General features: G+C 35.4%; 51 protein-coding genes and 1 riboswitch (2 of these 52 cut by a window edge). Of the genes, 13 read left to right on the forward strand and 38 right to left on the reverse strand.

The window, feature by feature from the left end; all coding sequences use genetic code 11:
* The 6 genes from BCR26_RS05255 to gcvT all read right to left on the reverse strand — a co-directional run.
* On the reverse strand, window positions 1-596 hold the 5' portion of the coding sequence (locus BCR26_RS05255) for an MFS transporter (RefSeq protein WP_069697927.1). 691 nt of this gene lie to the left of the window's left edge; 596 of the gene's 1,287 nt are visible here — the first part of the coding sequence; its start codon is at window positions 594-596; its stop codon lies off the left edge, out of view.
* A gap of 350 nt (window positions 597-946) precedes the next feature.
* The gene (lpdA, locus tag BCR26_RS05260) at window positions 947-2,338 is read right to left on the reverse strand and encodes a dihydrolipoyl dehydrogenase (protein WP_069697928.1); all 1,392 of its coding nucleotides are present in this window, start codon (window positions 2,336-2,338) and stop codon (window positions 947-949) included.
* 2 nt (window positions 2,339-2,340) lie between these two features.
* Window positions 2,341-3,789 carry an aminomethyl-transferring glycine dehydrogenase subunit GcvPB gene (gene gcvPB / locus BCR26_RS05265; protein ID WP_069697929.1) on the reverse strand — a complete coding sequence of 483 codons (1,449 nt, stop codon included), beginning with the start codon at window positions 3,787-3,789 and terminating at the stop codon, window positions 2,341-2,343.
* Entirely contained in the window at window positions 3,789-5,117 is a 1,329-nt protein-coding gene (gene gcvPA, locus BCR26_RS05270) for an aminomethyl-transferring glycine dehydrogenase subunit GcvPA (RefSeq protein WP_069697930.1), read from the reverse strand. The genes gcvPB and gcvPA overlap by 1 nt, the downstream gene beginning before the upstream one ends.
* 24 nt (window positions 5,118-5,141) lie before the next feature.
* The gene (gene gcvH, locus BCR26_RS05275; protein WP_084387029.1) at window positions 5,142-5,510 is read right to left on the reverse strand and encodes a glycine cleavage system protein GcvH; all 369 of its coding nucleotides are present in this window, start codon (window positions 5,508-5,510) and stop codon (window positions 5,142-5,144) included.
* 22 nt (window positions 5,511-5,532) lie between these two features.
* Window positions 5,533-6,621, reverse strand: a complete 1,089-nt coding sequence (gene gcvT, locus BCR26_RS05280; protein ID WP_069697932.1) for a glycine cleavage system aminomethyltransferase GcvT — start codon at window positions 6,619-6,621, stop codon at window positions 5,533-5,535.
* Between the two features lie 160 nt (window positions 6,622-6,781).
* Window positions 6,782-6,889, reverse strand: a riboswitch (glycine riboswitch).
* A 413-nt stretch (window positions 6,890-7,302) separates the two neighbouring features.
* Between gcvT and BCR26_RS05285 the strand changes: the two genes are divergently transcribed.
* Both BCR26_RS05285 and BCR26_RS05290 read left to right on the forward strand, forming a co-directional pair.
* A complete protein-coding gene (locus BCR26_RS05285; RefSeq protein ID WP_069697933.1) occupies window positions 7,303-8,361 on the forward strand; it encodes a helix-turn-helix domain-containing protein in 1,059 nt (352 codons plus the stop codon).
* A gap of 429 nt (window positions 8,362-8,790) precedes the next feature.
* Window positions 8,791-9,828, forward strand: a complete 1,038-nt coding sequence (locus BCR26_RS05290; RefSeq protein WP_379962735.1) for a DUF1002 domain-containing protein — start codon at window positions 8,791-8,793, stop codon at window positions 9,826-9,828.
* Between the two features lie 170 nt (window positions 9,829-9,998).
* Here the strand turns inward: BCR26_RS05290 and BCR26_RS05295 are convergent, their stop codons facing one another.
* From BCR26_RS05295 to BCR26_RS05315, 5 genes are all read right to left on the reverse strand, one after another.
* Window positions 9,999-11,000, reverse strand: coding sequence for an arabinose ABC transporter substrate-binding protein (locus tag BCR26_RS05295; RefSeq protein ID WP_069697935.1), 1,002 nt, complete (start codon window positions 10,998-11,000; stop codon window positions 9,999-10,001).
* 24 nt (window positions 11,001-11,024) lie between these two features.
* Window positions 11,025-12,062 (reverse strand): ABC transporter permease, encoded by a 1,038-nt coding sequence (locus tag BCR26_RS05300; protein WP_084387031.1) that lies wholly within the window; start codon window positions 12,060-12,062, stop codon window positions 11,025-11,027.
* Window positions 12,062-13,582, reverse strand: a complete 1,521-nt coding sequence (locus BCR26_RS05305; protein WP_069697936.1) for a sugar ABC transporter ATP-binding protein — start codon at window positions 13,580-13,582, stop codon at window positions 12,062-12,064. Before BCR26_RS05305 ends, BCR26_RS05300 begins: the two co-directional genes overlap by 1 nt.
* A 229-nt stretch (window positions 13,583-13,811) precedes the next feature.
* Window positions 13,812-14,855: an aldose epimerase family protein gene (locus tag BCR26_RS05310; protein ID WP_084387032.1), complete on the reverse strand. Its 1,044-nt coding sequence runs from the start codon at window positions 14,853-14,855 to the stop codon at window positions 13,812-13,814.
* Window positions 14,856-14,958: 103 nt separating this feature from the next.
* On the reverse strand, window positions 14,959-18,237 hold the full coding sequence (locus BCR26_RS05315) for a DUF5107 domain-containing protein (protein ID WP_069697937.1): 3,279 nt from the start codon (window positions 18,235-18,237) through the stop codon (window positions 14,959-14,961).
* Between the two features lie 217 nt (window positions 18,238-18,454).
* Between BCR26_RS05315 and BCR26_RS05320 the strand changes: the two genes are divergently transcribed.
* The 4 genes from BCR26_RS05320 to BCR26_RS05335 all read left to right on the forward strand — a co-directional run bounded on the left by BCR26_RS05320 (window position 18,455) and on the right by BCR26_RS05335 (window position 21,173).
* A complete protein-coding gene (locus BCR26_RS05320; protein WP_069697938.1) occupies window positions 18,455-19,363 on the forward strand; it encodes a helix-turn-helix transcriptional regulator in 909 nt (302 codons plus the stop codon).
* Window positions 19,364-19,546: 183 nt separating this feature from the next.
* Window positions 19,547-20,269 carry a hypothetical protein gene (locus tag BCR26_RS05325; RefSeq protein WP_069697939.1) on the forward strand — a complete coding sequence of 241 codons (723 nt, stop codon included), beginning with the start codon at window positions 19,547-19,549 and terminating at the stop codon, window positions 20,267-20,269.
* Between the two features lie 27 nt (window positions 20,270-20,296).
* Window positions 20,297-20,875: a histidine phosphatase family protein gene (locus tag BCR26_RS05330; RefSeq protein WP_069697940.1), complete on the forward strand. Its 579-nt coding sequence runs from the start codon at window positions 20,297-20,299 to the stop codon at window positions 20,873-20,875.
* A gap of 40 nt (window positions 20,876-20,915) precedes the next feature.
* The gene (locus tag BCR26_RS05335; protein WP_069697941.1) at window positions 20,916-21,173 is read left to right on the forward strand and encodes a hypothetical protein; all 258 of its coding nucleotides are present in this window, start codon (window positions 20,916-20,918) and stop codon (window positions 21,171-21,173) included.
* A gap of 79 nt (window positions 21,174-21,252) precedes the next feature.
* Here BCR26_RS05335 and BCR26_RS05340 read toward each other — a convergent pair whose 3' ends face one another.
* Entirely contained in the window at window positions 21,253-22,428 is a 1,176-nt protein-coding gene (locus BCR26_RS05340) for an aminotransferase class I/II-fold pyridoxal phosphate-dependent enzyme (RefSeq protein WP_069697942.1), read from the reverse strand.
* 15 nt (window positions 22,429-22,443) lie between these two features.
* Window positions 22,444-23,751 carry a PTS sugar transporter subunit IIC gene (locus BCR26_RS05345; RefSeq protein ID WP_069697943.1) on the reverse strand — a complete coding sequence of 436 codons (1,308 nt, stop codon included), beginning with the start codon at window positions 23,749-23,751 and terminating at the stop codon, window positions 22,444-22,446.
* A 195-nt stretch (window positions 23,752-23,946) separates the two neighbouring features.
* On the opposite strand from BCR26_RS05345, the gene BCR26_RS05350 reads away from it, so the two are divergent.
* A complete protein-coding gene (locus BCR26_RS05350; RefSeq protein WP_069697944.1) occupies window positions 23,947-24,792 on the forward strand; it encodes a MurR/RpiR family transcriptional regulator in 846 nt (281 codons plus the stop codon).
* A 68-nt stretch (window positions 24,793-24,860) separates the two neighbouring features.
* Here BCR26_RS05350 and BCR26_RS05355 read toward each other — a convergent pair whose 3' ends face one another.
* Window positions 24,861-25,373, reverse strand: a complete 513-nt coding sequence (locus tag BCR26_RS05355; RefSeq protein WP_069697945.1) for a DUF4865 family protein — start codon at window positions 25,371-25,373, stop codon at window positions 24,861-24,863.
* Between the two features lie 454 nt (window positions 25,374-25,827).
* Here BCR26_RS05355 and BCR26_RS05360 point away from each other — a divergent pair, with 454 nt between their 5' ends.
* From BCR26_RS05360 to BCR26_RS05370, 3 genes are read left to right on the forward strand one after another with little or no spacing between them, the layout of a single operon-like run.
* Window positions 25,828-26,580 carry a DeoR/GlpR family DNA-binding transcription regulator gene (locus BCR26_RS05360; protein ID WP_069697946.1) on the forward strand — a complete coding sequence of 251 codons (753 nt, stop codon included), beginning with the start codon at window positions 25,828-25,830 and terminating at the stop codon, window positions 26,578-26,580.
* Window positions 26,577-27,488, forward strand: coding sequence for a 1-phosphofructokinase (pfkB, locus tag BCR26_RS05365; RefSeq protein ID WP_069697947.1), 912 nt, complete (start codon window positions 26,577-26,579; stop codon window positions 27,486-27,488). The genes BCR26_RS05360 and pfkB overlap by 4 nt, the downstream gene beginning before the upstream one ends.
* Before the next feature lie 11 nt (window positions 27,489-27,499).
* Window positions 27,500-29,434: a PTS fructose transporter subunit IIABC gene (locus BCR26_RS05370; RefSeq protein WP_069697948.1), complete on the forward strand. Its 1,935-nt coding sequence runs from the start codon at window positions 27,500-27,502 to the stop codon at window positions 29,432-29,434.
* A gap of 104 nt (window positions 29,435-29,538) precedes the next feature.
* Here the strand turns inward: BCR26_RS05370 and BCR26_RS05375 are convergent, their stop codons facing one another.
* The 3 genes from BCR26_RS05375 to BCR26_RS05385 all read right to left on the reverse strand — a co-directional run bounded on the left by BCR26_RS05375 (window position 29,539) and on the right by BCR26_RS05385 (window position 33,639).
* Window positions 29,539-30,870 carry a hypothetical protein gene (locus BCR26_RS05375; protein WP_069697949.1) on the reverse strand — a complete coding sequence of 444 codons (1,332 nt, stop codon included), beginning with the start codon at window positions 30,868-30,870 and terminating at the stop codon, window positions 29,539-29,541.
* Window positions 30,871-31,075: 205 nt separating this feature from the next.
* Window positions 31,076-32,296, reverse strand: a complete 1,221-nt coding sequence (locus BCR26_RS05380) for a dicarboxylate/amino acid:cation symporter (RefSeq protein WP_084387034.1) — start codon at window positions 32,294-32,296, stop codon at window positions 31,076-31,078.
* Window positions 32,297-32,361: 65 nt separating this feature from the next.
* Complete coding sequence (locus tag BCR26_RS05385; RefSeq protein ID WP_069697950.1) at window positions 32,362-33,639, reverse strand: MFS transporter; 1,278 nt, start codon at window positions 33,637-33,639, stop codon at window positions 32,362-32,364.
* 361 nt (window positions 33,640-34,000) lie between these two features.
* On the opposite strand from BCR26_RS05385, the gene BCR26_RS05390 reads away from it, so the two are divergent.
* A complete protein-coding gene (locus BCR26_RS05390) occupies window positions 34,001-35,635 on the forward strand; it encodes a PucR family transcriptional regulator (protein ID WP_069697951.1) in 1,635 nt (544 codons plus the stop codon).
* 60 nt (window positions 35,636-35,695) lie between these two features.
* Here the strand turns inward: BCR26_RS05390 and arcC are convergent, their stop codons facing one another.
* From arcC to allC, 8 genes are read right to left on the reverse strand one after another with little or no spacing between them, the layout of a single operon-like run.
* Window positions 35,696-36,634 (reverse strand): carbamate kinase, encoded by a 939-nt coding sequence (gene arcC / locus BCR26_RS05395; RefSeq protein WP_069697952.1) that lies wholly within the window; start codon window positions 36,632-36,634, stop codon window positions 35,696-35,698.
* Window positions 36,635-36,646: 12 nt separating this feature from the next.
* Window positions 36,647-37,492 (reverse strand): oxamate carbamoyltransferase subunit AllH family protein, encoded by an 846-nt coding sequence (locus BCR26_RS05400; protein WP_069697953.1) that lies wholly within the window; start codon window positions 37,490-37,492, stop codon window positions 36,647-36,649.
* 9 nt (window positions 37,493-37,501) lie between these two features.
* On the reverse strand, window positions 37,502-38,770 hold the full coding sequence (locus tag BCR26_RS05405) for a YlbE family protein (RefSeq protein ID WP_069697954.1): 1,269 nt from the start codon (window positions 38,768-38,770) through the stop codon (window positions 37,502-37,504).
* A gap of 13 nt (window positions 38,771-38,783) precedes the next feature.
* Window positions 38,784-40,541, reverse strand: coding sequence for an acyl-CoA synthetase FdrA (fdrA, locus tag BCR26_RS05410; protein WP_069697955.1), 1,758 nt, complete (start codon window positions 40,539-40,541; stop codon window positions 38,784-38,786).
* 35 nt (window positions 40,542-40,576) lie between these two features.
* On the reverse strand, window positions 40,577-41,626 hold the full coding sequence (allD, locus tag BCR26_RS05415) for an ureidoglycolate dehydrogenase (protein WP_069697956.1): 1,050 nt from the start codon (window positions 41,624-41,626) through the stop codon (window positions 40,577-40,579).
* Window positions 41,627-41,676: 50 nt separating this feature from the next.
* Window positions 41,677-42,744: an ureidoglycolate dehydrogenase gene (allD, locus tag BCR26_RS05420; RefSeq protein WP_069697957.1), complete on the reverse strand. Its 1,068-nt coding sequence runs from the start codon at window positions 42,742-42,744 to the stop codon at window positions 41,677-41,679.
* 19 nt (window positions 42,745-42,763) lie between these two features.
* Entirely contained in the window at window positions 42,764-43,549 is a 786-nt protein-coding gene (gene allE / locus BCR26_RS05425; protein ID WP_069697958.1) for a (S)-ureidoglycine aminohydrolase, read from the reverse strand.
* 20 nt (window positions 43,550-43,569) lie between these two features.
* Window positions 43,570-44,796: an allantoate deiminase gene (allC, locus tag BCR26_RS05430; protein WP_069697959.1), complete on the reverse strand. Its 1,227-nt coding sequence runs from the start codon at window positions 44,794-44,796 to the stop codon at window positions 43,570-43,572.
* A 165-nt stretch (window positions 44,797-44,961) separates the two neighbouring features.
* Between allC and BCR26_RS05435 the strand changes: the two genes are divergently transcribed.
* Window positions 44,962-45,822, forward strand: coding sequence for an alpha/beta hydrolase (locus tag BCR26_RS05435; protein ID WP_084387035.1), 861 nt, complete (start codon window positions 44,962-44,964; stop codon window positions 45,820-45,822).
* 145 nt (window positions 45,823-45,967) lie between these two features.
* Here the strand turns inward: BCR26_RS05435 and tig are convergent, their stop codons facing one another.
* The 9 genes from tig to BCR26_RS05480 form a co-directional block, all read right to left on the reverse strand.
* Window positions 45,968-47,251, reverse strand: coding sequence for a trigger factor (gene tig / locus BCR26_RS05440; RefSeq protein ID WP_069697960.1), 1,284 nt, complete (start codon window positions 47,249-47,251; stop codon window positions 45,968-45,970).
* Between the two features lie 280 nt (window positions 47,252-47,531).
* A complete protein-coding gene (locus tag BCR26_RS05445) occupies window positions 47,532-47,951 on the reverse strand; it encodes a PTS sugar transporter subunit IIA (protein ID WP_069697961.1) in 420 nt (139 codons plus the stop codon).
* A 159-nt stretch (window positions 47,952-48,110) separates the two neighbouring features.
* The gene (gene murQ / locus BCR26_RS05450) at window positions 48,111-49,010 is read right to left on the reverse strand and encodes an N-acetylmuramic acid 6-phosphate etherase (RefSeq protein WP_069697962.1); all 900 of its coding nucleotides are present in this window, start codon (window positions 49,008-49,010) and stop codon (window positions 48,111-48,113) included.
* Window positions 49,011-49,020: 10 nt separating this feature from the next.
* Window positions 49,021-49,872, reverse strand: coding sequence for a MurR/RpiR family transcriptional regulator (locus BCR26_RS05455; protein ID WP_069697963.1), 852 nt, complete (start codon window positions 49,870-49,872; stop codon window positions 49,021-49,023).
* A gap of 21 nt (window positions 49,873-49,893) precedes the next feature.
* Window positions 49,894-50,370 carry a PTS sugar transporter subunit IIB gene (locus tag BCR26_RS05460; protein ID WP_069697964.1) on the reverse strand — a complete coding sequence of 159 codons (477 nt, stop codon included), beginning with the start codon at window positions 50,368-50,370 and terminating at the stop codon, window positions 49,894-49,896.
* 18 nt (window positions 50,371-50,388) lie between these two features.
* Window positions 50,389-51,207, reverse strand: coding sequence for a PTS system mannose/fructose/sorbose family transporter subunit IID (locus tag BCR26_RS05465; RefSeq protein WP_069697965.1), 819 nt, complete (start codon window positions 51,205-51,207; stop codon window positions 50,389-50,391).
* On the reverse strand, window positions 51,200-52,003 hold the full coding sequence (locus BCR26_RS05470; protein ID WP_069697966.1) for a PTS mannose/fructose/sorbose/N-acetylgalactosamine transporter subunit IIC: 804 nt from the start codon (window positions 52,001-52,003) through the stop codon (window positions 51,200-51,202). The genes BCR26_RS05465 and BCR26_RS05470 overlap by 8 nt, the downstream gene beginning before the upstream one ends.
* 236 nt (window positions 52,004-52,239) lie before the next feature.
* Entirely contained in the window at window positions 52,240-53,103 is an 864-nt protein-coding gene (locus BCR26_RS05475) for a VOC family protein (protein ID WP_069697967.1), read from the reverse strand.
* Window positions 53,104-53,185: 82 nt separating this feature from the next.
* Window positions 53,186-54,022 carry a LysR family transcriptional regulator gene (locus BCR26_RS05480; protein WP_069697968.1) on the reverse strand — a complete coding sequence of 279 codons (837 nt, stop codon included), beginning with the start codon at window positions 54,020-54,022 and terminating at the stop codon, window positions 53,186-53,188.
* Window positions 54,023-54,192: 170 nt separating this feature from the next.
* Between BCR26_RS05480 and BCR26_RS05485 the strand changes: the two genes are divergently transcribed.
* Window positions 54,193-55,215 carry a YeiH family protein gene (locus BCR26_RS05485; RefSeq protein WP_069697969.1) on the forward strand — a complete coding sequence of 341 codons (1,023 nt, stop codon included), beginning with the start codon at window positions 54,193-54,195 and terminating at the stop codon, window positions 55,213-55,215.
* A 75-nt stretch (window positions 55,216-55,290) separates the two neighbouring features.
* Here BCR26_RS05485 and BCR26_RS05490 read toward each other — a convergent pair whose 3' ends face one another.
* The 4 genes from BCR26_RS05490 to BCR26_RS05505 form a co-directional block, all read right to left on the reverse strand.
* The gene (locus BCR26_RS05490) at window positions 55,291-55,611 is read right to left on the reverse strand and encodes an LPXTG cell wall anchor domain-containing protein (protein ID WP_069697970.1); all 321 of its coding nucleotides are present in this window, start codon (window positions 55,609-55,611) and stop codon (window positions 55,291-55,293) included.
* 38 nt (window positions 55,612-55,649) lie between these two features.
* Window positions 55,650-56,297: a hypothetical protein gene (locus BCR26_RS05495; protein WP_069697971.1), complete on the reverse strand. Its 648-nt coding sequence runs from the start codon at window positions 56,295-56,297 to the stop codon at window positions 55,650-55,652.
* A 57-nt stretch (window positions 56,298-56,354) separates the two neighbouring features.
* A complete protein-coding gene (locus BCR26_RS05500) occupies window positions 56,355-56,762 on the reverse strand; it encodes a hypothetical protein (protein WP_338070465.1) in 408 nt (135 codons plus the stop codon).
* 132 nt (window positions 56,763-56,894) lie between these two features.
* Window positions 56,895-57,671 carry the 3' portion of a fibronectin type III domain-containing protein gene (locus BCR26_RS05505; RefSeq protein WP_069697973.1) on the reverse strand. The gene runs 1,875 nt beyond the window's last position, so only the last 777 of its 2,652 coding nucleotides appear in the window; its start codon lies beyond the right edge, outside the window; it ends in the stop codon at window positions 56,895-56,897.

Consider the following 57,671-nt stretch of genomic DNA (forward strand, 5'->3'; position numbering starts at 1 on the left):
ACTAATCCCTTTTCCGCTGGGGAGCTTTTACAAACAAACAAGGCAATTGGTAATGCACAAACTAACGCTATTCCTGCCATCAATTGATAGGTGGTTCGCCAACCGTAATCATTTAAAAAGAATGTCACGACTTGTGAAAAAATTGCTCCGCCTAAACCAATTCCTGCCATAGCAATACTCATGGCTAACCCACGTTTTTCTTTAAACCACATGGTAATCATGTAACTAACAGGAATCATCGTAGATGACCAAAAGAAGATTCCAACAAAGAAAGAAGCGATATACAAATGCAATGCGCTTTGTGCAAAAGAATAAGAAAAATAACTAAGACAAAAACCAATAATTCCTCCAACTTGTAATAATTTCATTTGACCTGATGCAGCTCTTTTTGACACAATAGGGGATAAAATAATTCCCATTAATTGCACAATCGTATTTGCCAACATAAATTGACTACGATTAATCCCTAAATCGGCTGTCACCGCAAGAGCATATTTTCCAGAGAGCGCCATCACTAAAGGGACAACAGTTGCGGTAATAACAACACAACCTGCAACAACCCACCAACCATAAAATATTTTGTTCCCGTTTTTCATACTTTTCCCTCCCTATTTAAAAAATGAATTTTAGAAAGCGTTGATTTTCCCGAAATTATTCTCATCACTTTCAGTATTAAGTCCTTGCTGCATAGCTTTTTTCACTTGATATTACTGATAGAATGGATCAACTAGGCAACTTTCTATACAAAACAGTATAGCATAAAAAAATTAATTCTCTTGAGAAAAATAATATTTATATAATAAATCGTTTGCGTAAAAAAATTGTTTTCTAGCAATTCGTTAGATTCTAAAAACCTGAGACATAACTTCTAACTTTACGGCTCAGGCTCTTACTTAAGACCTATCTATTAAATTAGACTTAATTCCTTCCCTAGTTAACAAGTTAACTACTTCCTTCTCGCAGGTGCAACGTGAATCGCCTGCCCAAGAGAACTTTCTAGGGCTTCTCCAATTCCTTCGCTAAATGTAGGATGCGGATAAATAACTTGAAGCGCCTCTTGAAGCGTCACTTTTTGATGAATCATTTCAGCAAATTGCGCAACCATATCTGTTGCTCGTTCACACATAAGTTGGGCACCCAGTACCTCCCCTGTCTGTTCATGGCTAATCACCTTGATAAAGCCTAATTCATTCCCCACTATCATACTTTTAGCATTTCCAGCCATGTTATATTTGCCGATTTTCACAGGGATCTCCTCTGCCTTTGCAAAAGCTTCATCGATTCCTACCGAAGCAAGCTCAGGGGACGTATAAACACAAGATGAAGCAAGGGATAAATCGTACTCTGGTTCTTTTTTATTCATTGCTAAAACAGCATTTACTCCCTGCGCAGAAGCAACGTGAGCCAATTGCATGTTGCCACTCACAACATCCCCAATAGCGTATATAGATGGAATCGAAGTTTGAAAAGAGGGGTTAACCTTAAGCCCTTGTGGATTTGCTTCACAGCTTATATGTTCAGCAAATAAATGAGTAAAACTAGCTTTTCTACCTGTCGCAACTAGAAGGTTATCGCAAGCAATGCTCATCTCCTGGCCGTTATTATTTTTGAAAAAGCAAGCTAACTTTCCTTTTTGGTCTTGGATTTCCGTTACACTTGCTTTGGTATGCACAGCAATTCCTTTTTTCTTAAGGAGCAAAGTCATTTTTTTAGATACTTCTTTGTCAAAATTCGGTAACAATCGATCGCTTGCTTCTACAAGTGATACCTCACAATCGAACGCATTGAAGATACTAGCAAACTCAACACCGATTATCCCTCCACCGACAATCACTAATTGTTTAAATTTTGGTGCCTCAGCTAGCAGTCCATCACTGGTTAACACTTGGGGTAAGTTGATTCCTTTAATTGGCGGCACGATTGGTTTCCCACCAGTTGCTATGAGAATATTTTTTGCTGATAATTTCTCTTCTCCAACACGAACTTCATGTTCACCGATAATTTCAGCTGTTCCAAAAATCGTTACGACCCCATTACTCTTTAATAAATTTTCAATGCCGTCAACTAGTTTACTAACCACTTCATTTTTTCTTTGGTAAAGCTGTTGAAAGTCGATTCTCATTTCTTCAAAGTGAATGCCACTTCCTTTTCCTATTTTTGTTTCTTCAATTATTTCCGCAGCATGTAGCAAGGTTTTCGTTGGGATACATCCACGATTTAAGCAAGTCCCGCCGACATTTTCTTTCTCAATAATAGCAACCGTCATCCCAAGTTGTGCGGCTTTAATGGCGGCTACGTATCCACCTGGACCCGCACCAATGACAATTAAATCGTACATCTTCAGTCCCCCGATTCCGTAAATTGGTAACGCACTATCGGACTTCTTGCAGCCTTTACTTCATCTAGGCGACCAACTAACGTATTTTTAGGAAATTCATGGAATTGTTCGCCATTTTCATAAGCCAAATCATACAGCTCTAAATACACTTGAATGGCTTCGTCCATTGTTTTCTTCGACTCTGTTTCTGTTGGTTCAAGCATTAAAGCTTCTGGCACAATCATTGGAAAATACATAGTTGGCGGGTGCATTTGGTAGTCTAAAAGTGCTTTCGCTATATCCAAAGCAGAAACATCAGTATCTTTTTTCACTTTTTCTAAACTAAGCACGAATTCATGCATACAGTGACTACCATAAGGAACTTCGTATTTATCTTTTAAGCCGTTTAACATATAGTTTGCATGCAAAACCGCAGTTTTTGAGGAAGCAGATATCCCCTCAGCCCCTAACATTAACACATAGGTCAAGGCTCTCGTTAAAATAGAAAAGTGACCGTAAAAACCTTTTACCATCCCTATCGTTGATTTAGGTGTAGAAAAATCAAACTGTCCCTCTTCTGTCATAAGTGGATAATGATCTGGTAAAAACTCCTTCAATAAACCTTTACAGCCCACTGGTCCTAGTCCTGGTCCGCCACCCCCATGAGGTGTAGAAAATGTTTTATGAATATTTAAATGAACAACATCAAAGCCCATATCTCCTGGGCGGACTACACCCATGATGGCGTTTAAGTTGGCTCCATCATAATAATTTAAACCGCCTGCTTGATGGACAATGTCTGTAATTTCTAAAATATTTTTGTCAAAGATACCAACTGTATTAGGATTCGTTAACATCAAACCTGCTGTATCTTCCCCTACCGCCGCTTTTAAAGCTGCTAAATCGACACAACCATTTTGATCCGACGCGACATTCACAATTTCAAAACCAGCCATTGCTGCGCTTGCTGGATTCGTTCCATGAGCAGAATCTGGAATAATAATTTTCGTTCGCTTAGTGTCTCCATTTTTTTGATGATAAGCCTTAATCATTAATAAAGCTGTAAATTCCCCATGAGCACCTGCTGCTGGCTGAAAAGTAAATGCATCCATTCCATTGATTTCAGAAAACCAACGCTCAGCTAAAACATATGTTTCTAAGCATCCTTGAATCGAAGATACTGGCTGCAATGGATGAATCTCTTTAAAACCCGAAAAACTAGCCACTTCATCATTGATTTTCGGATTATATTTCATCGTACAAGAGCCTAAAGGATAGAAGCCATCGTTAACGCCAAAGGTCGCTTTCGCTAATTCTGTATAATGACGACTCAACTCATTTTGAGAAACGGTTGGCAATTTCAAGTCTTGTTGCCGTACAAATTGATTGGGAAGATTATAAGACGGGACATCACTTGAACCAATCCAATCATTTTCATAGCCTTCAATTGACCGTTCAAATATCAATTTCATTATTTTTCCCCCTTGCCAGCAAGAATTTCAGCAATCAAAGTTACCGTTTTGTCAATTTCTTCTTTCGTGTTCATTTCAGTAACACACCAGAGTACCCCTCTTTCGGTTGGTAAACCACCTAAGATCCCTTTTTTTTCTAATTGAAGCAATATTTTTTCTTGATCTATCGGAAATTCAATTAGAAATTCATGAAAGAAATTCCCTTTATTGACTAACTTAACCCCTTCCAAAGCTGTTAACTCTTCAGCCATATAGTGGGCTTTGTCGTAACATTGTTGGGCTGTTCTTTTTAGACCATTTGGACCGAGTGCGCTTAGATAGATAGAAACCGTTAATGCGCAATGGGCAACATTGGAACAGATATTAGATGCCGCTTTTTCTCTTCGGATATGTTGTTCCCGAGCCTGTAACGTTAAAACAAATGCTCGTTTTCCATTTACATCAGTTGTTTCTCCGACGATTCTTCCTGGTAAACGACGCATCATTTTGTTTGTCGTAGCAATAAATCCGATATAAGCACCACCAAAATTTAACGGTAAACCCAATGATTGAGCCTCACCAATTGCAATATCTGCACCCATTTCACCAGGACTTTTTATCAGTGAAATCGCCGTTGGATTCACAGCAACAATCGCTTTAGCTTTACATCGCTTAGTCTCTTCAATTACAGTCTCTACCTCTTCTAGTAGACCATAATAATTCGGTTGTTGAATCATAGTGCAAGCAACTGTGTCATCAATTAATTGATTTAAACTGTCTAAGTCAATTTGACCATTTTTTTCAGGAACAATCACGATGTCAATATCTCTAGACTTATAATACGTCTGGATTGTGGCTAAAGTCATCGGATGCATCGTTGCTGAAACCAGCACTTTATTTCTTTTTTTCTCTATACACATGTTGATTGCTTCCGCCGCCGCAGTTGCTCCATCGTAGACCGATGCATTTGAAGCTGACATTCCCGTTAATTCACAAATCATTGTTTGATATTCAAAGATAGATTGAAGCAATCCTTGACTTATTTCCGGTTGGTAAGGAGTATAGGCGGTAACGAATTCCTCTTTACTCGCTATTTGATTAACAATTGCTGGAATATAATGTCTATACGCTCCTGCACCTCGAAAAATCGTTGAATAGACCTTATTCTTATTCGCCAATTCTAGCATTTTCTTTTTGACTTTTAATTCTGATTCACCTGAGGGAAGTGCTAATTTATCAATTTTGACACTAGTAGGAATTTCTTGAAATAATTCATCAACTGTTTGCAAGTTCATTTGATGCAACATTTCTTTTTGCTCTTGGGGTGTTGTCCCTAAGTAATTAGCCATCTCTCAACCTCCTTTTTCAAGTATTTACGCTTCTGATTTGACAAAGTCCTCATATTCTTCTTTTGTCATCAGTTCAGACAGATCAACCGTTCCTTTTACTTCCATAATCCAAGCATCATAAGGTGCAGAGTTAATTAACTCTGGGGCATCCTCCAATTCTTCGTTCACGGCACTAATCACGCCTGTCACTGGAGAATATAACTCACTTGCTGCCTTTACTGACTCAATATCCGCAAAGCTTTCTTCTTTTGTTACGTCATCATCGACTTCTGGTAAATCAATATAAACAATGTCTCCTAGCTCTTCTTGTGCATAATCAGAGATACCAATTTTCATCGTTTCTCCTTCTACTTTCACCCATTCATGTGATTTTGTAAATTTCAATTCTGACATTAAAAACACTCCTTTTATTTAATTACCATTTGTAAAATGGGGTTTGAACAATTTTTGCCGGTATTTTTTTATTACGAACGACAATATCTATTTCTGTGTCAATTGCTGAAAATTCTTTATCGACTAACGCCATCGCAATTGCTTTTGCAATATAGGGACTATATGTTCCAGAAGTTGTCTTTCCGATTTTTTGTCCATTTTTTAAAACAATGTCCGCTTCTTCACGAGCGATTCCCCGACCAATTAGTTCGATGCCAACTCGAGTAAGTTGCGGTTTTCTTTTTTCCAATAATGCTTGTTTGCCAATAAAATTTTCTTTTTCCATTTTGACAGTAAATCCTAGTCCTGTTTCATAAGGAGTAATTTCTTCATTCATCTCATGTCCATATAATGGCATTGAAGCTTCTAAGCGCAATGTATCCCGGGCACCTAAACCACAAGGAGTGAGGCCTAATTCTTTGCCTGCTTCTAACAAAGCTTGCCATAAATGATGGATATCGTCCGCTTGGCAATATAATTCATAGCCAAAAGAACCAGTGTATCCTGTTCTGGAAATCAAACAAGGGACATCAGCAACGGCTATATTTTCGACAAAAGTGTAATATTTTTTTGGTAACATTGCCGGATCTGCTAATTTTTCTAAAATCTCTTTTGATTCTGGTCCCTGCAACGCAATTTGTCCAATTTGTTCTGACCTATCTTCAAATGTAACATCACCAAATAAATGCTTTTTCATCCATTGAATATCTTTTTCTCTGTTGCCAGCATTGATTATCATCAAATACTTATCCTCTGCCTGTTTGTAGACTAACAGATCATCAACGACGCCACCATCATCATTACACATAACACTGTAACGAACTTGCCCCACTGTCATTTTAGAAAAATCATTGGTAAGAATTTTTTGAATATTAGCTAAAGCATCTTTTCCTTCATAAATTACTTCTCCCATGTGAGATACATCAAAAATTCCCGCTCGATTCCTGACTGATAAATGTTCTTTGATAACCCCCGTTTCTTGATACTGAACTGGTAATAAATAACCTGCGAAAGGAACTATTTTCCCGCCATTCGCCACATGCCATTCGTGCAAAGGTACTTTTTTATCCATTTTTTTCCTCACTTTCTATCATTACTGATGCTCGCTTTTGGGCTAACACAAAAAGAGGACAGCAGCATTCATTAATGCAGTTATCCTCTGTTATGAACCTGAGAGATTCTCCTTCTAATTTAAGGATTGCTCCTTCGGTGCGCTATGCTCTCCAGAGTTTTGTCAAATTACGGTCCTTTTACCTGAGATCTTCACAGTAAAAGCCTGCATGTTTCACTGTTTATTCCTTCGGCGGCATTATTTTTTTGCTCTCTCCCGTAATCATCAACCATTTTTTGTAAGCGTTACCACTTTTATTTAATAGTAACAATATCTGCCCTTTAATACAACAATTTTTTTTCAATAAAAAATATTTTTTATTCTATAAAATAGCTTCACTTTTCATCAAACATAGATTATAGATTCAGTTAGAATAGAAAAAACAGATCGCTGCTTCTTTCTATTGTGCCTATGATTGCTCTAAAAAAATAAAATAAACAAAGTGAATCATCAACTCCTTTCCATTCTGTCCTTTTTGTCTACTCAAAAAAACTTCTCACTAGATGCAATGATTATTTTAGAAAATAACTGCCTGTTAAATTTTGTTCGTAATAATTAACATATGCTCCATTGTCAATGAATCAACTTCGCGTTACTCTAAATATAGAATCTAAATAGAGGCTTTAAATAGGAGGAATTATGATGGTTTTCAACAAAGTAATGAAAGAAAAAAGAAAAGAATTAGGTTTAACTCAAGAACAGGTTGCTGAATATATGGGGGTTTCGACTCCAGCAGTTAGCAAATGGGAAACTGGACAAACATTCCCTGATATTACTTTACTTCCAATTCTTGCACGTCTATTTAAGATTGACCTTAACACTTTATTCAACTTCCAAGCGAAAATGACTCCAAATGACATCAACCAATTCTCGTTAAAAGTCCTTGAATTAATTGAAAATGAGAGCCTTGAATCAGCTTTTGAACAAGTAGAAACAAAAGTTAAAGAGTTTCCTAGTGATGAAGTATTCATTATAAAAATAACGACGTTATTAGAAGGAACCTTGATTTCAAAAGACTATGAGGCACATGAAAAAGAAAAATACTTCAAAAAAATCAACATTTTTTTATCCTCTATTGAAAACAGTGAAGAGCCGACGATTCGTTTCTCAGCAAGACTGGCAAAAATAAGAATGCTGATTCGAGCTAAAAAATGGAATGAAGCACAAGAACTTTTGGATAAGACGGACTCAATTATTTTGGACAAAAAAAGTACAGAGCTTCAACTAGCTCTTGCTAAAAAAGACTTTTTGGAAGCAAATAAACTGATTGAGAAAACAATCCTAAACGATGCTTCACACCTATACAATGCACTTCTCACGAAATTACAACTTTCGGTTGAACTAAACAACTTTAAAGAAATTGAGTATTACTGCTATTTAGCTAAACAAACAAGCAAAATGTTTGATCTCGCTCCAATGCTAAGTATTTTAGCAGAGCTTATACAAAGTATCTATAAAAATGAAATCAATCCTACATTAGATCTTTTAGAGAAATTACAAGAAGAACAGCTACAAATCTGGACCGCGAGCGACTCTCCCTTATACAAACATATTGAAAGTAAGTCAGTGGATACAAGAAATCTTTTCCCATCAAAATCATTTGACGCTCTATTTGCCCCCTTGGATTTGAGTTTCATCCAAGCTGAACCTCGATACACAGAACTAAATGAACTATGGAAATCAAGAAAACCTTCCCTTTAAGCAGATCTCTATTGTATAAATGCTATAAAAAAGTAAGTCAATCAACAAAACTTTGCTGATTGACCCACTTTTTTTGTGAACGAAGATGGCGATTCCTTTAAAATTATTTTTTGTCATCCAAATACAGGTACTGTAAAATATCAGCACCTATAAACGGATCTTGTTGAACTATAGCTGATTAATATTTTTGTGCTTTCTCGGTGATATTTTGACACTAGGCAAATTCTTCATCAGTATCGAATATATTAAACATAGATGGCCATCCTCAGATACTAACCCAATGTAACCAAGTATTCGATTTTCTATACATTCTTTATAGTTAGTTATAAAAACTTAAATTTCTTCTTAATGATGAGCGTATCTATTTAATTCTTTTGCTTTTACTAGTAGTCTGTATATGTATATTTTATTAATAGGAGGATAACCATGATAAATTTCAAAAAAAGTTTTGCTCTTTTAGCCGTTACTATCTTTGGTGTTTCACAATTAAATACACCACTAGCATTGGCTACTGAAAATTCTAGTCCTGTGGTAAATGAACGATGGGGTAAACCAACTTTTGTTTCCGGAGCTGGTCTTACTTCTACACAATTACAAGAAACAATGAAAATTTTGGATGTTAATCCAAATGATGTTACTTCAACTACTGCAACAGGTGCTGACTTGATTAAATATTTAGGCAGTGGCAGCGGCGACGATAGTGTGATGCTAAGTTCGGTTCTCGTAACAAGGGAAAATGCGGGAAAAGGAATCAATGTTGACATTGTAACACCAGAAAACATTACCTCCATCACTGCCGATCAATATAAAAACCCTTTAATTACTGCCGGCATTACTGATGCAACGATTAAAGTTGGAAGTGTAGTAAGAGTTACTGGGGAGAGTGCTTTGACAGGTGTTTATAAAGCCTTTGAAAAAAATGGCGAAGAGGTGAATGCAGATCGTGCACAACTAGCACAAGATGAATTAGAAATTTCCTCACAAATCGCTCAATCCATTATTAATCAATCAAACAAGGTAAATGAGAATCAAAATCTAACTGATTCTGAGCAAGAAAAACTTGATGAAGCTCAAAAAACTCAATTAAGTCAAACCTTAGTAGACATCAAAAAAGCTCTAGCTGATTTTAAAGAGCAACAAGGGAAAACTGCTACAAAAGAAGAAGTTCAAAAAATTGTAGATGATGCTCTGGCAAAAAATAACATTAGTGAATATGTAAGTTCTGCAGATATTTCAAGCTTAGTTGCTCTAGCGCAAAGGTATCAAACAACAGAAGGAGTTTTAAGTAAAGAATCATTGGCGCAGTTAGACAAAATTAGCAAAGGCTTTGAAAAGACTATCAATAATTTAGGCAATGAATTAGGCAAATTCGGAGATTTACTTAAAGGGAAATTAGATGGTTCAAAAGGCTTTTTTGCTGGAATTTGGGAAAATATAACTAGTTTTTTTGGAAACCTCTTTAATTAGCTAAAATTGGCAAACTAAATCAAGAGGAACAATCCAACTAACTTTTAATTTATCACTTCTATCCCAATTTAATTCTTCAAACATTTAAAAAAAATAATAAAAACCGCTCTCAAACTTTTATCTGGATAATAAAAGTTTGAGAGCGACTTTTTAGCTAATTTCATTTTTTGTTATTCTGCTGCTTTTCCCATCACTTCTTTATAATTTTCTGGAGTTACAATAACAGCATCTACAGCCTGTTCTTCAGGCATTTTTTTACCATCTTTAATATGATTCATTAACATTTCAGCCGAGTCTGCTCCAACAGCATCCGAAGAGAAATAAGTAGCAGCTTTCATCGCTTTCTTCCCAGAGTTAAATTCATCTTTTGCTAAATAAGCTCCTAGCCCTATTACCGCAGACTCTTCTTCCAAACCAACTTGTTCAATCGCTCTTACAGCACCGATAGCGCCTTCCTCATTTGCAGACAAAATCATCCATTTTTTTACCTTAGGTTTTGCCGTAATGATTGCAGAAGCCGCATTGAATCCTTTTTCGGTTTCTCCATTATAATCGGCAGTATTTATTTTTTCTTTTGGATAATTTGGAATTCTTTCTTTCAAGACATCCTTCATCCCGTCCGTTCTAGGAACACAAGAAGAAACAGTATCCATAGTTAAAATTAAGATTTCCGTTTCTGCATCATCCACTAATTTGTTTTTTTCCATATAATCAACCATCCACTCAGCATTTTTCTTACCAATTGAATAGCCGTCAATCCCTACCCATGGAGCCAGCTTCTTCCCACTCTCATCTTGAAGTGCATCATCAACCGCTACAACTGGTATTTCAGCTGCTTTTAGCTTATTGATTGTAGCTTGAGATAATTGTTGATCTGGAATACAGGTAATGATGCCTGCCGCTTGATTAGCAACCGCATTGTCAATGGCTTTTAAATATTCTTCAGGATTCATTTTAGCATCCACATAGATAAATTCGCCACCCATTTCTTTTACTTTTTTTTCAGCAGCCTTTCCTTCATCAATAAACCAGGTTTGATCTCCAGCTTTATAAATACCATATACAACTTTCTTTTCTCCGGCACCTTTTTTCTGCCCGTTACTACACCCAGCTATTAATAAAAGGGTTAGTAATACTACAGTTACTTTGATGACTCTTTTCAACTGATTCATTTTTTCTCCTCCAAAAGTTTATTATTATAGATTTTTTTTACTTGCTTCAATTAATCCTTTTTCACGTTTTTTCTTTCTGAAGAAATCAAAGGTTAACGCTAACAATAGCAATAATCCTCTAGCAACAAATTGCCAAAATGTAGGTACGCCTGTCATAATTAATCCCGTATTAAAACTTTGAAGAATTAGTACCCCTAATACTGTGCCAAACATATCACCAACACCACCAGAAAAGGAAACGCCACCTAAAATAACAGCCGTGATAGCATCAAATTCTAGTCCCACTGAAGCAGCTGGTTGCCCAGAGCTCATTCGACCTGATAATGTGATCCCACCAATTGCACAAAAAATTCCCATCAAAATGTAGCAGATTAGAACAATTCTTTGAGGATTTAATCCAGCTAACCTAGCTGCATCTTTACTTCCTCCAATAACATAAATACTTCTACCAAATACTGTTTTTGACAAGATCAATCCAAATAAAATGAGGCATATTACTAAAATGATTACAGGAATTGGTACATTAAAAATCCGCATCGTTCCAAAAGCATTGAAGGTAGCATTATTTACAGGAACAGGTTTTCCTTCACAAATAATATAGGCTACTCCTCTAAAAATCGACTGGGTTACAAGTGTTGCAATAAAGGGGTCCAACTGAATCTTATTAACCATGAATGCATTAAATATGCCAACTAAACCACCTGCAATAATTGTAATTAACAGAACTAAACCAAAATTCAATTTGAAGTTGGTTGACAAAACTGCAGACAATACAGAGGTAAATGCAACTACTGAACCTGGAGAAAGGTCATTCATTCCAGCAATAATTAAATAAGTAGCTCCAATTGCAACTAATCCGGTTAATGAAGCTGCCACAAAAATATTAATAATGTTTGTTGTAGAAGCGTAATTCGGATTTAAACTTGCAAATAGAATGAAGATAAAAACAATCGCTAAAGACAGCACTATTTTATCACTCGGAATTTTTTTGATTACTTTACTGAATCCGGTTGTCTTTCCTTCATCTGCAATTTCATTGCTTACGTATTTATTTGTTTCCATTAGATACTCACTTCCTTTTCTTTTTCTACACCAAACATTGCCAAGGATAGTAGCTTACTTTCACTAGCATCCTCTCTTCTTACTTCCCCAACAATTTTTCTTGATTTCATTACAATAATCCTATCAGACAGTCCCATAACCTCTGGTAACTCAGAGGAAATAAGAATAACCGCCATTTCTTGCTTAGCAAACTCACAAATCATTTTGTAAAATTCAGCTTTTGCACCAATATCTATCCCTTTCGTAGGCTCGTCTAAAATTAGCACTTTTGGTTTTGTATTCACCCACCTTGCCACAATCGCTTTTTGTTGATTACCACCACTTAGTTCAATTATTTTCTTTTTACTGTCAGGCGTTTTAATATTAAAATTTTTGATTGACTCTTTGATCTGAGTATTTTCTTTTTTCCGGTCAATAATTCCAAATAGCCGACTATTTTTCTTTAGCATTGATACACTAATATTCTCTCCCACACTTAAATTAGCTAGAATTCCTTGGGTCTTTCGATCTTCTGGGACTAAAACAATTCCGGCCTCCATCGCTTCTCTAGGAGAATTAATTTTTTTGAGCTTACCGTCAATGGAAATAGATCCTTTTATAACAGAATCAGCTCCAATAATTCCTCTCATCACTTCTGTACGACCAGCCCCAACAAGTCCAGAAAAACCAACTATTTCACCTTTTCGAATAGAGAATGAGCTATCTTCCACATAGTCAGTAGTCAGCCCAGAGACTTCTAAAACAACTTCTCCTAGCTTTTGGTTTCGATCTAATTCAGAATAAACGTTTCCAATGTTTCGCCCTACCATTAACTCCACCATTTTTTCTTCGTCTATTTCACGAGGGTTCACGGTATCAACATATTTTCCATCTTTAAAAATTGCTACTTTATCAGCAATTTCTTGAATTTCTTTCATTCTATGAGTAACATAAATAATCATTTTTCCTTCATTTTTAAGTTTTTGAATGATTTTAAATAAACTTTCAATTTCTAAATCACTTAAACTAGCGGTTGGTTCATCAAACGCAATTAATTTTAAATTATCTCTAGCATACGCTTTCATTATTTCTACCATTTGTTGGTGAGCAATACTTAAATCCTTTACCAATGTATTCGGTTTAATTGCCAAACCAAATTCATCAATTATTTTCTGAGCATTATTCCTTAATTTTCTTTTATTTATAATCCCCATTTTATTTTTAGGTAAATTCCCTAAATAGATATTCTCAGCTACTGAAAGCTCCATCAATATTTGACGTTCTTGATAAATAATACTGATTCCAGCCTCAATTGCTTCATTAGGAGAATGGAAATTTTTTTCCTCACCATTTAATAAATATCGCCCATGAGAAGGTTGGTAATCACCATTAATTACTTTTAACAATGTCGATTTGCCAGCGCCATTCTCTCCAAGAAAAGCTAAAACCTCACCACTCTTAACTTTAAAGCTGATTCCATCTAGTGCTTTTACTCCTGGGAAATATTTGGAAATATTATCAAATTCTATTTCATAATCCATACACATTCTCCCCCAATTCATCTTCCTCTTTTATCCTTGTTTATCAATGATTCACTACTATATGAAATTATATTACAGCGCTTTCATTTTATGAATGGACGATACCTTTGAAAGATAGACTATTTTACACTAATCTCTCACTATTTTTTATCATCTAATCCAATGATGTTAACATAAATAATATAATTAATATCAAGTTATTTAATAAAAATATCTCTGACCCAAAAACTTAATTACTAGAATAATTAGAAAAAAATTCAAATGCCGTTTTCTGATAAAATACTTGGTTTGCTTCTACAACAATAGCGCCAAAAGATGGATGATTTACCGCATCTGGCAATTCTTGAGTTTCCAAAGCTAAGCCACTATATTTTGCGAAAGGCTTTCCACTAAAATGATTCCCAGAGTAACTAATAATTGCTGAATTCGTTGTTCGTATTTCTATTGCTCTACCACTCTCTGGATGAAACAATCTCGCATCAACATCACGAGCTTTATCCAATATAAAAGGATGATTTAGCCCCTCCTCTTGAAGAATTTGATCCTCACTGGAAGTCAATGTATTTTTTAACTGCCTCCCTTGCCTGAAATCAAAAGAAGTTCCATTTACTGATAACATTTCTCCCGTGGGCGTTTTATCTTTCTTTAACGGCAAATAATTAGAAGCATCTAATGTTAAAATATGGTCCCTAATATCTTTTGAAAAATTACCCGATAAATTGAAATAGCTGTGATTGGTCGGATTTATAATCGTTTTTTGATCAGATATTCCTTTATATTCAATAGATAGTTGATTGCTTTCAAAAATAGTGTAGCAAATGGACATGTCTAAATTACCAGGATAACCACCGAGCTTATCTGGGATCACTTTAGTAAAAATCACTTGGACATAATCTCTTTTCTCAACAATTTGGTAATTCCAAAAAATAGTATCAAATCCAACAGATCCTCCGTGTAAATGAGTGCTGTCATTTTCATTTTTTTCTAGCTGATAGTTGCCGTAATCAGATGACCATAGCCCCTGGCTAATTCTACCTGCAACTCTGCCTACCGCAGCTCCAATAAATGAGCGTTGCCTGATATATTCTGACTCATTTGGATAGTTCAAAACAATATTCTTTTTTTGTCCCCATCGGTCAGCGATCATTAATTTAGAAATAGTCCCACCATAATTAAGTAAACTGATAGCGATACTCTCTCCCGTTATCATGATTTTTACTAACTCTGGATAGTTGGGATAGCTTCGATGGATAGTTACATTAAACGGCTTCACAACGTCAATATCACTCCTCAGTATTTCACTGGTACTTTTTTAGTTTAATAAGAAAAGACAGTAAACCCTTATGTTCTGAATCTACTGTCTCGCATCTTCTACTCTATATATTTTTTTCAATCATTTCTAAATGTCGTTTTAGCCCTTGATGATCTGGCACTTTTTGAAGGAGTTGCTCCAATTTATCCTTGGCTAATTGATAATTTTTTAAGCCAATATTTCCTAAAGCGATTAAATACTCGCAGTAGATTTTATTTTCTAATTGTAAATCTCTTTTAAAAACTACTGTTTCTGGTAATGATACTGCAAAATAATCGTAGGTAACTTCTTCAAAAATGTGAAGTTCTCCATAACGAATCAGTTGGTGATAACAGCTTCGTGCTTTTGACTCATTTCCTAGTGCTTCAAAGGCCATTCCTCGATAAAGAATCGAATCAGCCGGCTGATCATAATAATACAGAACGCTTTCTGGCTGACTATCTCCTTCCGAGGCTTTCATGAAATAGCTATGAGCATTAACTTCGTCTCCTAAAACTTGATATGCTTTAGCAATATAAAAATCAGCTATAGTATCTTGTACATTTGGCAACTTCCCTTCACCTAAATTGTGAGGATAACGTTTAGATTTTTTCAATAATTCAATAGCTTGCTCCGGTTGTTGCTCTAGAATTTTTTTTGCCATTTCAATCAATGCGAATAGATATTGGCTACTGACCTTTCCTTCGCCACCTTCCCAAGGATGAAATTGTCTGTTCTCTAAACAATGAAGTGCTTTCTCATATTGACCTTGGCTATTTAACAGAGAAATATAGACAATAAACAAGTCATCACGTTCTTGAGTGACTGCCATTTGTTCTTCTAACAACTTCACTCTCTCTTCATTAGAAGCACCGTTGATACGTTTCATCAAGTCCTGCTCTAGCAATAAACGAGCATCATTCTTATCTAGATTAACCGCATGAGTAATCATCTCTTCGGCTCTTATTTGATCGTCATAGTTATTGTAATATGCGAATGAAAGGTTACGGTAAACCGTTGGAAATTGTTTCAATTGACAACTACTTTCTTCCCAAAGAGTAATTGCTTCCTCATACCGTTTTTTGTCATAGAAAAGATTCCCTAAATAATATTTAGCAAATCCTGTGTCTTCAGGCAAAAGCTCAATTGTAGCGTTTAAAATCTCAATTTCATCTAATTTATTGGGGAAACAGTAGGTCGAGCTAATACTTTCAGCTTTCTTTATCTCTTTAATGGCAGAATCAACTTGTCCTTGTCTTATTTTTATATACGCTAAATAGTAATGAATCATCGGAAATTCAACAGAGCAATTTAATAGTATTTGTTCAGCATCACTTAAAAATCCCCAATTTAGATAATCTAATGCTAACTCTAGATAATTGTTGACTTCATCTCGCATCAATTTTTTCCATTTGTGTGTCGATTCTTTTAAAAATTTTTCATAATGTGTCCCCAAATCTAATGGATCAATTGCTAAGTTTTCCGAAATTAATTCATCTATTTTTTGGTTGAGCAGCCTTTTTAGCGTAATTTTAAGATTTCTAGCTTTCATATGGTGATTATTTTTAACTAAGCTCTGGTCAATCAGAATCAACGCCTCTTGATACTCTCCTTTTAGTGTCGAAATAATCGCTAATTGGTAAAAAGCAGCCGCCTGAGTATCTTCATTCCAGGTTGCTTTAAAAAAGTGATCGGTAGCTTCTGCCATTTTTCCAATCTTCATTTGTACCAATCCCAAATTAAGTGAAGGTTCTCCGTAATATGGATTAGGCGTTTTCCATGTTTGTTTTTTTAGCGCTTGCTTGAAATATTTTTCACTTTCAATAAATAGTCCTCGTTTATATAAAAACATGCCATAACCATTATTTAGTCGAATATCTGTCTCATCGCGCTTTAATCCTTCTAAATAATAGTCCTCAGCATCTAATGTGGCATGACGATATTGTTCAATATGAGTCGCTGCTAAAAAAAGTTCTTCTGTCGTTTTCAATAGCTGAGGTTTTGGTAAAGCTTCAGCTGGCTTCGGTAGTTCTTGCAATTCTTCCTTCAAGCCAGTATAAGAAACTAGCAAACTATTTTCCCTATCATAAACAGATATCACTAAGGAATCATCCATAGTATTTGTTGGTGTAACAAGACTTCCCTTTAGATAGGAAGCCGGATTTAATTCAACGACTTCTTCTAAAATAGATTGATCTTTATAGGTAATCACCACTTTTGCTTTTTCTTGTTTTTTTGTAGCATACACAGCATATACTAACTGATTATCTATAATTTCTAAGTTAACAGCGGCCTCTATCGTAGCGTTTTTAACTCTACCAACCCCTTTATAAGGCATAAAATATTGTTTGAACTCTTTTTCTTCATAAGGTTTTAACCAAGTGAAGTCGGGTTGATTGTCGGTAAATACCCCTGTCATTAATTCAATATACGGACCATCTTCATCCGTTAAGTTTCGATCCCAAGACAAGCCAAAATCGCTATTTCCCCAACCCCACTGTTTCTTCCCAGGTGAAATATGATGATTTGCCACATGAAGCAAGCCAGCTTCTTTTTTTTCGTCGTAATTACCGATAAAATCATAGTCTGAGTGATAGGCCATATAAGACGTGGGCACTTTTATATTCTTATATCTGGATATATCTATTCCTTCTGAATAATCGTATTTATAGTAGGTTCCTGTAGCAATTGGAAAGTCTGATACAGCACGTTTACCATGATCCATAACCGCGTGAACATCTGGCGGAAAAATTGAAACGGTGTGATCATTGGCAGGAACAGCAGGATTTGCCCACCATAAAAAAGTCTGGGGAGTGTCCGTCCGATTGGTAACTTTTCCGGTTATTTCAATATATGCAGAATCTGGATATAAGGTAAAACCTGCCATCCCTTTTGTGCCATACATCTTGTCAATTTCACTAACCCAAAGTGTCTTACTGCCATCCTTATTTTCAACTAACTCATATTCTGTCGGTAAGTACGTGGAAGGACGATGATGTTGTGGCCAATTGAACTCTATCCCTCCTGAAATCCACGGTCCTATTAAACCAACTAAAGCCGGCTTAATCACTTGATTATAGTATACAAAATCATAATCATTCGTTTTATCATAGGCTCGCTGAATTCTTCCTCCTAAAGTCGGCAACACTACCACTTTTAAATAATCATTCTCCAAAATAACTGCTGGATAGTCAACGGATACTTTCTCATCATAAATTTTTTCTGTTATTGCATGGGGATAAACTTTCCCGCTGCTCCCTTGATACACTCTCTTCTCAAAAAAAAGAGGATTTTTATCTGGTTTAGAAGTTAGATATGTTGGCATTGTAATCTTTTCTTCCCAGATTTTTACTGTTCCTGTCATCTTTATCTCGCTCCTTCTATTTTTTTAGTAATTCTAAATACCTTGCTTACGTCATAACTGCTTCTTTTTTACACGAAATCTTTTTTGGGTCAATTCCTTTCCCCTTTGTTGATTTCATACTAACTTGAAAACGCAAACAAAAAAATGGGATAAACAAATTAAACATGGACTATTTTACATTTATTTGATAAAATTCGGGTATTAGGAGGGAGATTTAATGGACTCTATAAAGAAGAGAGACGGATTTAAAGATGAGCGACATATCATTTTACCAACGAAGCTTTTAAAAGAAGCAAGAAGTCACGCTTTAGTGAACTACACTATTGTCAATGAATTAGGCTATTATCCAGACGCAAAGTATCATTATCGGGAACGTCACAAGGGAGAAAAGGAAAATATTCTGATTTACTGCTTAGAAGGAGAAGGAACGATTGAAATTATCGGTAAAGAACTTTTTTGCTTGGCCAGAGGTAGCCTTTACTGTATTCCCAAAAATATTCCTCATCGATACTATTCTGATGTAAACAATCCTTGGTCCATATTATGGATTCATTTTGAAACAAATTTAATGGAAGAATTTTTTATTAACGATATGAAACCAATTGTCATTGACACGCCCCATAAAAACGCACTCTTACAAACACACTTTATTGACTTATTTGACATTGCTGAAAAAGACAACTCGCTGAACAATATTATTTGCACCACTCAGCTATTGAAACTAATTTTAACTGAAATTCATTACTTAAAAGATGGATTATCTCATAATCAACAAAACACTTACTTAACTAAAAGTATTCGTTTCATGAATGAAAATATCTCAAAAGATTTGACTCTATTTGAGCTTTCTAAACACCTAAATATTTCTCAAAGTTACGTAAGCGCTATCTTCAAAAAATACTTGAACAAGTCACCAATCGATTATTTTATTGAGATACGTATTGAACAAGCCTGTAAATATCTAAAAATGACAGATTTAAAAATTTATGAAATCGCTAAAAAGGTGGGCTATCAAGACCCTTACTACTTTTCTCGGATTTTCAAAAAGTTAACTAGCTACTCACCTAAAGAATACCGGAATCAAATAGCCGATCGCTCAAAACTAGCTTTAATAATGAAAAAATAACGTTAGACTAAAAAAAGTAGTGTATTTATTCACGGCGTGTTATGAAACACTTTTTATCTAAATAAATTTTGCTACCTTATCGCTTTAAAATTGTCCTTGAAATTTATTGATAGAAAAATATGTAAACGCATTCTAATTAGTAGTATAATTAATAGAAAACAGGAAGGAACCTGAGGAGTTGAAATGAAAAAAAATGTCTTGATTATTTTGTTATTCTTACTAGTAGGATGTAAAAACGATCCTCCCCCTAAGGTAGAAAAAGATATTGAAGCAGTTACTTCTAAAATAGATAAATCTCTAGTTAATGAAATAGCAGGCACTTGGTTTGAAAATCGACGTGAATACACAATTTCCTATGATGAAAGCTACTTAACTTTTGATGAAAAAAAGCTAGTAATTGAAACGACTGATAATAATACTATCACTACTCATCTTTTTGAAGATCAAAAATCGACCTATCACTTTTCTTTAGAAAAAGATAAATTAACAGTTGCTCCCTCTTACAGAATTGAATTTGACCCTAAAAACCCTGCATCTGGAGGAGATTTCGCCCCCATTCATTTAGAGCGAAAAGCAGCAATCGAAATTGAAGAGATTTATGGTTCTTGGAAATCTACGGAAGCAGATTATCCTGTTGAAATAATGATTAAACCCACTTTCCATAATAAAACCATCCTATTGTTAGAAAAAAGCAATCAAAATCAGGAAAATTACACCGAAACAGAAGTAACTTTATTAGAAAAAACAGATACATTGTTATCTTTTTTAACAAAAGATAAATCATTAGAATACAAAATTTCTTTCTTAGAAGATGGAAATATGTTGATGGTTCCTTTTAGTCGTTCTCAAAAGGATGATTCTACTCCTAATGTTTTTAGACCCTACAGTTTAACAAAAGATAACTAGACAACTTAATTAGAAGGGACCTATAAAATGACCACTGTATTTTTAGTAAGACATGGACAAACGCTATTCAATTTACAACATAAAATCCAAGGATTTTGCGATTCCCCTTTAACAGAAGTAGGCATAAAACAAGCTGAAATTGCTCGAAAACATTTAGATAATTTAGACATTCAATTTGATGAAGCTTACTCTTCTACTTCAGAAAGAGCTTGTGATACTTTAGAAATATTGACAGATATTCCTTATACACGAAGAAAAAATTTACGAGAATGGAACTTTGGAAGCTATGAAGGAGAAGGTGAACATTTAAATCCCCCTCTTCCTTATCTAGACTTTTTTGTTCAATTTGGTGGAGAATCCCAAGTTGATGTTGAAAAACGAATCAGCGAGGAAATAGGCTTAATTGTAGCGGACAAAACAGAGAAGAATATCTTGATTGTTTCCCACGGAGCAGCGATTGCCAACTTTTATCGTCGTTGGGAGCATACTAGTGAGGTTACTAGAAGTGGTCGGATTCAAAACTGTTCTCTATTTAAGTATCATTTTGATGGCGAAAAGTTTATTCTAGAAGAAATTATTGAACATGATTTTAGTGACTTGAATTAACAATTAACTATTACAAAAAAATAATCTGGAGGAAAATTAAGTGAGTGGCTACCCTTTTTTAATCTTTGTAATCTATGGTCTTCTTTTTACAGGAATTCTCCTCTTAACAGCTTTTTTAGCTAAAGTAACGGGTGGCCTATTTTGGTCTAGAACGCTTAAAGATTATTGGGAAGATCTAAATAGCCCCTATTATCAACAAGAACAAGAAATTGGTTCTAATTACAGTCACTTGATTTTGAAGTACGTACCCCCTTTTTTCATCGCTTTTTTAATTATTTTTGTATGGTTTAATAGATGAAATAGCTGTCTTAAACCAGAAAATTAAATATGGAGTGAACTATCCCTGATTTCCCAGATTCGTTCACTCCATTAATTAGTTATTTTCCATAAGCAGTATCCAATGCTTGCTGAATATCTTCTACAATCGACATCGGCTCTTCTAAACCAACATATAAACGAACATGCGCTGGCGAAAGACCTCTTTTTTCTATAGCTGCCAAATTGTTGCCTTTAAACGCTGGTAAAGCTAGACTTTCAAAGCCCCCCCAACTAACACCAATTGTCACTACTTCCAAAGCATTTAAAAAATTTTTCAACTTCCCAAAATCTTCATCTACTAAATCAATCGCAAAAAGTGAACCGTAACCACTTAAGTACTTATCCGCTAGATCTTTTTGTTCTACTGTTCCACAATACGGATGGAAAATTTTGGCGATACGATGATCTTTCAGCAAATGATCCAATACTTGAATAATTGCTTGATGTTGATGATTCATTCGAACAGCCAATGTCCGTAACCCTCGAATCGCTAACCAAGAGTTAAACGGGCTGTTAGTTGCCCCTAAAGATTGATGTCCATTTTCAAAAATGTTATCCACTAATCGTTCACTACCAATTACTGCTCCAGCCACAATATCTGAATGTCCACCGATATATTTTGAACAAGAATGGATAACTAAGTCAATTCCATAGGATAAAGGGTGCTGGAACAATGGCGATGCCCAAGTACTATCAATTACTGTAAAAATTTGTTGTTTTTTTGCCATAGCTGCAATTTTTTCCAAATCCAGTAATTCAAATTTTTGGGAAGAGGGACTTTCAAAATAGATCATTTTCGTGTTCTTTTTAATTTCTAGCGCAATCTCATCTGTTGAAGAAACATCTATCTTTGTTCGTTCAATCCCAAATTTTTCCATATACTTAATCAAAGCTAGCGCTTCGCCATAAATAGTATTTACCATAATGACGTGATCCCCTTGCTCTAACAAGGTAAACATCGTTGCAGCAATTGCGCCCATTCCAGATGAAAAGACTTTACACTTTTCGCCGCCTTCTAGACGAGCTAATTTTTTTTCTAAAATTTCGGTCGTAGGATTCGTTCCTCGTGTATACACATAGTTATTTTTTTCATCGTCACTACAAGCGATAAAATCTTCAGCTGTCGGAAAATGAAAAGAAGAGGTTTGAACAATTTCTGGTGCCATTGCATGATACTCTTTTACCGATTCCTTTTCTACTTCACAACAAATGTTTTCTACATATTTTTTTTCCATCAGTCTTGCTCCTTTTTATAGCGTATCTGGAATTTCATGGTGCTCTTCTTTTTCGTATTGACTATCTAATGCTTTTACAAACGGATAAAAGATTAAGACTGATGCTGCTACTGCAACAATTTGCGTAACTGCACCTTGCCAATGCCCTACTAAAAACCCTGAGAAAATAAACGGCGTTGCCCACGGTGCCTGAATCCCTGTAAATAAAGGCATAAATCCTACCGTCATTGAAATATAGGCAATTAGAACAGAAACAACAGGTGCTATCACTAATGGAATTAAAATGAGGGGATTGAAAATAACTGGTAAACCAAAAATTAACGGCTCGTTGATATTAAAAAGTGCTGGAATAAAGGAAATTTTTGACATAGCCTTCATTCGTGAAGATCGAGCCACAATAAGCATCGCAATCGCTAAACCAATCGTACAACCAGCACCACCAATCGTCGCAAACTGATCCAGCATTTGAACGGTACCAAAGCTACCTGTTTTTGTGGTTAATTCCCCTAATTCAGCAAGTGCTTGATTTTTATCCGCATTGGCGTACAAAATAGGATACAACATTGAATTGATAACGGTCGGATGAATCCCGAACCACCACAATAAGCCATTTAATCCAGCAACCAAAATAATTGCAAAAGGATGACCAATTATTCCTTGTAGCGGTGCTTGAACAAGAGCGTAAATCATTTCTGGGAATGAATCTGATGCAACCACACCGACACCATTTATAATTAAAGCAACCAAGACGACAAACACACCTGGAATTAATCCACTAAATGCACGACTCACCATCGTAGGCACACTTTCTGGCATATGAATCACAATGTTCTTTTTAATACAGAATCGGGTCACTTCTACCGAAATAATCGACATAATAATTGCCGTAATGACTCCTTGTGTTCCCAACCAGTTGAAGGAAAGTACTTTTTCAACTACTTCTCCCGAATCTGTAATTACAGTCTTAGGCAGAACAACCACGTATGCCACTAACCCCAGAACCAACGAAGTCAATTGATCCATTTTATAGCTTTCGGCTAATTTATAAGACATCGTTCCTGCAAAAATCAAGCCCATCATATTAAAAGTTGCCCGATAAGCAGGTGAAATAAAACCAATCCAATTTGGTCCAAAAATTCCAGCCATAAACTCCTCATACCCTGCAACAGGAAAATCTGTCATTAACATAAAAATTGACCCAATAATCGTTAAGGGCATAATGGCAAAAAAACCATTTCGAAGTGCTTGAAAATACCTTAAATTTGTTATTTTTGATACTTTTGGAACTAAAGACTGCTCAACCCAATTTGTTAACTTTTCCATCTTTTCTCCTCCAATAAAACGCTTTTATATCTTCATAGTAAAACATTTCATTAGAAAGTAAATATCTTCAGACTATTCTGTAACTATGTTTCACAAAAGATCAATCTCATGTATACTAATTGCGGAACAATGTTTCTTAGCGACTACAAATCTTATCAACTTAACGATTATCAATCACATAGGAGGCCTTTATTTATGAACCTTATTGAACAATTAACCAGAATTGACTTTACATATAACGAACAATTGATTATTAATTTAATTCTGGAACACACCGAACGAGTACTTCATATGTCTATTTATGAGTTAGCAAAATTTACAAATTCATCTACCTCTACGATTGTCCGGTTATGCAAAAAGACCGGTGTTAGTGGCTTTAAAGAGTTTAAAATTAAACTGACTCGTGATCTAGAACTTTACTATCAAACTATCAATAACATTGATGTGAATATGCCTTTCCAAGCTAGAGATTCCGATCTTCTGATTTCTAAAAAAATTGCTCAATTAACGCAAGAAACAATTAACTCAACCCAAAGCCAACTTTCAAATGATGTTCTGACTAAAAGTGTTGACTATTTACTCAAAGCCCAAAATATTATTGCAATTGGTGTTAGTAACTCTTTCATTCGATTAGTGGATTTTCAGACAAAATTATTACGAATCAATCTATATGTTCGCTTAACCCAACTACAGCCAGAACAATTTTACCTAGCCACTAATGCGACTAAAAAAGATGTTGCGCTTATTGTTTCCTATAGTGGAAACACAGCTGAAATTGTAAATGAAGCAAAAATATTTAAACAAAATGGAACCCCGATTATTGCCATAACTTCAAACCCTGAGAGTCTTTTAGCTTCTTATGCTAGCGAACTACTGTTAATTCCTAACGATGAAAAGGCTGCTTTTAAAGTTTCAACTTTTTCTTCCCAACTTGCAATTGAATACGTGCTAAATGTTCTCTATTCTTGTATCTTTAATCGGAATTTCGATGCCAATTATGGTTCACAAAAACCAACCCCTATTTCTACTTTAAAATTTTAAGTGCATCTAAGGACTAAAAAAAGAGGAGGTTAAGCTGATCAAACAAGCTTTAGCCTTCTCTCTTATTTTTACATCGATAAATGTAAGATTTCATAAACAAAACGAGTATTCTTTCCTGTTGGCACTTCTTTATAGAAATAAAAAGCAGTATAATTCCATTTGTCTGGATTGTAAACTAAAACTTTACCAACACAGTCTTTTTCTTCAGTTAAAAATGTTGGATAGGAAATATTTGTCGCTTCTTCAATACTATTCACTGTCTCAAAAACATACTTAGCTTCACTAAATTGAGTGGACATGTGAACATCTAAAGGTACCCCAATATTGATTTTTTGCCAACCAAACGACTTCAAAATATTATCATAATAACCTTCAAAAATAAATTTGTTCATCCCAACACTATCTTTCCAAATGTACAAAGGGGCATACTGTTTTTTATCAGCAGAATCTATTATCAAATACGCTTTGAATAATAAACCCTCGAAACCATCTGTTTTAGCTCCATTTTTCCTAACTCTTTCTCTGATTACGGTCATATCGTAATCATTCGGTAATGTAATCTTGTATTGCATACTATTCATTATTACGCCTTCTCTCTTCTATCTAACAGTATACAACTAAACGCCAACTGTGTATCATTATTCAAAATAAAAAAGACCTTTAATACACTTTTATTTCTATTACCGCAAAATTTACTTCGCTATAAAAATGTGATTCCTTCAGCACTTGTTTGGCAATTGCCCTTTTGATTAGATTTAAAATAGGCTACAAGTTTTTATAAGTATAGATTTTTTGTTCCCCCATAAAATTTCTAAACATTTCATCCTCGTCACTCAATATTTTCGGACTAGTTTCAATGCTTTATTGCGCTTGAATTTCTCCATTTTTTAGGCCTTTCAGTTAGATGAAAAGAAAATTGCTTTGAGGTATTTCTTGACGAGCTATTCTTATCCATATCTAACGAACGTTTTTGACCGATTTTGATTGCATCATTCATAACAGTGTGCTATGATACAAGTGAAATGAGGTGTGAAAATGCTTACTGACGAGAGACATCAAGCAATATTACGTTTATTAGAACAAAAGCCAATCGTTAAATCCCAAGAACTTTCAATCCTTTTAGATGCTTCTGAATCAACAATACGAAGAGATTTACAAGAATTAGAGGATGCTCAATTATTGGAACGTATTCATGGTGGCGCGAAAAGAATTCTAAATCTAGGTTTTGAACAAGACATGACTGAAAAAACGTTCAAAAACGTTCAAGAAAAACAAAAAGTTGCGGCTTTAGCAGCTGAATTTATTCAAGATGGTGATGTCATTTACTTAGATGCAGGATCAACTACTTTAGAAATGTTGCCTTTTATTACTCAAAAAAATCTGACAGTTGTCACTAATTCTGTTCATCATGCTGCGAAATTAGTTGATATGAACATTCACACAATTATTTTAGGTGGTTCTTTGAAGCTTTCAACAAAAGCGATTATTGGGTCTACTAGTATGGAACAGTTAAGCCACTTTTACTTTAATAAAGTCTTTATGGGAATGAATGGGGTTCATCTTACTTTTGGTTTAACCACACCTGATCCAGAAGAAGCGGCGTTAAAGGAGTTAGCTATTCAGCAAAGTGAAGAGGCTTATGTCCTAATTGACCATACGAAATTAAATAAAATCAGTTTTACAAAAGTTACTGGAATTGAAAAAGTTACTTTATTAATTGACCAGTGTCCAAAAGAGGTTTTCAAACAATTTGAAGAAAAAACGACGATCAAGGAGGCTATTCAATGATTTATACTGTTACGCTTAATCCTTCTATAGACTACATTGTTCATGTAGCAGAACTAAGATTAGGCGAATTGAATCGCATGAATGATGATTTTAAATTGCCTGGCGGAAAAGGAATCAATGTGTCACGCATTTTAAAACGAACGAACTCTGATTCTACTGCTTTAGGTTTTATCGGCGGGTTCACGGGACAATTTATCTCAGACTGGTTAGAACGTGAAAAGATCGCTACAAATTTTACGTCTGTCCAAGAAGACACTAGAATTAATATCAAATTAAAGGACCAAGCTGAAACGGAAATTAACGGCTCTGGACCTAACATTAGCCTAAATGAAATGGAAGAATTGAAAGAAACGTTAAGCACTGTTTCAACTGGCGATATTGTGGTTTTATCTGGAAGTACACCTACGAATTTACGTCATGGTTTTTATGAAGAACTTATTCAAATCATTAAAGAAAAGAACGCTGAATTTGTGATTGATACAACTGGTGAAGATTTACTGAGAGCTCTTCCAGAAAAACCACTACTGGTAAAACCAAATAATCATGAATTAGCAGAACTTTATAAAACTAGTTTTCAATCGATTTCTGACATTATTCCTTATGGGAAAAAATTACTTTTAGAAGGCGCTCAATACGCAATAATCTCGATGGCTGGTGATGGTGCTCTTCTATTCACTAAAGAAGGAATTTATAAATCAAATGTTTTAAAACGACCATTAAAAAATTCTGTCGGTGCTGGCGATTCTATGATTGCTGGGTTTATTGGAACTTACGAAAAAAATCAAGACCCGGTTGAAGCTTTTAAATGGGGCGTTGCTTGTGGCAGTGCTACAGCTTTCTCTGATGACTTGGCTACGACGGAGTTCATTAATGAATTAGTCAATGAAGTTAAAATCGAAAAAATTTAGGGGGGTATATTATGAATATTAAAGATTTGTTAGTAAAAGATGTTATGATTATGGATTTACAAGCGACGGATAAAAAAGGTGCTATCGATGAAATGGTAGAAAAAATGTATGCCGGCGGTCGAATTACAGATATCGCAACTTATAAAGAAGGGATATTAACTCGTGAAGCTCAAACATCAACTGGTTTAGGTGATGGAATTGCCATGCCCCACGCTAAAAATAAAGCGGTTAAAGAAGCAACCGTTCTTTTTGCTAAAAGTAATAATGGAGTTGACTACGACTCTTTAGATGGACAACCAGCTTACCTATTCTTCATGATCGCAGCTCCAGAAGGCGCTAATGACACTCATTTACAGGCCTTGGCCTCATTATCAAAATTGTTGATTAATCCAGATTTCGTTGCACAACTAAAAGAAGTCAACACACCAGATGAAGTTCAAGCGCTTTTTCAAGCAGCAGAAACAGAAAGAGAAGCAGAAGAACGACAAGAACGCTCAGCAGAAATCAAAGAAACAAATCGTACATTTGTTGTGGCAGTTACGGCTTGTCCAACTGGAATTGCTCATACTTATATGGCAGAAGATGCATTGAAAAAAATGGCAAAAGAAATGAACGTCGAGATTAAAGTAGAAACAAATGGTTCTGATGGAATCAAAAATCGCTTAACGACAGAAGATATTGCTCGCGCAGAAGGAGTGATCATTGCTGCTGATAAAAAAGTAGACATGAATCGCTTTAATGGTAAAAAATTAGTAAATCGACCTGTTAGTGACGGGATTCGTAAGACGAAAGAATTAATTACTTTGGCAACAAATGGAGAAGCACCCACCTTTCATGGCAATAACTCAGAAGAGGCTACTGAAAATTCTTCTGCTGAAGGATCGATCGGTTCAAGAATTTATAAAGACTTAATGAATGGTGTTTCCCATATGCTTCCTTTTGTTATTGGTGGAGGAATTGCGATTGCTTTGTCCTTTATGATTGATCAATTTATGGGTGTACCACAAGATAGTTTAAGTAAATTAGGTTCTTTTAATGAGCCTGCTGCTTGGTTTAATCAAATTGGTGGTGCTGCTTTTGGTTTCATGCTACCCGTGTTAGCTGGTTTTATCGCTTCAAGTATTGCAGATCGTCCAGGTCTAATTGTCGGTTTTACAGCAGGTGCTCTTGCTAATACAGGCGGTGCAGGTTTCTTAGGAGCCTTAATTGGTGGTTTCCTTGCCGGTTATGTGATCGTTTTCTTGAAAAAAGTCTTCAAAGGACTACCTAAATCGTTAGATGGGATTAAAACCATTCTTTTTTATCCAGTATTTGGTTTACTGATTACTGGTGGATTAATGCTACTAATTAATATTCCAATGAAAATTGTAAATGACGGTCTAAACGACTTCTTATCAGGGCTTAGTGGTACAAATGCAGCGTTATTAGGTGCTTTATTAGCAGGTATGATGGCCATTGATTTAGGTGGTCCTATTAACAAAGCTGCCTATGTCTTTGGTACAGCTTCTATCGCTTCAACCGTTGCTGAGGGCGGAAGTACAATCATGGCTTCTGTTATGGCTGGGGGAATGGTTCCTCCTTTAGCGATTTTTGTTGCAACATTGCTATTTAAACATAAATTTACAAAAGAGCAAAAAGACGCTGGTTTAACAAACTTAGTGATGGGGTTGTCTTTTGTTACAGAAGGAGCCATTCCTTTTGCTGCTGCCGATCCATTACGCACGATTCCTAGTTTTGTTGTGGGTTCTGCATTATCAGGTGCCCTAGTTGGTGGCTTTGGCATTCGTTTATTAGCTCCTCATGGCGGTATTTTCGTTGTCTTACTATTAAGTCACCCCATTTTATTCTTATTGTTTATCGCAATAGGTGCTGTCGTTTCAGCAATTATTTTGGGAATAGTGAAAAAGCCTGTCGAACAAAAAGAGGTCGTTTCAAAAACTGCCTAACATTATCTATCATGCAATACCTTAACAAACACAGGAAATAAAATAAAAAAAGAAATCAAGTGGAGTTGTAGATTCGCTTGATTTCTTTTTTCTATAATTCATTTTTATTCTACTGCTTCAACTGTTTGATTCACTGAATCTAAATAACTATAATCAAGAAAAACCACTCGTAGATGATTCGATGATTTTTTTAAATCAAAATAAGTAGAGGCCTCTTTTTGTTCTAAATTAGTAATGGTTATATCTTTCAGTTTTTCTTGTAGCGCCTGTAATGGTATCTTTTTAACAGATTCTTTCGGTAAGTAAAACCGTAATACTGAAGTAAACGTATCATAATTCTCGTCCAGCACATTGATTTCCAAAAATTGACGAATGTAAAATTCATAGGCTGACACTCCGCCATCAATCGCCAAATCAGGATTTAATACACGATAGTTCATCATTTTCTGGCTTTTTTGATCGATCCACGGAAAATATGCTTGTGCATTCAAGATTCCTTTGGTTCGGTTTTCTAAGTAACGCTTATGAACATAATCATAACTTCGCGTCACAAAATTAGTTGCCGATTTTTTTTCAACTGGCTGTAGTTGGTCATTTTGATACTGAACAGTTTGAATCATATCATCAACAAAAGCAAATTCAATAAAGGGCGCTCGCAAAACACCCACACCGTTATTCCATGCTAGTTGGTCAAACCCCATTTGGTCTCTAAAAAGTCGTTGAAAATTTTTATTAACATCCATTTGCCAATTTTCTGGAGAATTAAAAAGAGTGATTTTAACAACATCATGGTCTAGCTCTTCTATTTTTTGAACTTGTTGGACTTCTAAAAAAACTTGCTTAGGAATTATTTGAAAATAGATATTGGAATAATACATTTTCCAACAAGACGTCAATGATAACCCTCTAAAATCCACATCGTATCCAGCCAATTGATTACAATCAATAACAATTTCTTTTTCATTGTTATAGCGTTTCGGTAGGTTAGAAATTTCTTTTTCACTGTCAAATTTTCGTTTCTCAATTTTTTCAACATTATTGTACAAATATTCATCTAGTGAACGAATTTGAGCATAAATACCATTTTTTATGACGCGAGTATCAAAGTAATCTTCAATCATCAGAGCATTTTCTGAATAAATTTCGGTATCTATAATATTTCTCATAAAAAGTGTCAAGTTAGCTATATGAAGCTGGAATTCACCACCCTGACATTTCAGCTTTAGCCATAAATTTTCTTCCTCAGATAATGCTTGAATCTTGGCTTGCAATTCTTTTAAATCAAAATCAGTTGCTATCTCTGTTCCCCATTGAAAGGTTTTAGGGGTGGTTAAAATACGCACTAAACTAAGCCAATCTAGTATTTCTTGCTGTAAATCAGTTAAAGAGAACCCAGCTAATTGAGCAACCATGTACATTTTATTTGTTTTACTCATTTCTTCCACCTCATTCCTTACTCTAAGTATATCGGAAAAATCTGTTTACTTCATCTATTATCCTTAGTAATTAGATGGAACGATAATCAAGGCAAAAAAGTGACACCTATGATTTAGCTCATAGGTGTCACTTTACTAAATTAGCTATAGCAATAGAATGTTTCTAAAAACTCTAGGCAGATAACTTTTTTACTTCGTACTATTTTTAGGAATTAAAAATATCATAATCTAACTCTTTTTCGTCTGCTGCAATAATTAATGCTACCGTTGTATCTGCATCGACATTTAACAACGTTCTAAACATTCCTGAAAACCAGTCGATCCCTGCTAAAAGGGCAATACTTTCTGTCGGTAAATTCAGCATTGGCATAACAGTTGCCAGTGCCACCAAGCCTCCTCCAGGAACAACAACTGTTCCTAGACAAGCCAACGTTGACAATAGTACTGCTTGAACTAGCTGACCAATTCCCATTTGAATATTATAGAACTGGGCAAAAGTAATAATTGATAGTGATAAGAAAAGCGATAAACCATTACTGTTTAAGGTCATCCCCAGAGGAATCACTAATTTTGATATTCGATCACTGATTCCTAATTTTTCTTTACAGTCTTCAATTTGAATCGGTAATGTCACCGCAGATGATGTTGTAGTAAATGCCACTAAAGACATTCGCCACATGTTTTGGATCAATTTTTTTAAGCTTACTTTGCAATAAAGTGCCGTAATAATCAACCAAACAATCAAGAATAAAATCGCACTCAATCCTAATGTCAGTAAAAATTTCATTAAAGTCACTAATACTCCCGTACCAACATTTCCTATTACTGGTGCAATCAAACAAAACACACCGATGGGCGCTAATTTCATGATTAAAGAAACCATTTTCAGAATCACATTATTGAAGGAAGAGACAAAATCTAAAATCTGTCCATTTTTCCCTTCATTTTTGATAAGACTCAACGCTAAACCAAATAGTAATGAAAACATAATGACTTGAATCATATTCGCTTGTGCCATGGCTTCAATAATATTTTTAGGAATAAAACCAACGATAATATCATGGAGACTCTCTGTGCTTGATTGTATAGTCGTTGATTCAAAACCTTTAAATGCTATACCAACACCTGGTTTTAGGATTAAACCAAACACGACTCCAATCACAGCTGCTAAAACAGTGGAACCCATGAACCAAAGGAAGACTTTAAGTCCTATTTTACCCAATTCTTTGGCTTCTAATCCTCCTACAGCTTCAATCACAGCCCCCATAATTAACACAACAACAGACATTTGAATTAGCCGTAAGAATAAATCCCCAACAATTTTTAGGAATTCAACTTTTTCTTGAAAAATGAATCCCGCAGCAATACCTAATACTGTAGCTAACATTACCTGATTTGTCATACTCATTTTACGAATTTTGTCCATAAAAATTTCCTCACTTTTTGAATAATGACGGATAATTCTACTACAAATTAAACGATAATTGCTTATTAAATAGTGGTTTTCTTTTTGTTAAGATTAGCAATAAAGAATAATGTTGTACCTAAAACTAATAGAATAACCGCGATATAGAAGCCCATTACTTTTGAGCCTGTAGCATCAGAAATTGATCCTGTTAATGTTGGTGCAATAACAGAAGACATCATTCCGAAGAAGTTGAACACGCCTAATGTTGTTCCAACACCTACTTTAGGAGCGTTCTCTCCAAGCCAAGAAATAATAATTGGTTCTACTGCTAGTTTCCCTAAAAATCCGTATAAGATAAGAGCTACTAAAAGGAATGTTGAATTTGTCGCTTGAACAGTTAGTAATAACATTGCTGCTGCCAGAAATTCCAAGATAACAATAAACCTTACTTTTTTATCCATATATTTATCTGCTAATCGACTAAAGAAAAGAGCTCCTGGAATTGATGCAAAGGCAACCAATGAAGAAGAGAAACCAATCGCTGCTCCTTCAAACCCTCTTTCTGTTCCTAAAAAGTTAGGTAACCAAGTAACTGTCATATAATAAGCATAGCAAGTAGCAAAATATAAAATATAAGCAAATAGCATTTTGGGAGAGAATAATTTTTTAAATGATACATGTTCTTTTTTTACAACTTCTGTTTTAGCTTCTTTAGCTGCTATTTCTGCTTCTGCCGCTGCCGATTGAGCTAAAAAGGCTGCATCTTCTTTGTTTCCACGAATAATTAGCATAAATGCAATTAGCATACAAATAATCAATACAACTGAAATATACATCATAGTTTGCCAAGGCATTTTAAGTTGTACTACTAAGAAACTAGAAAGAATTAAACCAATCCCTGACCCCACTGCTGAACCGCTGTTGACAATAGCTGTTGAGAAACTTCTTTTTTCCTGTGGAATATTTTGAGAAGTTAAAGAATAAGCTGATCCGTAAAATGAACCACAGCCTAATCCAGCCAAAATACTACCTAAATAAATCATCGAAATGCTTGTTGCTTGCGAAATTAGAAGCGCTGCAATTCCAAAAACGATAAAGCCTGGAATCAATACTTTTTTCTTTCCAATCTTATCGACTAAAAATCCTGCTGGTATTTGCATAGCAACATAGCCTAAGAAATAAAAACTTGAAATTGATCCTAGTGCCGTATCTGAGATATTTCCTCCCAAAGATGCATTAATTTGTGGATAAGCTGGTGCTAAAGCGGAACGATAAACCCAAATCGTTACCCAGCCTGAGCAAAGTAAAATAATAATTTTTTTCCAATACTCCATACCGATACCTTTACTTTTTCTATCCATGTTTTTTCCTCCAACCTTACATTTTCTTTAAATCCTCAAAAAGTTTGTGCATTTACCTCCTATAAAAAAATGAAATCATTCATCATCCCACCTAATTGTAAGCGTTAACTAGAGAAGTCGCATCATTATCTTTCACAAACTTATCAAATTATTTGTGCAATTTAAACAATCATTTGATTATTTATACAAAGTGTTTCTATTGTGCATTCATTTCTGCAATCTTCAGACATTTCACTAATTTTATCTTCATGTCATCTTGTCTATTTTAAATAAAAAAAATATAATTTAGGGCATTTTGCACAAAACACTCTTGAATAGGAATGCGCTATCATTTAAAATAGGTACAAAAGGAGGATGTCGTTTGACTACATTAGAAGAATTACTTAAAATCCCAAGATTTTCTGATTTAACATTGCTTACACTACCAACCGAAGCAAATACTATTGTTGAAAGTATTGAGATTTCTGAAACACCAGATGTCGCAAATTTTATTCCTAAAAAAATTTTTCTTTTAACTACAGCAATGGTTTACAAAGATAAACAAAAAGACTTAATTGCCTTAATCGATTCTCTTAAAGAGCAGGAAGCTGCAGGAATTGGTATCAAAGTTGGCCGATTTATTGAGGCAATCGATCCTGAAGTGATTGCCTACGCCAACAAAATAAAATTCCCAATTGTTAAAATTCCCAGTACCCAACCTTTAGGTGCCTTGCTTCATCAATTATTGAACTATTTATGGAATACAAAAACAGAGCAACTTAGTTATGCCTTAGATATTCAAAAACGTTTTTCTGATTTACTAATTCACGATGTAAGTATAGCCAGATTTATTGCTGATTTCGGGAAAATGATTAACACGCCAGTTATCTTGTTGAGTCCTTATCGCAAAGTGATTGCCCATTCAAAACATTTTACTCAAACATCTAAGCCGGCAGAATACTATGTAGAACAGCTAGCTGCAAAATATGATTGTTGGATTGAGGACAACCATGCGTCATTTATTATCAACGATTTAAATCAAATGCCTCTGCAAATTGCTGGCTTTTCCGTTACATTCAATAGTTATTTCCCTCACTATTTGTTGATTTTAAATCCAGAACAAGTTCCTTATCCAATGTCAGAATTTGCAGTAGAACAAGCCTGCTTAGTGCTATCATTTATGCTTTATAAAAACCAAAAAATACAAGAATCCCTTGAATTACTGAAAAGCGATTTTTTAACACAATTAATCGAATCGCAACAAACACCTCATCAAACAAAACGTGATTGGTTAGATTTAGGTGCGAATTACGGCTTCAAAAAAAGTACGCAATATCAAGTTGTCTATGCTGCTTGTTATCAAACGTCAACAACTGCAACAAAAATTAAATACCAACAAGAAGAAAGTGATATTGCCTTCCAATGGTTGCAAGAAACATTACCCTTACGTGTTAAAAACATCAGTATTTTTAAAGTCAAAAACACAAATCATTTAGCGATTTTAGTCCAAAGTCGGGTAGATAATTTAGAAGCAGTTCTTAGAGAAGTATCAGTAGAACTCAGTGAAAAATTGCCTATCACGTTAACTTTCTCCTTAGGAAACTTATACGAAACAATTGAACAAATTGCTAGCTCATTTATTGAGGCCAAGACAGCTTATGAAGAAATGCTGACACTAACAGAACTTAAACTGACCCATCGCTACCTCCCAAAAGGAATGAAAAGTTTATTTGAAAAAATGAGCCTTGAAGATATCCATTATTTCTGCGAAACTACCTTAAAGGAATTAGCTTATCCAATCGAGGACTCTTTTATTGAGCTACGGAAGACATTACAATGTTACCTAAGTTTCCAATGTGAGATTTCAAAAACAGCGAAAGAGATGTTCTTACACCGCAATACAATCAAATATCGTATCGATCATTGTGCCAAACTGCTTGGAAAAAACATTCAAGACCCAACGAATAGTTTGAACTTACGATTGGCTTTAGAGCTTTCTGATCGCTCTAATCAATAGTTACTAAAAAAGAAGTTAAAAAAGAGAAATTCACTCTTTTTTAACTTCTTTCGCTTTATCTTAGCCAGTTATTCTTGTACCCGCTTTTCCTAACAGGGCTTGGTCAGCTTCCTCTAAGGAACAAATAATTGCCGTTTTCCCTTGCTCTGCAAAAGCAATTGCGGCTTCCATTTTCGGCCCCATACTTCCATCAGCAAAATGGCCTTGCTCCATATATTTTTGGGCTTGTTCTACTGAAATGGTTGCCAACTTCTCTTGATTTTCTTTGCCATAATTAATATAAACATTACTTACATCTGTCAGCATCATAAATACATTGGCATCAATTTGTTCTGCTAATTTTTTACCTGTTCGATCCTTATCAATTACAGCTTCAATCCCTTTTAATAAGCCATTTTGACAGCGAGTAACTGGGATGCCACCCCCACCACCAGCAATCACAATCGTATTTTGATTTAACAAATTAACAATTGCGTCTACTCCGTGAATGGATTTAGGTTTAGGCGAAGGAACAACTCGACGATAACCACGTCCAGCATCTTCCATCATGACCCAGTTTTTTTCTTGCTCTAATTGTTTTGCTTCACTTTCAGAATAGAAAATACCAATTGGTTTCGTTGGATGATCGAACGCTTCATCCTGTGCTGAGACTTCTGTTTGAGTTAATAACGTAATTACATTACTGGTTAGTCCTCTTTCTTCTAGCGTATTCTTCAAACTTTGTTCTAACATATACCCAATAAATCCCTGTGATTCAGCATTACAGACATCTAATGGAAACGGAGGAACAACTTCTTTCGCTTCTTCATTTTGTCTTAAAATATTGCCCACTTGCGGACCGTTTCCATGTGTTAGTACAATTTCATAATCTAATTCTTCTATTTTTGCCACTTGTTCAGCACTTATTTTTACATTCTCTAATTGAACTTCCAACGTTGCTTCTTGATTTGGTTTTAAAATCGCATTACCACCTAATGCAATCACTACACGATTTGCCATAGAAATCCTCCTTCATTTCCCCCTAAAATAAGCTACTGTTCCTAAAAATCCAGCCAATAAATCTATCCCCGAAGTATGACCGAAATTAATTACTGCTTCAACCCCTAGTTTCATTTGTTCCTGACTACATTCTTCTACCAATAATTGCATTAAATCTTTTACTGGCCTGCTAAATCGTCCTACTATTCCGCACTTTAAATAATGCAGACTGACATCTGTTGTAGGTGATGTCGTTGCTCTCAACTCTTCATGTAAAAGTAGTTTCACATTTTTTGAGTTTTTTTTCAACAGAGTCATTGCAGCTAAATGCCCTAATAACATGTCATCCCCAGTAGTTGTTAAGCCTGGTCCCCGTCCTAAAAAAAATGCCACACCGCGCCTTTGCTCTTCAATTTGTTCTGACGAAAGCATAGAAATAGCATGCATAAATGGGTTTTCTACTTCGATTAATTCAGTCAAAGAACGCTGAAAGCCAGTTTCTTTTTTCAATTTTTTGCAATAGAAAGTGAAATATTCCATTGCTGATTCCATCCATTCTCCTGAGTGTTCAATTTCTGAAGTATACGTTTCCCCATGAGTCAAAATTAAGTGATGGTCTGAAAAAGAAAGCCTCTCTTTCCCCCAAAGAAGTGAGTCCCCCATTTTGATTGTTGCTCTGATGTTGAAAAAATCATTTCTATTCAGATAAATGCCATTTGGTAAAAAAGGATAGTCAGTGGTCGTAACAACCACTAACTCTTTTTTCTCTTCAGTTTGAAGATTAAAACTATTTTTATATATGCTATGAACGTGCCAATTTTGATAGGCAAATGATTCATTTAGTAAATACTGGTCAATAGCTGCTACGTTAATAAACATTTTTTCACCTTATTCAGCAAAACCTAATTTCTTAGCATAAGCTAGCACAGCTTTTTCAAAACAGTCGATTGGAGGAGTTACGGTTCCTGCACCGATTTGACCTAAGCCGGCTTTTTTATTGGCAATTCCTGTATTGATTACAGGCAAAATACCTGTTTCTACGACTTTCCTAGCATCTATTCCTAAACAAATCCCTTTGAAGTCCCATGTTGGAACTGGGAAGTTTGGATTACTATCGATACAAATTTCCGTCATCTCATTACTTGTATTTAAAGCATCATAAAAGCCGCCTGAACCGACAAATCGAGTCACAGCTGGGGCAGCAATCATTGCCATCCCACCTACTCCAAAAGTTTCTGTAATTGCGCTGTCACCCATATCTGGTGCAGCATCGGCTTCACTAAATCCAGAGAAATATAATCCTTGTGGCGTGTTGACTGGTCCTGTGAACCATTCATCACCCATACCTGCAATACGGATCCCAAATTCATAACCATTTCTGCACATTGCTGTCACAATCGTTCCCTCTTCAATTAATCTAGCACCATCCATCACTGCTTTAGATGCTGCCATCATGATATTTAGGAAGAATTGATCTGTATCTGCTAAAAATTGGATGACTTCTTCTTTCATTACTTGATCAATCTCTTTTAGCCCTACAATACTCGGTGCTACTTCTTTTAAGAAAGCAAGAGAGGCTGCAATATTTCTTTGATGAAATTCATCTCCCATTGCAATAGCTTTCGCTACTAAGACATTAATGTTAATACCTTCTTCTTTCGTTTTTAAAGCTGCACTTAAGACCGGCGCTAAAGTATCTCTCATCCATCTTAAACGATTAATCACTTCCGGAGAATACGCCCCAAAACGCAATACAGCTCCTATTCCCTCATTCATTGTACAGAAGGCATGATTACCATCCGTTTTATTTTCAACCACTAAAACAGCCATATTACCAGAAGTAATGCCTCCCATTGGTCCGACTGCATTAACATGATGACAAGGAATTAGCTTTACTTCTCCATTTGCCAACATATCTCTAGCTTCCGCTTCTGTTTCACACCATTCTTCAAACAAAACAGCCCCTACACAAGCACCTTGAATTGGATCAACCATTTTGTCATACGTAATTGGAGGTCCAGCGTGAAGTAATACTTTTCCTTCATTTAGCTGACTAATAACTGATTTAGCTGGAACAACATCTAATAAGAAAGGAGAACCAGCAACAATTTTTGCGGCTACCGCTTGGTTTGCTTCATCGATTGTTTTATATACCATTTTTTTCGTCTCCTTATTTATCCAATTCAACTTTATTTAGAAATTGCAATGCTTTTTGCAAAGTAATGTTGCCACCAGCAATCGGTTGCCAATCATACTGGATTACTTTTCCGCCATGATTTACGATTGCTTCTGAAAAACTTCGTAACCCAATATTGATAAAAGATTGGTTCGTTAACAATGCCAACATTTTTTCTGAAGGTTCGATTTTTACTTCTTTATCTACAGATTGAGAAATAATTGATTTTTCATCAGAATCTAAAGAATGGCCCAATATTCCTAATGCCAAACGAACGGCTTGCGCATTACTATCACAAAGAATAGTACCCGCTTGTTCCATAATCGCTGTTTGCTCATGAATATTTTGAGGATCTTCATCTGTCCCAACAATGGTAGCAATGACAACCAAGTCTCTGCCTTCTGCTTTGGCTGTCTCTTTGATTGACTTAATCGTTGGTGCTAATTCTTGAGCCATGTTTTGATGAGAACCATAGCCTAGCACGATGTCTAAAAGAATAATCGCTGTTTCAGCATCTTTTCCAGCAGTTTCTAACATCTCTTTGCGTTTCGTTGGATCAATCATCGGATGCGGTTTTCCTTGTGTATAGATATCGTCGCCTAAATCAATGATTTCATGCCCTTCGACTTTTAAAATAAAGCCAGCAGGAGTCGCTGGGTTTTCAGCTAAACCTAACCCTTCTTCTAAAAGCATCGCTGCTTCATAGGCAAGAGTTCCTCCTGAATAAAGCCCTTTAACAAATTTTTGCTGAGAGCTAAAAGTATTTTCAGGAATTAGTAACGTTTCTTTAATTGGAACAACGGGTTCTTTCTTTAACAATTGAACAGCTATTTCAGCGGCTTCTTCCAATGTGTACGCATGATAAAGATTTTCCTCATGGTTAACTGGTTTTTCTCCCAAGAAAATTGTAACAGCTGGTTTTGAAAGACTTCTTAATAGACCTAAGACTTCATCACGTACTTCTGGTGCAGGTGGTTTTGAAATCACGACGATTACTTCAGTGTTAGTATCTTTCTCTAACGTAACAATGCTATCTTTTAAAGTAATACCTCCGATTTCAGCTTTTAAATCGCGTCCACCGGTTCCGATTGCGTTTGTTACACCACCACCAAGTTTATGGATAAGCGTTGTTACTTCTTGAATCCCAGTTCCAGAAGCACCTACAACACCAATTTTTCCTTTACGAATAGCGTTAGTGAAAGCAACAGGAATTCCATTAATAATTCCTGTTCCACAATCTGGTCCCATTAGTAACAAGCCAGCATCATGAGCTTGCTCTTTTAGACGTCTTTCGTCTTCGGTTGAAATGTTGTCACTAAAACAAAAAACATGTTTGCCTTCATCTAATGCTTTCTCAATTTCCAGTGCCGCGTGTGTGCCAGGAATAGAAAAAACTGCAACACCGGCATCTTTTCCTAAATCAAAAGCTTTATCCCGTGTTTTAACGACTTCTTCATTCGCATTGTCACCGCCACCTTTTGTCTGTTCCTCTAAAAAGGCATCTATTTCCGTTAGTACTTGCTCAACTAGCGAACTATTTTCAATATCTAAAACAATTGCCATATCATTAGAAGAAGCTGCTTCTAGTTCATCCGTATACAATCCACCTGTTTTAAAAATATCTTTATTCGCAGGAGTTCCCATCATCACAGAAACATTTTCAACGCCTTCTAATGTATTTAATTTATTCGTTAATAGCATTAAGACAATCGAGTCTTGGTAACTATTTTCCTTTATAATCGTGTGTAGCATCAACATTCCTCCGTTGCTCTATTTTGCAAAAATCACTATTCTGCAAATTTGTTCTTATGATCGTAACGATCATAATGAATATCATCACTAACTAAATAGTTGTAAATATCATCTACAATTTCAATTCCTTCTGCTTCGTAATTCTTCTCACGCATTCTGCCACGTTCACCAGGATAGTTTACTTCTTTAAACCCAGGACTAGGCGCTATTGCTTTTATTTCATCTAACATTGCTGAAATATTTTTTTTGAAGGTTTCTAGCCCAATAAAGAATTCTGGATTAATAACTATATGAAGCTGACCCAGTTCTCTTCCTTTCGATAAATCGTGATACATAGATGAAACATGCTTGCCAAAAGGTACTCCTAACAAAATACCAGATAAAATATCGACCATCATCATTAATCCGTAGCCTTTAGGTCCCGAAATCGGTAACAGCGCATTTACTTTGGTAGAGTCTGTCGTTGGATTTCCTTCTTCATCTACCGCCCATGAATCTGGGATTGCTTCTTTTTTAGAGCGAGCATGCAAAATTTTCCCCCAGGCTTGAACAGTCGTTGCCATATCAAAAGTAATCATCCGGTCATCGTTGCTAGGTGCAGCAAAAGCAATTGGATTTGTTCCAAAATAAGGTTCGCTTCCACCGAAAGGAACAACCATTGGATCTGATTGACAAACAGAAAGAGCCACCATATCTTGAGCCGCAGCCATTTCAACGTAATAAGCCAAAGCACCACTATGAGAGATGTTGCGAGCACCAACTACTGCAACACCATTTTCTTTTGCCATTTCAATCGCATGATCCATTGCTAACTTCGCAGCAACAAAGCCCGAACCATTATCTCCTTCAAAGACACCGCAACTAGGGCCTGTTTGGTCAAAAGAAAATTTTGGATTATTTGTAATGCCACCTTTTGCTATTCGTTCTGAATAATACTCGACCCGCATTGCACCATGTGAATGAATACCCCTAGCATCAGCAAAAGTTAACACGTCACTTACAATTGAAGCATGCTCTTCTGATAACCCAGCTTTATTAATTTTATTTTTAATTAACTGATGTAACTCTGTTTTACTTACTTTCATTATAAAAATCCTCCTTTTCTTTTTTCCTTTTTATTTTTCGATTAAAAAAATTACTTTTTCTCACCAAACGCATTCGTATTTTCGTAGTAATCAAAATGGATGTCATCACTTATCAGATAGTCATAAATATTTTTTACTACGTTGATTCCCGAAGCCAAAGCTTTTTCATAGCTAATTTGATTGATTTCTCCAGGATAATAGACTTGATCAAAACCATTTGCTGGCGGAATGCTGTGTAATTCTGTTACCATGCTGTCAATCGTTTCTTTAAAGACTTCTAAATTAGTAAACCGTTTAGGATCGATCAAAATATATAATTGACCTAAATTTCTTTTTTCTGTTAAATCATCATACATAGAAGAAACATGTTTGCCGAAAGGTAAGCCTAGTAACATCCCAGCCAAAATATCAACCATCATCATTAAACCATACCCTTTAGGTCCAGCAATTGGCAATAAACCATTAACAGCATATGGATCGGTAGTTGGATTCCCGTCTTTGTCTACTGCCCAAGTGTTTGGAATTTCTTTGTTTTTTGACCGAGCATCTAGAATTTTTCCCCAGGCTTGGACTGTTGTCGCCATATCAAATACGACCGGTTCATGATTTTTTCTAGGTGCTGAAAACGCAATTGGATTTGTTCCAAAATAATTTTCTTTGCCACCAAAAGGAACCACCATCGGATCAGATTGACACATAGCAATGCCAATTAGTTCTTCTTGAGCCGCTTTTTTTACATAATACGATAGAGCTCCACTATGAGCCATTTTAGAAATGCCTACAACAGCTACACCGGATTCTTTTGCCATTTCAATCGCATGTTCTAATCCTTTAAGAGCGACATATTGACCGACACCATTGTCTCCATGAACAATACCCGAACTAGGCCCAGTCTTTTCAAACTCTATTTTGGGATCAAGTGTTACTCCGCCTTTAGAAATTTGTTCAGCATAATATTCAACTCTGACAGCACCGTGAGAGTGAATCCCGCAAGCATCCGCAAATACCAAATGTGTCGCCACTTCAGTTGCATGTTCTTTTTTTAATCCTGCCTTCTCTAATTTGTTTTGGATTAAATCATGCAATTCTTCTGGTTTCACTGCAACAGTTTCATTCATTTTTCTACTTCCTCTTCAATTAAATTTCTGGGTCACGATTACAATCTTTTGAATAGACATACATCAATGGTTCTTCTCTTCCGACAGCATAAGCTGCTTGCTGTACATAAGAGCTCATAAAGATATAGTCTCCTTTTTCCACTGGCATCCATTCGTTATCTAAGTTGTACATTCCTTGACCAGAAAGCAAATAAGCTCCATGTTCTTGATAATGCGTTTCAATATAACCATGACTTGCCCCTGGTTCAAATGATAGAATGTGGAAATTCATATCAAAACCTAAATCTTTCGGTAAGAAATCCCATAAAAGAACATCTTTCATCCCTTCGTATTCAATTGGTTCTAGGTCATTTACATTGCCCACCACTTTATGCGCTTTATATCCTTCTAACGGTTGATAACGTTTTTTATACAAGAAAATTTCTGTATCTTCTGCTTGTCCATTTTCTAAATACATTAAAGTACTCTCAGGTAAATAAACATAGCCACCTTTTGTTAATTCATGACTTTCAATGCCATCACTTACTTTTAATGCACCATCAATGACATAAACAATCGTTTCAATTCCTTCTCCACCAAAACCACGAGCATTTTTTCCATCTTTGTGCATTGTGATAATATAATCAACAAAATTCGCTCCTAATTGTTTAGAGCCTAAAATTGAGCAATCACAATTTTCAAAGCCAGGAATCACATTATTGACTAATCCTTCGTGAGTAATTAACGCATAATTATTTTTTTTAATTACTGATCGAGAAGACAATAAACCATCTAAATAACCCATCTTACCGTTTTTATAACCCATTTTTCTTTTCCTTCTTTCTTTTATTTGTAAGCTAGTTCATATAACGTACTAGCTAAAACTTTAACCCCTGCAACTAAATCATCTAATTTTGTTTCTTCTGCTGGATTATGGCTAATCCCATTAATACTTGGTACAAAGATCATTGCTGTTGGAAAATGTGGTGCAATTATTTGAGAATCGTGTCCAGCACCACTATGCATCAACTTGTATTTCATTTTTTCAGACTGTGCTGCTTTTTCAATTGTCGAAACAATTGTTGCGTCCATAGGAACTGGTGCTTCATCCATCCATAAATCAATATCAATTGCTAAGCCATGTTTTTTTGCAATTTCTTGCATCAGTGCTTCGATTTCTTCAGTGAAAGAAGCTAATGCAACGCTATCGGTATGACGACAATCCATTGTGAATAGCACTTCTCCTGGAACAACATTCACTGTATTCGGTTTCGGTTCTACTTTTCCAAAAGTCAGAACAAGTGGATCGCCAACCTCTAATGCACGATTGATCGCTTCATAACAAATTTCTGAGAATCCATAAACGGCATCCTTACGATAACCCATTGGCGTTGTTCCTGCATGATTTGCTTCGCCCTTCAAAACAATCGTATAGCGTTTTTGACCTGCAATATTATTTACGACACCAATTTGTAACTCTTCTTTCTCCAAAACATTTCCTTGTTCAATATGAATCTCAACAAATGCTTTGATATCATCTCTTTTTTCCTTTTTTTCATCTCTGAAATCAAAACCACAACGTTTCATTTCATCGATAAATTTCAACCCCTCAAAATCCGCAATTTCAAGAACATCTTCTTTTTTCGCTTCTTGGACGAAATTTTTACTCCCCCAAAATACGGTTGGAAAACGACTTCCTTCTTCTTCCGCCATTGAGATAACTTCCAGTGAACGTAGCGGTTTCCCATGTGTTTCAAGTAAATATTGAATTGCTAGATAGGCGGCAATGACACCAAATTGTCCATCTAACGTACCACCATTTACAACTGTATCAATATGAGAACCTGAAAGAATCGTTTCTTCTGGATACTTTGTTCCCTCGACTCTCCCAAAAAGGTTTCCTACTTCATCAAATGAAGCAGACATACCGATTGCTTCTAACTTTTCTTTAACAGTATTTTGTGCAGCTAACCAAGAATCGGAGTAAAGTAAACGAGTCATGCCTCCCGTCGGAGCATTTCCTATATTAGATAGACAATCTATATTTTCTTTTAGTACTTTTTCTAAATCCATTCATTTCATCTCCTTCTTTTATTATCATAACCATTGTAAGCGGTTGCCCATTTGTGCACACTGGACATATTTCACAAATTAACTCCTATCTTTGTGCGAATTAAACATAATTGCTCGATTTAATTCGTTTAAAATAAAGACAAGTTCGTGAAATAGGAGGATTTTATGAAAAAACAAGTCGTTCAATATGCGCAATTAGACCAATTAAATTTATGTATGACTTTCTATTCTCAGCAGATATTCTCTTCTGCCAAGGCAACAATTCTTTATCTACATGGAGGTGGGTTACTTTACGGAAATCGTGATGACTTACCTACGGAAGTTATTGAACTCTTTTTAAAAAATGGCTACAACCTTTTAACAATCGATTACCCTTTAGCACCTGAAGTAAAACTTCCAACAATCTATGCTTTTTTGGAACAAGCAATAGATTGGTTTCAAGCTAACTATCAAAAACAATTGAAGATAAAAACGTCTGATTACTTTTTGTTTGGACGTTCTGCTGGCGGTTATCTCGCCTATCTGTTATCGGCTAGACATCGTTGCCATAAACAAAAAGGATTAATTAGTTTTTATAGCTATTATGAATTGACCTTACCTGAATTAAACCAGCCTAGCCCTTATTATCAAAAGTTTTCTAAAGTCTCTCCTTTAGAGGCGCAAGCATTGATTCGTTCTGCTCCTTTTACAGCGGCGTCAATTAATGAAGGTTTTTCTCTCTATTTATCTGGAAGACAATTTGGAAATTGGTTAAATTATTGCTTAGCATCTATTCCTGAAAAAAGAAACTTTAGTTTAACAGAAAATGAATTACTAGACCTTCCACCAACATTTTTAACTCATAGTGTGGCAGACCAAGACATCCCTGTACATTCATCAAGAAATGCTGCTAGAAAAATTCCTTTTGCTACGTATAAAGAAATCGAAAAATTACCTCATGATTTTGACAATAATTTAGCACACCCAGAAAGTTTGCAACTATATCATAACGTTATTTGCTGGATGAATGGAGTACAATCTCTTTGATTTTATCATATTTACAAGGCAGTACACAGGTCGTAAACTAAAACCGTGTTAATCCAAATAAATTGATTACCATACAAAAAAGGGCTACCCAAAGATTTAATTTGGGCGGCCCTTATCACTGGAAAGTAATTATCTAAATTCCAATTTATTTTTCAGTTGCTGATTCTGTTACGACTTCAACAGCTCTCTTCATACGAATATCATGTTTTAACATATCTTCAGTTAAGACTTTTTTCACTTGTGCAACTGGCATGTTATATTGTTCAGCTAATTCACTGATTTCTTTATCCATATCTTCTTGTGTTACTTCAATGTTCTCAGCATCAGCAATTGCTTCGATAACAAGATTTGTTCTTGTACGAACATCTGCTTCACCTTCAAATTGTTTATGCAAGTCTTCTTCAGTTGAACCAGTTAATTGATAATACATATCTGGTGCAATTCCTTGACGTTGCATATTGTTCAAGAATTCGTCCATTGAACGGTGTACTTCATCATGAACCATTACATGTGGAAGTTCTACGATTTCTGCATTGTCAACAGCTTGACGAATAGCAGCTTCGTCTTTGGCTTCTGTTGCTGCTGCTTCTTTAGACTCTGTTAATTCTTTACGATATTTTTCTTTTAATTCGTCTAATGATTCAACTGAATCATCTACGTCTTTAGCAAATTCATCATCTAATTCAGGTAATTCTTTTGCTTTTACTTCGTGAATTTTCACTTTGAAAATAGCTTCTTTACCTGCTAAATCTTCTGCTTGGTAATCTTCTGGGAAAGTAACTTTCACTTCAACATCTTCGCCAGCTTTTTTACCAACTAATTGTTCTTCAAAACCTGGAATGAATGAGTTAGAACCTAATTCTAGAGAATGGTTTTCACCTTTTCCACCTTCAAAAGCTTCGCCTTCTAAGAACCCTTCAAAATCAATAACAGTAGTATCGCCTTCAACTGCTGCTTCGTCTTCTTTGATTACTAATTCAGCTTGTGCTTCTTGTTCACGTTTGATGCGAGCATCTACGTCTTCTTCTGTTACTTCACGGTCTTGTTTTTCAACTGTTAAGTTTTTGTATTCACCTAATTTAACTTCAGGTTTAACAGTTACTTCAGCAGTGATAATCCAATCTTGCCCTTTTTCCATGCTTTCAACATCAATTTTTGGTTGAGAGACAGGACTAATTCCTGCTTCTTTAATTGCTGCTTCATAAGCTTCTGGCAATACAGCATTTAATGCATCTTCATATAATGCAGCTTCGCCGTACATACGGTTAAATACTTGACGAGATACTTTCCCTTTACGGAATCCAGGGACATTTAAGTTCTTTTTCACTTTATTAAACGCTTGTGTTAATCCTTTTTCTACCATTGCAGGTTCGATAGAAAAAGTTAATACGCCATCGTTAGTACCTTTTTTTTCAAATTTCGCAGACATTTGTTTCCCTCCGAATAACTTAATTTTATACATGATTTTATTTTATGCATACCTTTAAATAGTACACTATCCCTTATAAAATGTAAACATTTTAAGCGATAACTACGGGAAATTAATTGAAAAATTAGTAGCGAATAAAAAGATACACAGACTTTTCTTAAAAATAATATTTGTTCCCTATTATCAAAATAGACTATTTGCCTAATCAGTGATTAGACCTGAAAACTATAGTAGAAATCTCCTTTTAAACCCATTCTCGAATACTTCCTTTTGCATTATGCTATTCTTCATACTCTTCTTCATCATCCACTTCTGGTATTATGATACTCTCTACCGCATTCCGACCAGTCTCTTGTAAAAAAAGCGCAAGCTCATCAACCGTATCCAGAGTTGAAACAGCCGCTTCAATAACCATCGCTAAATTCAATCCAGAAATAACTCTCATTTGTGGATAGTCATTCAATTTCATCATGGCTACATTACAAGGGGTTCCACCTTTTAAATCAGCAATAACCAAAACAGGTTCTTTTCCAATTTTATCCAAAACTTGATTCAATTTTTGTTGCGTTCCAGACAATCCATCTTGCTCACTCATGGAAATAACTTCTGCAGAAATTAAATCTCCTACAATCATTTTAGCTGATTGTAAAGTTTCAGATGCCATATTCCCATGGCTCATTAAAATTAAACGTGGCTTCATTTTTGTAGTCTCCTTTTTTATCAAATACATTTTTTGCTGATCGTCCTTTGATCTATAACAGATAATTCCACTAAATAATCTAGATTTATTTATGCTGTACAAAAATAGACTCTCAACATGGCAACACTATGAACCATTGGGAATCTATTTTGAGTAACATTAATTTTCATTTGCTAGTATATCTGAAATTTTATACTGATATTGTGTCAGTAACTTCTTCGCATGTTCTAAATCCGTATTGGTCTTAATCATAACTATTGCTTCTGGTACATGGTTCTCTGCTTTTTCTAAATATTTTTTAGCTACTAACGCATCAACCTTTGTTGCTTCGCAGATAATATTGATTGAACGCTGGACTAACTTTTCGTTGGTTGGTTGAACATTAACCATCAAATTTTGATAGACTTTACCTGCCTTTACCATAATTCCAGTAGAAAGCATGTTTAGCACCATTTTTTGAGCCGTTCCAGCTTTCATGCGAGTTGAACCAGTAATGACTTCTGCACCTACTACAGGAGCAATCCCGATAGCTGCCAAATGATTCATTTGACTGTTTTTGTTACAAGTTACAGCAATCGTGAGAGCACCAATTTCTTTGCCATATTCAATTGCTCCAATAGCATATGGCGTTCTTCCACTAGCTGCGATCGCAATAATGACATCTTTGCTTGTCAATTTGACTGCTTTCAAATCCGTTTTAGCCAAATCTTTAGAGTCCTCTGCCCCTTCCACCGCCTGAAACATTGCTCCCTCTCCACCAGCAATGATACCAAATGCTCGTTTTGGAGAAACACTATAGGTCGGTGTCAATTCAATAGCGTCTAGCGTCCCTAAACGACCAGAAGTTCCTGCACCACAATAAATCAAGCGGCCGCCTGTTTGATATCTTTCAGATGCTCGATCAATAGCCGCTGCAATATCAGGTAAAACTTTTTCTACAGCGAATGCTACTTTTCGATCCTCATTGTTAATTATTTTTACCATGTCTAATGTTGATAACTGATCAATTTCCATGCTGGCATCATTTCTTAATTCGGTTGTCAGCTCCTCTAACTTCATCCTGGTACACCTACTTCTCTTTCAATTTCTCTACAAGTTTTCTTGTATTAATCATATTTTTTTCCACCACTGTATCTAATTCATCTTGAATAGATCCTAAATATAAAACATCTCCAACCGCCATCGTAGAAGCAATCGATGCAATGGCTCCTACTCGCAATAAATGTTCATTTTCCGGTACTAACAAAATAATGTCACCTAGCTCTGTGATTCGTTCACTTGAATTCCTAGTAATAAAAACAACTGGCGTACTATTCTGTTTAGCAATCTCACAAGCAATCAAGACTTCCTTAGAATGACCACTATATGAAATAGCAATCAAAACATCTTTTTGAGTAGAATAATTCAAAAATTCAAACTGCATGTGTACATCGTAATTAAAAACAGCTCTTTTTCCTGCTCGATTAAATTTGTGATACAAATCATAGGCTGTTAGCGATGAGGAACCAATTCCCATAAGATAAATAGTTTCAGCTTTTTTTATTTTTTCAATACTTTGGGTTAAATCATTTTTATCAATCAAACTAAACAGATCCGCTACTGTAGAGTTTAAAAGTGATTCTACTTTCGCACAAACCATCTCAATTGAATCATCGGAAGAGACAATTGGATCAATCATAGTTGGTGTCTGCTCGGCGCCTTTTTTAGTGGCAATAGACAGTTTCATTTCTTCCCAACTATCAAAGCCAAGAGATTTTGAAAATCGTGTCACTGAAGCAGGGGATGTCTCACTATTTGATGCAATTTCATTGGCTGTTAATGAAAGAACCAATGTTGGATCTTTTAAAATGTAATTAGCTATTTTTTTGTTTACTTTTGAAAACCCTTTATATTTTTGTCTGATAATTCTGATTGCATCCATTATTTTTCATCCCCACTTCTCTTATTTAATAAAATTGGTAATTGATTCATCCGATTCAGAAGGAATCATTTGAGCAGTAATTTTTATCCCATTTCCAATCATCTGATTGATTAGTTGAATGTCTTCCTCGGTTAAAGCAACCGATTTTTTAATTGCTTTGCTGCCTTCTTTTTGTGACATATTCCCTACATTAAATGTTTTTAGAGGAATTCCAGCTTCAATCAATTCAAACATATCTTTAATGTCTTTGGTAATCAGAAATACTTTTTCTTCCTCATAATTTCCGGCTAAAATTTTTTCAATCGCTTTCCTTTTTGATAGGATAGACAATTTCACTCCTGCTGGCTTTGCCATTTTTAATGCACCTATTTGTAATTGATCTTTAACTGCCAGATCATTCACAACCATAATTCTTTGTGCTCCTAAGGTATTCGTCCAAACAGTTGCCACTTGACCATGGATCAAGCGCTCATCCACTCTTGCGTGCGCTATTGCCATACTTTTCACCCTTTCATTCTATAATATATGACCCATCCAAGAAGAAATCCCTTGAAAATTTCCTAAAAGCATTCCTAATAAAATTAAAACAAAAATTAATCTTGTTGAATTCATTTTCTTTTTGCCTAATAACCAGTATGATAACATGACAATCCCTAATGGAATCAAGGCTGGCAAAATTTTATCTAACATTTCTTGAATTGACAGTGTCACTTTTCCCATTTTAAATACTAAATCTAGTTTATAGGTAATAACCGACGGAATCAATCCACCCACCACAGTTAATCCTAGTATTGCAGCTGCTTGTGTTAACATTTTCATTTTGTCAGCAAATTCTGTGGCAATTTTTTTCCCTTGATGATAGCCAATCCAAGTAAACTTATAGCGTACCCATAGAACAGCAATCCCTGCAATCAATGGAATAGCTAATCCAAAAGCCTGTCCTCCTTGGGCCATATAAGCGGCAATCGAAAAAATAATCGCACGATAGATTGCAATAAAAATCGTATCTCCAACTCCTGCAAAAGGACCCATTAATCCTGTTTTTAAGCCTGTAATTGCTGCTTCATCTTCTATTCCAAATTCTTCTTCTAGCGCCATATCAGCTCCAATAATTAAATGAGACATCGCTGGAGTCGTATTAAAAAATCCTAACTGTGTTTTGAGTGCCTTCTTCATTTTCTCGGGGTTATCTCCATATAATCGTTTAAGCGCTGGCATAATTACATAAGAATAGCCTAACCCTTGCATTTTTTCATAGTTCCAACCCCATTGTAAACTAAAAAGATTACGCAAATAAACTTTATCAATATCTTTTTTAGTTAATTTGTTAGTCATCGATTTCTACCTCCTCATCCTCTTCATAAACAATAGTACCAGTTGTTGAAACGGCAGATTTATTGTTTTGGTTCATTACGTAAATCGCGGCTAAAGCTAGTCCAATCAATGCTACACCTAATACAGAGAAAAATTCTGCTCCATAAGCTAGTAGAACAAAACCAATAATAAAATACGGCCAAAACTTTTTAATTGGCAGATAGCGCATCAAAATAGCAATACCCATCGCTGGCAAAATCGCACCTGCTGCTTTTAAACCATTCATTACCCATAGAGGAATCCATTCGTTGATTACTTTAACCACATGTTCTCCAAAAAATAAACCAATAAAAACTGGTAATACTCTGGAAACTGACCAAGGAATTATTCCGAAAACATTGCATCGCTCAACCCCTCTGTAATTACCATCCTCAGCATATTGATCCGCTTTATGTTGAAAAAATGTGTTTGTCATTCGACCAAGAATATCCAATTGGGTTAGTAACAAACCAATCGGTACTGCTATGCCTATGCCATATTCAGCTCCTTGTCCTGAAATAATAGCATAAGCGGTTCCCATAATTGCTCCCGATAAAAAATCAGGTACTGTTGCTCCGCCATAAGTTGCTACACCTAACGTCATCAGCTGCAGAGTCGCGCCAATCATTAAACCTGTTTGAATATCCCCAAAAACCAATCCAGTAAACGTTGCAGCAAATAGTGGTGTGTAAGGACCAATCTGAATAGATATTTGATCTAACACACCAACAACAGTATAAATACATAAAATGAGAATGATACCAATAGAGACTTCCATTTTTTACCCTCCTTGAATTCGCTTTCTTTTCTACAAACAGAGTATACCACGTAAGAAATTACATTTCAATATAAATTAAAATAGATACAATAAAGAAATTCCATTTCTTTATTGTGTAAAAAAATAGGCATCTGAGACATACTTCAAAAACTAATGTCTCAGATACCTATTCATCGAACAAACAGTTAAATTAGAAGCAGTTCCTTCTAATCTAAGTCCATACTTTCCAAATCAGATTACTTATTATTATAAGCATCCCGCAAAGTTGCAATATCAATTTTTTTCATTTTGTACAATGCTTGCATTACCCTATTTGCTCGAACTGGGTCGGAATAATCTATCAATGTGTTCATATCTCTAGTAGCAATCTGCCAGTAAACACCATATTGATCTTCCATCCAACCGCAAGGCCATTCTTTCCCTTTAGCTGTAACTTCTGCCCAGATTCGATCAATCTCTTCTTGATTTTCACAATAAACACAGAAAGAAGTCGCCATCGTAAAATCAAAATCATGTTTCCCCGCACTATCCATTACACGAAATGGCTGTCCACGCAGAGTAAATGCCGCTTGCATAATCGTTCCATCTTCATTTTTTTGAATCCCTTCTATTTTACCATCTCCAAAAATAGACAACCAATGATTCATCGCTTCTTCTGCTTTGCCATATTTTTGGTTACTAAACATCAAGGTAGGTGTAATACATTGTTTTTTCCCAGTCAAATTAAGCTGCCAAGACACGCCAAAACAGTCTTCTAACCAACCAAATTTTTCACTAAAAGGATATTGATCTAAAGGCATCAAAACCTTCCCCTCTAATACTAAAGTATTCCATAACTTTTGAAGCTGCTCCTCTGTTTCACAGTCCACAAAAAAGGATATCGCCGGGGTAAAAGTGAACTCTGGCCCTCCATTAAGTGCCATAAATTCTATCTCTCCTAATGTAAATTCAACCGTTAACACGGAACCTTTTGGTTTGTGCTCATCATCAACGTAATACGAAACCTTGCCTTGTTGCCCGTCTTCAAAGGCATTGATGTATAGATTTGCTGCCGCTTCTGCTTCATTATTAAACCATAAACATGTGGAAAATTTTGGCATTAAACTCATCCTTTCTATGACCGAATAGCTTTAACCTAAATGTACAAAATAAAGGAATAAAATACAAAGAAATCGCATGCGTTCAATCAAATTCGTTTGAGTTTCCCTTTTCATAGTAAGTATGAACAAATTCACCAAATTCATTTAATACTCGAGATTTAATATGTGTACGTTTCACAGAATAAAATGGTCGCCAATATTCGTCACCTAATTGTTTAAACGAAAGAGTCTTTGGAAGTCCCTTTTTAGAAAGAATTGATTGACCAATTCCTAGTTCTAAACACTTAATAATCATTTCATTATTTTTAATAAGTAGCTTTTCAGGATTTAAATTATTCTCTAAAAAAAAACGTTCTGTATAATGGTAAACACCAGAGTTTTCTTCTCTTACTAGCCATAATTCTTGAGATAAGTCACCTGCCAGAACCAATTCATCACGCATAATTTCTTTACGAATCACGGTTTCAGAAATCAAAGGTTTTTCGATAAACCCAAAATGCGCTTGATGCTTCTCAATTTTTTCTAACACCTCTTCTGAATTTCCCATTTCTAGCGAAAAAGATACAGTTGGAAAAGCCTGAATAGCCCTCTTCATAAGTTCTGGTAGGTAATGGACTGCAAATGTATTTGAAGCGGCTATAATACAATTTTCTTGCGCACGTTCCTTTTTGTTTAAAGCTTGTAACGTTTCTGACCAATCATCCGAAAGATTTAATAAACGAATATAGAGAATATCTGCCTGCTTTGTTGTTTGAATATCTTGACGACCACTGCGAATAAATAAGGTGACCTCTAATTCTTGTTCCAACTGTTTGATTTGACTTGATACAGCTGGTTGTGAGATAAAAAGTTGATTAGCAGCTTTTGAAAAATTTTTCGTTTCATAGACAACTCGAAATGTTCTCAGTAGTTTAAACATAGATACCCTTTCCATTCATTTTATTTATAGTTACTATTTTAACTATTTATTTCTCAAATGCAATTATTTCAACTATAATTAGATCATTCCTTAACTTTCACACCTCTCTCAAACTTAAAGAAAAATAGCAAAATTTTTTTATATAGAAACGAAAGAAGATGAAAAGAAATATGAACTTAACGAAACTTAAAACAGGAACTCTAGAAATTATTCCAGGATTAGGCATCGCCTTTTTAGTAGCAGTCTGCAGCAAATTTCTAGCGCAATGGCTACCAACTTTAGGCGCTGCAACCATTGCAATTTTGCTGGGCATTCTATTAGGAAATACGTTTTTAAGAAATCCAATACTGGAAAAAGGAACTAAAGTAGCCGAAGGAAAACTCTTGGAATTTTCAGTGGTTTTATTAGGAACAACTGTTACTTTCCAAACAATTGCTCAAATTGGGCTTAAAGGTGGGCTATTTGTTTTACTCCAAATGAGTCTTACTATTATGGGCGCTTATATCATTGGGAAAAAAATGAAATTCTCAGATAATATGGCGTTATTAATGGCTGGGGGAAATGCCGTGTGTGGTTCTTCAGCAGTTGCTTCGATAGCTCCAGCAATTAACGCTAAAGAAGAAGAAAAAGGTCAAATTATTACTTTAGTAAACCTACTTGGAACCATTTTGATGCTACTACTTCCTTTAATTGGAGGAATTCTTTACCCCTCTAATTTATTAGCCAAAAGTGCTCTAGTTGGTGGGACCTTACAGTCTGTAGGTCAAGTGGTTGCTAGTGCCAGTATGATTGATTCAAAAGCTGTAGAATTAGCTATGTTGTTTAAGATCATGCGCATTATGCTATTGGTCGTTGTCGTTTTCTTATTTAGTCAATTTAAAAACCGAGGCACATTGCCTGAAAGTCAAATCATTGAATCAGCTGCGAATAAATCAGCTTTACCTTGGTATGTCGCAGGTTTTTTACTAGCTTGTATTATTAATAGTGTTTTCCACTTACCCGTTCAAATCAGTTCAACTGCTCATTTCTTTAGTAGTTGGTTTGAAATTACTGCATTGGCTGCCATCGGACTACGCTTAGATTTTCAAAAGTTTTTCAAAGAAGGAAAACGTTTCTTGTATTACGGTTTATCTGTAGGAGCCGTTCAAGTAGTTTTAGCGCTTCTTTTGCTGAGTTTTTTAAGAATCGGATAGCTTATTTTTAAAGATGGGATAAACACTTGTGGTAAAAATTCTCCCACAGATGTTTATCCCATCTTATTTGTTTGCCTACGAAGTTCTGCTTTTCTTTTGATAGAACCATACTAGACAAATTAAAATGATTCCCCAAAAAAGAAAATTATTTTTATGTTCTCCTGTACTAGGAAGCTTTCTGAGATAAATCTCGCCTTCTTTTGGCTCCACTACCTCTCCATCGGATTTCGAACCAGATGAAGATAAACTGGACGAGGAGGTTTCCATAGTTCCACCAATTTTTCCATCAATAGTCAAAGAAGTGGCAAAAACAATGTCAGAAAGTCCTATTTGAAAGTAGATTCCTGTTATTATTGACACCACGATTAACAAGAAGTTTTTTGACTTACGATGCATTTTTTCACCTCTCGTTTTATCGTCGAATCGTTGCTAGTTTATTGACCGATTGTACTTCCATCAGCTTGAATAGAAGCAAATTTCAATGTTAATTTATAATTTTCAGACTTTGCTACTGTTTCAACATCTGTCGGTAAATTTTGTGATTTTCCAGTGTAGTTAAAATCGACTGAATTTCCAAAATCTTGTCCACTACCTTTCTTCAACTCGCCCATGTTATTAGCTAAAAGCAACCAAGGAGTTGCTAGTTTAGTTGAAAATTCGCCATCAGAAATTAAATCGAATGACACAGGTGTTGTAATCAATGGTTTTTTGCTATCATCTGGATTAATTGTTAATTGGTTGACATAAACAGGCGTTCCACTCATGCCATCCAAATAAACAGCAACCCCACGACCAGAATTATTAGTGATGTTGTAGATGGCTGATTCAATATTAGCATGGTTGCTAGCTATCGTGGTATGGAAAGCTGTTGCGGTATCAACGGTTACATTTATCCAGTCATCTGAACCTTCAGGTAAATTAGTTTCTGGATCGGTATTGTCTAACTTTCCAATTGAGCCATTAATTTCAACTTCACCGGAATTAATTCCATCGAAAGTTTCTGCATGAGCGATTGAACTCAATCCTGTCGTTGCTATTCCAATAACCATCGTTGCTACAAATAATTTGTTGTATTTTTTCATTAATTTTTTCTCCCTTGTTTATACTATTTTTTAACAGTTTTTACTGTAAAATCTTTTTTAGTTTGACACTACAATTGTAATGCTGGCTTGTACCTGACCCCGTTTTTCTTTGGTTTTAGGATCATAGATATTAAATGTTGCAGTTGCAGGGTATTTGCCTTTAGGTAGAGCCTTTTCTAACTTTGCCTCAGTAATTTCATAGCCTGGCTCGATAGCTCCAGAAGAATAGACCTGCTCTGCTTCTGCTCCATCAAGGGTAATCACAACCTCAATGGGGTAAGCATTCGCTTCCGGATTTTGAATGAATAGTTTTCCTTTAGCCTTACTGTTTTGAAATATAGCTTCCGGTTTAATGACCATATTAAATTTACTGGCATCAACTTCTTTTTGTTCTGCTGCTTGAACCTCTTTATCGGTCATTTTTTTAGCACCTTTTTTATCTGGTAAATACTCTCCAGAAACCACTCTGACGGGCTCTTTTTGTGAAAAGTAAAAATATGTACCTGCACCAATTGCGATTAAAGCAAGAAGTAATAACAGTAACCATTTCTTTTTATTTTTTTTGTTCTCTTCTCTATTTTCTATGTGTATTCCCTCCTATTTCACTTGTTCGAATTTTAGTGTCATTAGATATTTTGGCGTTAACATTGGACTTAGTGGATTAAAAAATTTCCCTCCAAAATCTAGTTGGAATTCCTTTTGATCGGTTGTATTTAAATCTCCTATTAATACAGGATTGTCCCCTACAGATTCCGTTAAATCCGTTTCATAACTAGTTTTTCCAACCCCAAATAATTTTAGATTAAGACTATCTTCTCCAAATTGGCCATTGTCATCTGACACCAACTGAATTGAACCTGCATCTTCATTTTTCTTATTTAGGTTCGATACCATTACTTGCACCGGAACAGTCCCTTTATTTACAACCTGATACTCATCACTCTGGGAATAAATCTGACCCGCTTCTACAGTCTCTAAATCTTTATTTTTCGTTTGAAAAGCCATCTCAATTGGGATTTCTACATCAATGATTTCTTCAATTCCAGTCGTAAATTGCGTTATCGGCAGTTCCGTTAGGACAATTTCCTCCCCTGAAACACCAGTAACTCGGACTCTTACATAGTAAGTCGTTTCTGGAGTTAAGCCAGACAATTCATAAGAAAATTTTTCATTTTTATTCCCAGTAGAAGTTGGTGTTACACTTTCATAGGTTGTAAACTTATTATTTTCACTATAGTCAATTGCTACAGCTTGATAAACACCACCATAATCTACGGGATTGTTTAGAATCGGGCTTTCTTCTCCATTGCTAAAATCTGTCCATACGCCAGTATCACTTGCAAGCACTCCAGAAATAGTAGCTGAACGATCGCG

The organism is Enterococcus rivorum (assembly GCF_001742285.1).
GTDB classification, from domain to species: Bacteria; Bacillota; Bacilli; order Lactobacillales; family Enterococcaceae; genus Enterococcus_L; species Enterococcus_L rivorum.

Excerpts from the sequence above, each read along its gene's own strand:
- lpdA (WP_069697928.1), bottom strand. The coding sequence starts at position 2,338 with ATGTACGATTTAATTGTCATTGGTGCGGGTCCAGGTGGATACGTAGCC.
- gcvPB (WP_069697929.1), bottom strand. The coding sequence starts at position 3,789 with ATGAAATTGATATTTGAACGGTCAATTGAAGGCTATGAAAATGATTGG.
- gcvPA (WP_069697930.1), bottom strand. The coding sequence starts at position 5,117 with ATGGCTAATTACTTAGGGACAACACCCCAAGAGCAAAAAGAAATGTTG.
- gcvH (WP_084387029.1), bottom strand. The coding sequence starts at position 5,510 with ATGTCAGAATTGAAATTTACAAAATCACATGAATGGGTGAAAGTAGAA.
- gcvT (WP_069697932.1), bottom strand. The coding sequence starts at position 6,621 with ATGGATAAAAAAGTACCTTTGCACGAATGGCATGTGGCGAATGGCGGG.
- BCR26_RS05285 (WP_069697933.1), top strand. The coding sequence starts at position 7,303 with ATGGTTTTCAACAAAGTAATGAAAGAAAAAAGAAAAGAATTAGGTTTA.
- BCR26_RS05295 (WP_069697935.1), bottom strand. The coding sequence starts at position 11,000 with ATGAATCAGTTGAAAAGAGTCATCAAAGTAACTGTAGTATTACTAACC.
- BCR26_RS05300 (WP_084387031.1), bottom strand. The coding sequence starts at position 12,062 with ATGGAAACAAATAAATACGTAAGCAATGAAATTGCAGATGAAGGAAAG.
- BCR26_RS05305 (WP_069697936.1), bottom strand. The coding sequence starts at position 13,582 with ATGGATTATGAAATAGAATTTGATAATATTTCCAAATATTTCCCAGGA.
- BCR26_RS05315 (WP_069697937.1), bottom strand. The coding sequence starts at position 18,237 with ATGACAGGAACAGTAAAAATCTGGGAAGAAAAGATTACAATGCCAACA.
- BCR26_RS05320 (WP_069697938.1), top strand. The coding sequence starts at position 18,455 with ATGGACTCTATAAAGAAGAGAGACGGATTTAAAGATGAGCGACATATC.
- BCR26_RS05325 (WP_069697939.1), top strand. The coding sequence starts at position 19,547 with ATGAAAAAAAATGTCTTGATTATTTTGTTATTCTTACTAGTAGGATGT.
- BCR26_RS05330 (WP_069697940.1), top strand. The coding sequence starts at position 20,297 with ATGACCACTGTATTTTTAGTAAGACATGGACAAACGCTATTCAATTTA.
- BCR26_RS05340 (WP_069697942.1), bottom strand. The coding sequence starts at position 22,428 with ATGGAAAAAAAATATGTAGAAAACATTTGTTGTGAAGTAGAAAAGGAA.
- BCR26_RS05345 (WP_069697943.1), bottom strand. The coding sequence starts at position 23,751 with ATGGAAAAGTTAACAAATTGGGTTGAGCAGTCTTTAGTTCCAAAAGTA.
- BCR26_RS05350 (WP_069697944.1), top strand. The coding sequence starts at position 23,947 with ATGAACCTTATTGAACAATTAACCAGAATTGACTTTACATATAACGAA.
- BCR26_RS05355 (WP_069697945.1), bottom strand. The coding sequence starts at position 25,373 with ATGAATAGTATGCAATACAAGATTACATTACCGAATGATTACGATATG.
- BCR26_RS05360 (WP_069697946.1), top strand. The coding sequence starts at position 25,828 with ATGCTTACTGACGAGAGACATCAAGCAATATTACGTTTATTAGAACAA.
- pfkB (WP_069697947.1), top strand. The coding sequence starts at position 26,577 with ATGATTTATACTGTTACGCTTAATCCTTCTATAGACTACATTGTTCAT.
- BCR26_RS05370 (WP_069697948.1), top strand. The coding sequence starts at position 27,500 with ATGAATATTAAAGATTTGTTAGTAAAAGATGTTATGATTATGGATTTA.
- BCR26_RS05375 (WP_069697949.1), bottom strand. The coding sequence starts at position 30,870 with ATGAGTAAAACAAATAAAATGTACATGGTTGCTCAATTAGCTGGGTTC.
- BCR26_RS05380 (WP_084387034.1), bottom strand. The coding sequence starts at position 32,296 with ATGGACAAAATTCGTAAAATGAGTATGACAAATCAGGTAATGTTAGCT.
- BCR26_RS05385 (WP_069697950.1), bottom strand. The coding sequence starts at position 33,639 with ATGGATAGAAAAAGTAAAGGTATCGGTATGGAGTATTGGAAAAAAATT.
- arcC (WP_069697952.1), bottom strand. The coding sequence starts at position 36,634 with ATGGCAAATCGTGTAGTGATTGCATTAGGTGGTAATGCGATTTTAAAA.
- BCR26_RS05400 (WP_069697953.1), bottom strand. The coding sequence starts at position 37,492 with ATGTTTATTAACGTAGCAGCTATTGACCAGTATTTACTAAATGAATCA.
- BCR26_RS05405 (WP_069697954.1), bottom strand. The coding sequence starts at position 38,770 with ATGGTATATAAAACAATCGATGAAGCAAACCAAGCGGTAGCCGCAAAA.
- fdrA (WP_069697955.1), bottom strand. The coding sequence starts at position 40,541 with ATGCTACACACGATTATAAAGGAAAATAGTTACCAAGACTCGATTGTC.
- allD (WP_069697956.1), bottom strand. The coding sequence starts at position 41,626 with ATGAAAGTAAGTAAAACAGAGTTACATCAGTTAATTAAAAATAAAATT.
- allD (WP_069697957.1), bottom strand. The coding sequence starts at position 42,744 with ATGAATGAAACTGTTGCAGTGAAACCAGAAGAATTGCATGATTTAATC.
- allE (WP_069697958.1), bottom strand. The coding sequence starts at position 43,549 with ATGGGTTATAAAAACGGTAAGATGGGTTATTTAGATGGTTTATTGTCT.
- allC (WP_069697959.1), bottom strand. The coding sequence starts at position 44,796 with ATGGATTTAGAAAAAGTACTAAAAGAAAATATAGATTGTCTATCTAAT.
- BCR26_RS05435 (WP_084387035.1), top strand. The coding sequence starts at position 44,962 with ATGAAAAAACAAGTCGTTCAATATGCGCAATTAGACCAATTAAATTTA.
- tig (WP_069697960.1), bottom strand. The coding sequence starts at position 47,251 with ATGTCTGCGAAATTTGAAAAAAAAGGTACTAACGATGGCGTATTAACT.
- BCR26_RS05445 (WP_069697961.1), bottom strand. The coding sequence starts at position 47,951 with ATGAAGCCACGTTTAATTTTAATGAGCCATGGGAATATGGCATCTGAA.
- murQ (WP_069697962.1), bottom strand. The coding sequence starts at position 49,010 with ATGAAGTTAGAGGAGCTGACAACCGAATTAAGAAATGATGCCAGCATG.
- BCR26_RS05455 (WP_069697963.1), bottom strand. The coding sequence starts at position 49,872 with ATGGATGCAATCAGAATTATCAGACAAAAATATAAAGGGTTTTCAAAA.
- BCR26_RS05460 (WP_069697964.1), bottom strand. The coding sequence starts at position 50,370 with ATGGCAATAGCGCACGCAAGAGTGGATGAGCGCTTGATCCATGGTCAA.
- BCR26_RS05465 (WP_069697965.1), bottom strand. The coding sequence starts at position 51,207 with ATGACTAACAAATTAACTAAAAAAGATATTGATAAAGTTTATTTGCGT.
- BCR26_RS05470 (WP_069697966.1), bottom strand. The coding sequence starts at position 52,003 with ATGGAAGTCTCTATTGGTATCATTCTCATTTTATGTATTTATACTGTT.
- BCR26_RS05475 (WP_069697967.1), bottom strand. The coding sequence starts at position 53,103 with ATGCCAAAATTTTCCACATGTTTATGGTTTAATAATGAAGCAGAAGCG.
- BCR26_RS05480 (WP_069697968.1), bottom strand. The coding sequence starts at position 54,022 with ATGTTTAAACTACTGAGAACATTTCGAGTTGTCTATGAAACGAAAAAT.
- BCR26_RS05485 (WP_069697969.1), top strand. The coding sequence starts at position 54,193 with ATGAACTTAACGAAACTTAAAACAGGAACTCTAGAAATTATTCCAGGA.
- BCR26_RS05490 (WP_069697970.1), bottom strand. The coding sequence starts at position 55,611 with ATGCATCGTAAGTCAAAAAACTTCTTGTTAATCGTGGTGTCAATAATA.
- BCR26_RS05495 (WP_069697971.1), bottom strand. The coding sequence starts at position 56,297 with ATGAAAAAATACAACAAATTATTTGTAGCAACGATGGTTATTGGAATA.